Source organism: Bacteroides sp. NSJ-48 (assembly GCF_014287405.1).
Taxonomy (GTDB): Bacteria; Bacteroidota; Bacteroidia; order Bacteroidales; family Bacteroidaceae; genus Bacteroides; species Bacteroides stercoris.
Genome location: NZ_JACOOD010000004.1, coordinates 1 through 55,174, shown reverse-complemented (window position 1 = coordinate 55,174; position 55,174 = coordinate 1). Strand labels below are relative to the sequence as shown.

Here is a 55,174-nt window from a genome sequence, read left to right as displayed (position 1 = left end):
CAGGAATACACATCCTCCTTTTCCGTCGTCCAATCCGGTTAAGAACAGTCAATATACCGACGTGTCTCTATATATTTTTTGATACGTTTTCAGCGTATCTAAAAAACAGCTTCAAGCCGGAACCCGGAAATCGTGCAGAAAGTCTGTACACCCGTGAAAATTGAAAGGACAGGCATCCACAAATGAGAATATTTCAAAAATATGGGACATGGTGAACACCAGCACCTTAAGCAACCATGATAAATACAAGTACTTTACTGTATATTTTTTGATACCTGCTTACAGTTTCAATCCGAAAGCCGCATTTTGAGCCGTTTTGGAAAACCGGACTTGAAAAAACGGCCCGAGGACAGAGACCGAATCCGCACCCGAGGGTACACCCTCCCCAATCTTTTTATTTTTATTACACCATTGAATATCAATAATTTATTAGGTTTACTTTTGTATAAAGTAAGCCTAAAAACGTCTTTTACATTATCTTTGCTTACAAATTGAAAGTAAAAAAATCTTTTCAGTCCTATTTTATCCATTTTAAGCAGCTAATAATCTGATAATCAATAGACAAAACTGATTTTGATTTTATACATACGTTGAAACGGGGCTTTTTTGATTTTTGCAAAGGAAAAATTTTTTTCAAAGAAAATCATTTTTTCTATTTTATTGATATTCAACTATTTACAAATTCACTTCGCGCGCGTGCGTTCCATATTCGCAAAAAGGCTGTTTTTGGAACGTTCCAAATTTTTTTTCTCAAAAAGTTTTGCAGTTCTGAAAAACGGTTTTATAATAGTCATGTACTCGAAAGCCAAACAAACGGCAAACAAGTACGGAGAAAAACGAATAAAAAAATAGATAGTAAAAAACAGAATTAAAAAACAGAAAAGCAAAGACCGCCGAGAGCGAGAAACAAAAACGGCGTTTACACGAAAGTGAGTTGTTGAGCCGTCAAAGGGTAACACCCGAAACAACACCGTGTGCGTTTAGGTACGCTTAAAGAGTGCGTTAAATAACCACGCTTCGCACGGGGCAATAATACCAGTATTGCCAACCTACGAAAGTAGGGAAATTTATGGAACGGGATAAATCGTATTTATTCCGAGTGCCGGAAATACGTCAAGACTTTTGCAAGTCGCTGGGAGTATTGAGAATACCGCCACTGAAAAGGACGTGCAAGAATAATGCCATAATTGCGCCCTTGTGCGCACGGAGATAAAATGCACGGTAGCGGAAAAACAGTCCGCACGGAGCTTGAGAAAAGAGCATTGCCAATGTTATGCCCATAATCACCAGCCGCCCACCGCCTTACTGTTAGCTGCCGGATTGGAAAAGATCCGGAACGTGCCAGAGAAGCGTCTTGCCGAAATTGGAGTAAAGCAGCGCAGAGCCACGACACGATGAGTAGAACTCGTGCAAAGATACGATATGCCGAAAATGCGCTCATTTGGATAGCTCTGCTATGGGGTACGTTTTAAGTGCGACAAAGTTACGAAAAATTTTGCCGTGCAGGGTGAAATGCACGGCAAATTTTTGGGCGCGTGGCAGGAAATGCCACACTTTGCGCTATGGTGCAAAGTTCGGGGTTCGACTCCCCGAGTGCCCGCAATGCGTGATTTTGCGCAGTGTTTCTAAAATTTTATCATTATGGCAACTTCTAAATTGAACAAGGAACAGTATGCAAACATCGGTTCGTTTGCAGGTATCATGTTGGTTTACAACTCTACCAACAAGGACGGTGAACTCGTGCAGACGGCACAGCACTTTTTCGGTGCGGACTTTGAGCCTGCCGACAAGTCGGACAACGAGATTTTCCGTGTGATTAAAAACATGGTCGCAACTATGTGGCACACCATTGCGGAGGAAAAGAAACTGCGTGCCGATGCCGACGGCATACGCTCGAAATTCCGTGCCACAACCCCTGCGGAAATCATCATCTGCGAGAAGTCGGGAAATCGTATCAAGAAGTACGACCTTACCGACAGCGTTTGGGCGCGTATCGGTCTTGTGCCGACCAAAGTAGACCTCGAGAAGTCAAACCGTGATTTCCAAAAGACAATCCATGCCGCTGCAAAGGCTATCCGCAACGCCATGGATTTCGCCCCGAACCTCGCCAGCCTCGAAAAGCCAACCGAGAAAACGACCAAGACCGGCAAGGCTGAAAAGGTGGCGGAACAGCCTGCCGGAACGGTTGCCGACGAAAGCAAAAAGGCGGCATAAGGGCAACGGAGTAACTGAAACCTGCCCGAAAAAGGCAAAAGGACGGCAGGCAGCCCGCTGAACGTGTGGGACTGCCTGCCCTTTTCGTATCTGCCGTCGTAAGCGCGTGTTCTTGTGACGTATGCCACGGATACGCGCTTTTCATTTCGGGCGAAAGCAACTGTAACGTGATAGGCGAAAAGAATTTCCCGGCAAAAAACGGTGCCGGGACTGTACCTCCGCCGCAGGACGGGGAGTACACCGTGGACGACCTGAAGACCGCTCTGGAAGAGTCCGAGCGGTCGCTGCATGATGCCGTCTTCATAGCCCGCCAAGTGTGGGAGAAGGACTGCGATGCCGTGAAGTTCGACATCGACGACCTTGTGCAGATAGAATCGGCATTGCAGGAGATATGCAACATCACCGCAGGAATTGACAGCGGGGACGATGGCGAGTGACATGACGCGCACACGTGCTGCGGAAACTGCGGGGCGTGCGCGCTTTTTCGGGCATTGATATACACTGTGTCAGGATTGCACCCTGAAATGCCCGCACTTTTCTAAAATTCCCTCCGATATGACTTCCTTGCGCCGTGAGGCGTTGTGCCGACCTTGTATATAACACGGTTAAGCACGGTCTGGCGTTCTGCGGAACCGCCTGCCGTGCTTCCGCTGTTATCCTGTGCGGGGAAGCGGAGAACGGATGTGCCAATAATAAAACGAATAAATATGATAGAAGTGTTTGACGCAAAGCGCACCCGCAGTTACGGGTGCTTTGCCAGTTTCAAGGCTGCCACCGATACGCTTGACAGCCTTGCCGCGACGGGACAGCTCGGAAGTGTGCCCGCTGTCAGCGTGGCGGCGTATTGCAGCGGCGTGTTACAACGGGAATATGAAGCGGTGTTTGTCGGTGGGAAATGGCGTGTGCCGAAATCTCCGAAAAGGCGGATGCCGGAAACGAGACCTGCCCGTGGGAGACGTCGGCGGAAATGGTGCAAGGAGTACGCTACGGCGGAGCTGATGTTCCGAGAAGGGTTTCCCGACCATTTGAACCGCAGTTATCCGCTCTCGGCGGACAGCCTGAGACGGTGCAACCGGAAATGCAGAATTTATATGCAATAATAAAAACGCAATGAGTATGAAAACATTAGCAGACGTGAAACGGAAAATGACGCTTGGCTCGAAGTGGCGGTGTGTCCGGCTGTTCGAGGGCGGAAAAGACCTCGGCGTGCGTGAGGTCGGGAAAGTGCAGGGTAATGCCGTGGCATTCCTCAAACCCGACGGGAAACTCTCGTGGCTATGGTGGCCAAAGGCAAAGGACGTGCAGGTGGAAGAAAACGCCTTCACCGTGCTCCAGAACGGAGTGCCCAAGCTCAAGTACATCTATGCCGGATAGGTGTTCCGGAAAAAATCATGCAAAATAATATGAATTAATAACAACTATGGGGGCGGAATGCCCCTATGCTTTTATAAACGGATAAAGAAAATGACAGAAATAACGAGAAAGCAGATATCTGGTCTGCGGGTAAAGATGTATTAACGGCTATGGGAGAGGAACATAGAATCAACGAGATAAAAGGTGTCATCATCAGCCGTGCCCTGCTCAAGGAATACGGGTATGATGGCGATATGCCCACCGACAAACAGATGCAGGTCATCGGCAACGGGTTACTTGAATACTGGGGCGTAAGCGACGGTTTCAAGGAAGCCCTCGCCAGTACAATGGAGAACATGTTCGGTGTAAAAGCAAAAGATTAGGTCTATGGAAACGAAAGAACTTACTACCCACCAGCGTGGTGTTATTCTACGCGGCATCTGCGGCGGGGCTGCATTGAAAGACAAGTCGCCGCAAATATCTGAAAACAATACCGTCATAACCTGCGCCGGAGGGTTGGAGATTTGGGACATCTGCTGCATCAGCAGTGATGCCGAAGCCTTCGGCCTGAAACCGTCCTTCGGTTATGACGGGCACACGAGAATCACTTTCACCCCCAAAGAATAAGCGGAATGAAATCATATTACTACTTGGACTACCTGCACCGTGAAATCTTCCTTGAAGAGGAGGATATTCAGACCGTTCCGGAATCAGGCAGGGCGGACGATGCCTGTTCCGCCATTGCCGAAAAGCCGTATGTCGTGGAGCAGTTCATGGCGGACTCTTTCCGGACACTCAAAGATGTGGCCAGCCGCCTGTGCGATTCCCCTGATATTAAAAGCCGCCACGATGCGCTGATGTATATCGTGTGGAGGGTGGCACTGGACATCAAGGAGTGGCGGACTCTGAGCCATAGCGAAGCCGCCGTCAAGGTAACCCGTGAGGACGGTTTCGTGTGGCTGCTTGTATCGGCGGAAAATGCCCGGAAGCTATGGGAGGCAGACGTATTCTCCCTGTACAGGCTTTATGCCGATGATTCGGAATCCCTGATCGAAAGCGAGGCGGAGCTGGAATCGACTATCAAGGGCGGATACCAGATAGGTATCGAGGTGGGGTTCGCCTCTGTAATGGACCATGCCGCCCGGATGAAGCAACAATAAAAATCGGAAACAATCAAATAACGAAATCAAGAAGAAAGGTATGGAAACAACATTATTGACAAAGGAAAATGCCCATCGTGTGACCATGGTGCGGCGTGTGGATGCCCCGGAAAGCGAACCGGTAGCGTTTCTTTTCAGGGGAAAGAGACACGGGTATTGCAGCTATTCCCATCTTGTAGGGAATCCGGGCAAGGAAGAAATCCTCGCCCCGGCGGACTTCAAGGACTGGGAAGTTGTGGAAGTGGCGCACCCGGGCTATCTGGAAGAATATTTCAAGCAGGCGTGCAGCTCCTACAACCTCACCTCCTTCTCACCCGACGAGCGGGGTGAGTCAGACATCGCCTCGCACGAAAAGGAACTGCACGAGGATTTGCAGTCGATGCCCGAGCAGCAGCGGGAACGTTACATGGAAAACTACAAACGCTATTTCTCTGCCATGATCGCCGCCAACAGCCGTTGTGCCAGCGCGATGATTACGGGACCTGCACGCTTCAACACGGGCCGCAACGAAAAGGCCTGCAACAGCCACGCCAAGAGCGTCACGGCGTTCCGGGAATGGCGAGAACGTGCACTCGAAGCGATTCGCAAGGCTACCGAAGCGGCCAAGCCCGAAGAACAGCGTCTCGAGGAGGAGTGGCAGAAGGTCAAAGCCTTTATCGACGATGCCGCCTCGACCATTCACGGTATCGATACGGGTACGGCACGAGGCTATAGCCGGGCTCTCTTCGTCAGCAACCTCGCCGGGCGACTCTCCACCTATGTCAACCATGGCAACGTGGAAATCATCGACCGTGCCGTCGCTCGTCTGCGAGAGTGGAACGACAAAGTCAAGAAACCTGTCGTCACGGCACGCCATTCAATCTTCAAGTATCCCGAACTCGTCCGCAAGGTGCGGGAAAAGCAGCAGGAACGGGCAAGCCGTGAAAATCGTGAGATTCCGTTCGATGGCGGCAAGGTGGTCTACAACTTCGAAGAAGACCGCCTGCAAATCCTCTTCGACAAAATACCCGATACCGATATGCGTACAACCTTGAAGCGTAACGCTTTCAAGTGGGCGCCACGCAACCAGGCATGGCAGCGCCAGCTCACCCGCAATGCCGAATATGCCGCCGGTCAGGTGTTGAAAATAACCATTTAATCCAGTGCCCATGAGATACATCATCGATTCACGTTATTTCGACGGGACATGCCTCACGTCGATGTCGGATGACATGCACAGCGACTACGGCGGCGAGACGCTGGAAGCACTGCGCGAAAGGGAGAAGAACCCGTACCTGGTCGCTGTATCACCGGTACGCATGACACTGCTTGTGAAGCGTTATACCCGGGCACTTTGCAAGCCCTTCCATGAAATTACGGAGGAACGTTATTACGAACTGCTGGAATGCCTGCCTCCGGCCCGCATGCAGAGCGACTGGTTCTTTGTCGGGGAACCGTATTACCGAAACCTGTACGCGCTCTGTTTCGAGTCGGACGGCAGGTATTTCCGGGCGGAACGTCCCATACGTCTTTCCAATGCGGAAATCTACCGCCAGATTCGGGAACACATGGAGAAAGTAAACCTGCATCCCGCCATCGTCAAGAAGGCTTCCTTTGTCAAATATGTCAATTGGTACAAAAAGACGGTCACCTACATACCGTACTATTTCGAGTATGGAGGTAAAATATATTTCCTGAAGAACCTCGCCACTCGGACGGGATCCGAATTTGGCGACCGCCGGGAACGGAACGAGATGGCGGCATTGCTGAGGAACCTGCGCGGAAACCGCTACGAATACTGCACTTTCTACTCCCAAAAGAAGGACATCTTCGAGTTTTTTGACTGGCTACGGAAGAACAAATACACGCTGGAAATCCAGGGCGACTTGTTCGACTTTGCGGATGACCGCTCCCACGTGGACTTTCACGGCAATGTATGCGAGTATTCGGCTGTGTTCCATTACCGCATCTATTCACGCGAGCTTTTTGGCCATATCATTAACCAGCTACGCACCGTGAAACGGTATCACGCGTGGCATAAAAGGAGGGAAATACGATGAAAATCTCAAATGAACCTACCCCATACCTCCTGCTCAAGGCAGGAACTGACAGTGCATGGGATTGCTGCGACTTTGCAATCGTGTACCTGTCAAAAGAGTGGAGACAGACACAGTCCGGCAGGCTGGAAGCCGTCAAGCCATTCAAGGATGACATCAGTTTCCAGTCTTTGAACTTTTATGACATATCGGTTGGTTTTTACCAGCCGGACGAGGACGGGATACTGGGCAGCGAGGACTTGCCGGAAGACAATAACTGGTGCTTCGTGGAACTGACCGAAACGGAACTGGAAAGGTTGGTTCCGCCGGACAATGTGCTGGTCAGCCATATCTTGGCGGTATTTGCAAACGGGGAAGCCAGATACCGGGCGTACGGCAAACATACCGACGAGCGATTCTATACTGAAAAATTCCCTTTGCAACAGATTTTGGATATACTGGCGAGTCATGAATCTTAAAATTTCAAAGCAACTATGACAGAAATCATCAAAACGGACGGAACACGCCAACCCGTGCAGCCAGCCAATGGCTCAGACTTCACGCTGGAGGAGATGCAGGCGATTGTCGGCGGCTACATCGAACTGGTGGAACTGGACGGGAGCACGACAATGGTCGTCAACGAGGAAGGCAAACTTATCCCTCTGTCCCTCAATCTTGAAGCGAGCAGGATATTCCGTGCTCATCACCCGGCGTCGAAAGACTTCATCGTTGGGGACGTACTTGTGTGCAATAACAATCAAATCAGATAAAATTATGGATAAAGAGAAAGCAAAAGCGCTCAGCAAGACCCTCGCATGCTACAAAGAATTACAAGAGAATAACAGTGTAAACCTGATCGAGTTCCATACCGCTGACGGGCAGAAACACGGTATCGGCAACCCGGAAGCCATCAAGCTGTTGCTTTCGGTGGCCGTCATCGAACTGGAACGCCAGCTCCGGACCGCACAGTTCGGTGATATTCCGGAAAGCCTGGAGAACAGCCGCGAGTACAAGGCGGCCAAACAGCTGGAATACGCCATGAACGATTTGGGATTCAAGTCCGAACGTTTCGCCCAGGCTCTTCCTTATTTCCACAAGACACTGGAACAGACATTCTTCAGAACGGTAAAGGCTTCCATTACCGCTATGGCAGGGCGTGATTCACGCTGCATTGACGACCGCAACCGTGCTTCATACGAGATGTGTCAAATGCTGGCCTCCATGCTGGAAGATACCCGTCTGCCCTTTATCTAAATGCCATGTTCATAGACGAGAGGACACAAAACCGCCTCCATGCCGTGCCGGGAGAGAGTATCTCCCACGGCACGATGCGCACGCAGGACCTGATTCCGGCGTTCTTGGACGTTATCCGTGACACACCGGAGTACGTGCAGGTGATGAATGCCATCCCCGCCCATGCCATGGAGGACAAAGAAGCAGACTGGTGGAACAGCGATGACGCGGCGGGATTGCTGGAATCGCTGTTCGACACGCTCGATAGTTACTCACCGGAGGGGTACTATTTCGGTGCTCATCTCGGTGACGGGTCCGATTACGGATTTTGGAAAATGGACAAGTGAATGTCGGAACATGGTACGGATTACAAAAGACAAGCGGCATGACATTCTCAAAGACGGGATTTGTATCGGGCAAATCTATCTTGCCCGTGCCGAAAGCAGGAAATTAAGATACTGGGCAATCTCTTGCATGAGTGGAATCGGCTTCAACACTTTCAATGAAGCCCGCAGTTATGCCAAGGATTTCCTTTAATAAAAGAATCGCATGAAAAATTGGATACAACAGATACTTTTGTGGCGTAAAAAGACGGACAAGGGCAGAATGACACTCGGAAAGGTGCAGAAAGAGTATCGCGAGAATGACGTATGCATGGGAGAACTCCTTGATGCCCTTCCCGCCGACGGCCTTTCCATAGAGGAAGCTTTCGAGCTGGCTATCACCGCCAAGAAGTGGGCGGACGGAGACCGTTTCTACCGGAGTATCAACGTTGGAGAACCGGAAGAATTGTAAGGTAAATAACAATAAACAATAATGACAAATGAGCAGATATGATTTTATAAGATTCGGCGGCTTTGTCAACTGGGCGGACGAGGACACGGACACGTTCCGGAAAATGAAAGTCTGCCTGCCGGTAAAGGAGCCTGTCGAAGATGACACGAAAATAGGACTGATTTCCACGGACGAGGACAATCCGGAAGAAATCGCGGTTTCCTATTCCGTCAGGGCAGCCGAACTCATCCCTTGGACGGACTCATTCCAGGAAGGATACTGGAAAGCCCTGATAGTGGCAGAGGCAAACGGAGCAGGCACGGACGTATTGCTGCCCATGCTCAAAGATGCCGGACTATGCCTGATGGAATGTGTCTTCCTGATGCTCCGGAGCGATGCCTGCAAACTGTTTCCGGTCCTGTGCCGGCTGTTCCCGGAAGTGGAGGAAATGTTTGAGATTATCACATGGAATGACAGGGAATATTTTGTCAGGGAACTGACGCTGTTCCGTGGAACGGGCGGGGAATACAAAACCCTAGTCTCTGTAACGGGTCTGCAAGACGTGCTGGTCGGCAAAGACGGCGCACCCATATCGGACGAGGCGGAGGCCGTGGACCGGAAAATCTGCTATTACTTCACGGACGAGGAGTTCCTGCTGCCGGAAGAGCGGCTTGTGGCCCTTGCGGAGGATGCGTGAGAAATCATAATGTATGTACAAAGACCAGAAAATGAATAAAAGAATGAACAAACAGCAAACCACTCCCGTTACCGACACTTTTAAGGGGATGCTACTTATGTCAATGGGTGTCCCTGTAGGAAACATCCGTCCCTACCGTTTGAAGTCGGCACCTTCCTGCCTCGGCGGTTTCGAGCGCATGAGCGTAGCGGCAGCACGAGCCTCGGGAATGGATATCCCGGAGACGGAGAAAGAGAACGATGAAGTTTACATATGCCGCTTGGGACCCGCCGTCTTCCATAAATGGATGCCTGTCTGGATGTTCGAAACCGCTTTCGAACCGGTTCCCGAGCAGAGACGCGGTGACCGCATCCGAACACTTACGGAAGAGATGAACAACCATCACGTGGCGGAGAAAGCCCTGAATGAAAAATGTTACGCCCTGTCCGTGGAGCTGCTTTCCGAGTGTGGCGGCAGCCTTGATGACAACGGTGAACAATCCTCGACCTATCTCCATGTTGTGGACCGTGACCCCGTGGAACTGGTCATCACGAACGCGTCGCTCCGGAAAGACGGGAAAATCTTCATCATGGGTTACAGTTACTACACGGGCGAGGAGTACGAGCAGGAATGTGACGTAGAATCCGGCATGGACATACTGAATTTTATCCTTTCCCAAAAAAGTTTTGAGTGCTATGAATGAAGACAAGATATTGCAAATGTTCTTCGACATAGGCCAGTGGACGAAGGCCATTGAGAAAGGCGTGCTGAAAGACATTAGGAAAGACCAACTTATTCGGCTGACCGACGAGCATACCCGTATGGCGATGGCCTATGCCATGCGCCGGGGAAAGTACGAGATTTCCCCTCCCCACACGGCGCAGATACCCAAGGACAACGGTGAGTTCCGCACAGTGTACGTAAACGAGCCGATGGACCGCGTAGTACTGGGTATCGCCAACGACCTGCTCTTCGAGTTGATGCCGGAGATGCTGCACTCTTCGTGCAAGTCCTACCAGACCGGTATAGGGTGCGGCAAGGTAGTTACGGAAGTCAGCCACCGGATGACAGAAACCGGCAATAGCGGCTGTCTGGGCTGGAAGTCCGACCTTTCCAAATACTTCGACAGTGTTCCGATACGGTTCATCGACGAGGCGTTCGACAAGGTGGAGGCCAAACACGGCCAGTCTGCCCTGATAGACGTACTTAGGAAATATTACCACTCGGACCTCTATTTCGATGAAGATAACCGGTTGCAAAGCAAGTATCAATCCTTGAAACAGGGTTGTGCTGTGGCTAGCTGGCTGGCGGATGTACTGCTCTACGACCTAGACAGGGAACTGTCACAAATGAACGGCTACTACGTCCGGTATTCCGACGATATGCTTTTTATCGGCAAGGATTATGAAAAAGCGATGGACACACTCCAAAAACGCCTGGAAGATAAATCCATGAAGCTAAATCCCAAGAAAGTGGAATACCTGGCAGCCGATGTCTGGTTCAAGTTCTTAGGATTCAGTATCAAGGGCGGCATGGTCTCGCTCTCGTCATCACGCATCAAGACCTTCCAGCACGAGATCGAGCGGCGGACAATCCGCTGCCGGGACACGACACTGGCAAAAGCCGTGGACGCCGTGAACCGTTACCTGTACAAGGGCGAGTTCAGCTGGGCGATACAGGTATTGCCGGTCTGTAATGTGAAGAGTGACCTCAACGAGCTGAACAAGTTCGTGATGGACTGCTTTAGAGCCATTCAGACGGGCAGGTGCAAGATCGGCGGTCTGGGATATGTCCGAACCAAACCGGATGGCTGCATCGTCCGGGGACGGGGACGCAACGTGAAGGCCAACCGCGATAAAACAGACCGGGACATACCGGGTTACCTGACTGTCGGCTGCATGCGTAACGCCCTTCTGACCAGCCGGGCGGTGTACAACACGCTGGTGGCATCGCTATAAGTTACGCCGGGCACACGGCAGAACGGGTGGACGGGCAGGCTATTCAACGTTACAGGCTTATAACCAGAATCCATATCGAGATTAACCGGTCTAACACCCGGTTAATCCCATCTCGATTCTGGCTGCGCCTGTAATGTATCGGGAAATTAAAATCATGTGCCGTCTGTCCCGCACCCGTTACCGGAGCACACCGGGAAAGTTCAAGGAATAGGTTTGGGCATCCCGCGTACCAACGTCTTCTTTCCGAGTCTGAAGGCGGCTGACCGTCGCCTTCGGACTCCGCAGAAGACCCATACGCGGGATACATCGGAAGCATAAAGCCATGTGCCGGTATTATGAGAACTTTCAGTCTTTTCCAGCACGGGAACGTGCGGTTCGGGGGAATGGATTCAGCCTGCTGTCCCCGATAAGCCCGTCTCGCGCCGTCGTATCCCTAACGTTATACGACGGCGCCATTCCGGCTTCCGCCACAGCAGACATCGGACCTGTAAAGGAACGTGCCGGCATTCCGGGAACCGCAAAAAGAACAGCACAGGGCAAAGGGGGCAAGGCCGGGATTTCAACAGAGCCGCAATTCACACGGCTGGAGCCTGTGTCATCTCCTGCTAACACGACAGATGACACAGGTTCCAGCTGTACTCGCGGCCCGTATCAGGTTTTTAAAGGGATGTGCCGTCCGGATGAGTCCCCTGAACAGAAGGTAGCGCGACCGCATATGCACGAGGGACCCAAATTCAAGATACAGTATTCAAGCTTGGTCCTGAGCCAGGCAACTACCTGGTTCAGGACCGAAGTCCTACTGTATTTATCAGGACTATAAAGATACGCGCTAGGGGTTTGAGTGCCATTAATTGTAAACAGGTGAGAAAATGGAAGATATTTACCGAGAAACCGTCACCGCCATAGAGAACGGCGCAAATTTCCGGATTGATTTCCAGTCCAGAAGTTTAAAAGTAAACGGGAGACACATGATACGGAACGGCAGGTATGATGGCGCTCCGTGGTTGCCGGAGTACGGCTGCGGGGATTTTTTCACGGATGTGGAGGAGCTGTACCGCCGCTATAAACATTCGATACCATCGGAGCGCAGCCAGAGCAAGTCCCGCCGGTATTTCATGGCATTGCCCGAAAGTGACCTCGAGGACGGGGACATGCTGTACGGGCAACACCGGGATACCGCGCAATTCGAGCTGGAATTCTATATCCTCTGCCGGATTATAGGCGGGTTCACATGGAATCCCGAAACGATGGGCAAATGGTTCTGGCAAAGCGAAAAAGACAAGGACCTGGTGATACTCAGAAAATGGGTGGAACCCGGAAGTAATCAACTATTAACAAATTCACAATGAGCAGAAAGAAACAAGAAACAAAAGTCCTGTGCCCCGGATGCGGCACGGAATTCGCCATCGCGGACAAGGAATTTGCCGCCACGGGCACCGTTATCGGCAAGAATTCGGATTTGGGCACCGTCTATCCGGTGGTGGCCGGCCATAATTCTCCCGCCGGACTTCCCAAAGGGGCGCGGGAGCGTATCGAGGCACTCCGCGGTGCCGGTGTGGACGTGAGCTGCCTGTTCGCCATGCAGGGAGCCGAGGGCGGCGAGTATATCGCCTCCAACAAAGACGGGAAACTTACCATCCTGGATGACAACGACCCGATATTCGGCAGCATCATGGCACAGGGTACCGTTCCCAACAACCGACTCTTCCGCCGGTGGGTCATGGCACAAATGTTCCATATGATGTCATACACGCATTACCGTGAAAAAGAGCCGGCAGGGGTGACCGAGATGATTCACCGGAAAGGCTATGATTACCAGTGGAAAATGCTCTTGAACGAGCTGCACGCCCAGATGAAGATGGAACACAAGGACATCACGGGTTTTGCCGAGAGAAACCGCTGGTTCAACCGTGATGTGGTTTTGGCCATCGCGAGCGACTATGTCAACGCGCTGAAAAAACACGTGGGCAACCTGGAAACAAGAAAATGCAAGGGAGTTCCCTACAAGCGTATACACGGCCGTAATATTTTCGTGGAGGACCTGCAATCCAAACTGTACTACCCGCTTTCCATCGCGATAACCCACATCAGGCACGCGTTGGACGCCACACAGCTTTACAACGCGGTCAGACAGTTCAATGACCGTCGTATCCGGCTGCCATGGGGCACTCCTCAAAGCAAGGCATGGATGGATGCCTATAAGGGAGCCGGGGCGTTCTTTACCATGCAGAACCTGATTCGTTTCCACGGTTGCACAGCTGTCAATGACCGGGGTCGGCGTCTGGACAAGTACCAGTCACTGGCGTTCCTGTCAGCCAAGGCGGAAGAGTATAAAAACGGAGAAGGCTGGCGGTTGCTGGCAGTCCTGAAAAAAATGCTGGCGGACAACAATATCAACATCAAAAAGAAGATGGCGGCATGGCGTAAGAAATAGGCCGTCATCTCCATCCGCCCGGTAGGCGGCACGGTGTGGCGGGTCAGAATAAATTAGTACTCCCTCCATTGAAATGATGCTCATCCCTGTTAACACAAGATGAGCATCTTTCAATGGAGGCATTACATCGAAAACGTAAAGAGATGCCCCTGTTTGACGACCACACCGCTATTCTAATCAAAACGACATAATCCTTTATACGATGAGCAAGAAACAACTACGACGCAGGGCCTACCTGCTGTACCGGTTACGAAAACAGGGTATCCGATGCCTGACACGTTGCCGGACCATCTTCTACCCTTACGGGGAGGATCCTAAATCAGTACCGCAGATCTGCAGCCTGATAAGCGAATTCCATTTCCATGTCCAGTTTGAAATACCCGCCTGACATGAAACCGGGAGACATTGCAACGCTGAAAGTGCCCTACAAGGGCTATCGCCGTATAGAGCTGTTGGAACGGCTCCAATACACCTGGCTGGTACGCATCTGCGAGAGCGGGAAGGAGATCGAGGTCTATGAAGACGAGTTCGAAACGGATTAAAGGCACGGAACAATGAAAGGAGAACAACAGGAAGAACGCATACCGAACTTTATCGGCAATGCCGTCATTATCCTCACAGCCGCCCATCTGGGCTGCGAGGTGGAGATGCTCGCCACCGCACAGGAGGTGTGGCGGACGAAACGCCTGCCCGAGGCGGTACTGCTGGGCATGTACGAAAAGGCCGCATGCGATGCCGTGTCGGCTGTCCGGAAGAGAGGTCTGGCGGAACAGGCTGACCGTCTCGGAGAGATATTTTACAGGACGGGGGAATTTCCCCCGCCGGAAGAAGACAATACATAAAAAGGAGTAACAAATGAAAACAAGGACTTTTCAGGAAATATATGATTTCTGCCGTACGGACGATACCTACCGGAGCTATTTCGAGGCATCGGACGAGTCCCGCATTACCGGAGCAAGGGCAAGAAAGTACTATTACGGCGACATCCGCCGAGGCCAGTGCCGCGTGGGGACATTCATCTACTGCCAGTCGATGCGGCAGCTTGAAAGGTTCCTCGAGGGCGCAAGGCAGGACCACTACATCCATGTTGACCCGCCGGCCTGCCGGGAAGTGAGCCTCAAGGACGATATGTTCCCCGGCCAGACCGCCTATATCGTGGTACATGTCAGGAGGCAGGGTGTGCAGATTGAAATCGAACACCCGTTGCATGGTGGATGGGTGCATTTCACGGCACGCTCCCACCGTCCCTTCACCAGGGAGGGAATCATAGCCGAGGCGAAGTCCTACATTGACAGCCACATCCTGCTGGCACCGGGAAGATACCGGGACTTGCAGCTGGAACATATGGTTTCCAAGGAACAGTTCCCCGCATGGTACAGGCAGTATAAAATGAGGCTGCACGACCGGGCGGAAGCCGAACATCGGGATATGGTGGACAGATACAGGCACAGGAACGACCTTACCTACGGAGAAGCCCGTGACATGCTCGCGGCTTCGGGTATATTCTTCGACCTGAACTGCGACGAGTTCGAGCGGGACGAGATTACGGAACAATTTGTAAGACTTTGTAACAAAACATAATACCCAGGCAAATGAATCTATATAATCAAATCAAATATAACGGGTATCGCATCAACATCTATTATGATGATGACGCCCGAAGCCCGCGTGAAGCGTATGACAATCTCGGTACGCTTTATACGGCACATCGTCGCTACCGCCCGGAGAAGGAGTTTGATGACCACTTCGATATCGACAAGGTTTTTGAAGGGCATATCGGAAATTTCCGGGAATCGTTCCTGAAGGAATATATCGCCCTGCCGGTCTACCTCTACGACCATGGCGGCATTACAATATCCACCTCGCCGTTCAGCTGCCCGTGGGATTCCGGATTTTTCGGAATCATCGCGGTACCGTTGGACAAGGTGCGCCGGGAATACGGGTGGAAGAACATCACCGCGAAACGCAGGAAGCGGATCGAGGGATACCTGCAAGACGAAATCAGTACCCTTGACAACTACTATACCGGGGAAGTTTTCGGGTATCGCATCATGCCGGAAAGTGACGATGACAATGAACTGGACAGTTGTTGGGGATTCTATGGTACGGAATGTATGAAAGAACTGGAAGCCGAATGCAGGCATATTATCGACGGGCAGAACAAAGCGGCAGCATAAAATAGAAAAATACGCATAATAACTGGAAATACAATGAAGACATCATACGGACTTGAATTTGACACGGTAACAGAAATCAATCCTGAATGGAGCGACTATGACAAGACGATAGCAGGATGTCACCTGGCCAATGCCAGGGTGGTCATCGTGGATACGGAATACGGGCAACCGATAGACAATGAGCATGACCTTGAAGAAATCTACCGGATTCTCGAAAAGAAAAAGACAGGCCATACTAAAAATGAACGACATGGAAGAAAAACGAGATAACAAGGAAATCAGGGTACGCCTGCACCATATCGACCGTGGAAACTGCACGGAAGTATGGGAGGTGCAGACAGAGAAGGGGAAGCCCAGACGCTATCTGGGACGTGACGACGGTTATGGACCGAAGGAGTGGTACACGCTCTGCGATGCTCCCTACGGCTATTGCGAACGCGACTGCCATGTGAGGGAGGACCTCACCCTCATTGTCTGCGACAAAGATTGGAACGAGGTGTTGCGAGACGGAACGGACAGGGAACGCTTTCCTGAAAGTTTCCCTTCACTGGATGAAGCCTGCAACGAGGCATGGAGCAAGGTCGTGAAAGTGCTTCCGCATGTCACGCACAAAGGTTTCGGGCAGTGGATCACCAAACAGTCATTCCTCCCGCTCAGCCAGACCGAAGAATTGAATTGGCGGGATAGCTACTATGAGGAAGAAGCGAGTGAGATACTCTCACGTTTTACATGGATCGGTGAAGAGTATGCCATATTCAAGGTTACCCAGAGGCACACCAAGTGCGACGCCCAATGGTACGAGTATTACGCGGGGAAGACAAACCGGCAGGAACACGAGTGGTATACCCGTTTCTTCGGTTACGAGTACCATGACCGGCATATCAGCGACGTACTCCGGACACTCGGAAGGCGGTGCGACGACATCATCCGTACTGCGGTGGAAACCCGCACGGACCACTATTACGGGCGTACGGTTTCCTGTTTCATGGACGAGTTCATCGGTTACGACCTGTCCCATGAACAGGTCCGTGACGCCAAGGAATGCAGATTGCGCAAGGCACGGGAAGACTACGACGAAGCGAACGCCTACTATTACAAACTGAAAGAGAATGAGGAAAGCATCCGTGGTATCGAATTGATGCTGCACTGCATAAGACAACAAATCCGAAAAATGAAAAGATAATGGCCAGAAAACTACATGTAGCCAGAGTTTGGCAAATCGAATACAAATATCCGGGTATGTATGGCGGGGACGGTCAGGATATCTTTTATGATATCCTGACAATGTTCGAAGTTGATAACTCCGCAGAAGACGCCTATACCGATGACTTCGAAATAGCCCGTTCGGGTCTGCAGCAGCTAAGAAAACATATCTCAGAACAGGATGAAACCTTCCGGCAGAATGCCGAAGAATTTTATTCCTGCCTGGCAAAGGTCGGGATGGACCGGGAAAAGTTTATCGAAGTACTCGATTGTCTAATCAACGGCAGTGACCAAAGCGATGCCTATGTGCATGTCTCATGGTTTTAATGATATGCCATGAAGGCGTTTCGAGCAAACCTGCCGTAACATCAAACCTGTATGAAACCTAAAGATAACGGGCTGGCCAACCTTCATGACCGGAAACGTGAGGAACGCGGTTTCTGCTGCATGCAACTGATCATATTCCTTACAGACAATGGAGTGAAGAGCTGGGATGAATGGCACCGGGCGCATACCGACGCGGCCCGGGGCGAATGCAGATACCGCAAGCGGTGCCCGGTTTATGGACGTAGCAAACATTTAATGAACAATAAATAATATGGTACTTAATATTGTAAAAAACGACCTGCCTGCCTCATGCATTGCAGAATATGTAAGATGCGTATTTGACAATGCCAAAGTAAACATCAAAGATGAAAATGCAGTATCCGTCGACATCGAAGTGACCGGAAAGAACGAGCTGCACTCTTTGGAAGGATTAAAAGAGTTGGAATACTATTTTAAAGATTATGACATAAGAATATGGTGACCGCCATGCAACGGGCGGCAAACCGGAAATTGTTCAACTACAGATAAAAAACAAGCAACATGGAACAGGAAAAACCTACAAAGCCGGAAACAGACAGAACCTTTCCGGAAGACGATGACACACTTTACCGTGAAATGACAGTGCACATGCCCCGCTGCTATTTTCCGACTTCGCTAGGCGAGAACAGTATCCTCAAATTTGCCGGAGAGGAATTCCGCCGCGTCAAGAATATTGTCTGCCGGCGCTACAACTTTAACGAGGACAAATATATCCGGGAGAACGCCGGCGTATCCCCTTTCGACTCTGTTCGAGGCAACTTCGAGCAGGAAGTGTACAGACGTCTCCGTAAGGATTATGCGCACCTCAGTATCATCTCCATCAGAAGATCACTTATGGAGAAAATCCGCGACGCCGTGAAGAAGGAGAACAACATCATCGGCACGTTCTACCGCAACTGCGGCGTACATTACCGGGAGGCGGAATCAGCGGAGTATGAAACCTCCCCGATAGTGGTGGTCCACAATTCCGCTTTTTACGGATACGGCGGTTATGAAAGTGCGACCGTTTATGAACTTTTCATCGACGGGAACGGCAAACTGCTCTGCACGCTCAACGGCGAAGCCGGCGAGGATTTCGATGAGCCCATCGGACAGGTACAGACCGAGGGATTGCTTGAGATTGCCCACTGGCTGGAAGAACACGGGTTCATCTCCGCTGATGTCAATGACGACGAGATTGTCGTATGCGAGGGGTGCGGTTCAGACAATATACAGACCCAGGCATGGGTGGATCCGAATGCCCGTACATTCATCGGTACCACGGGTATAGACCGCTATGATAACTGGTGCGACGAATGCGAGGACCATCAGCCATTCTGTACTTTAAAAGAGTTCAAAGAACGCATGGAGGAATGGTGGAACTCGTTGGACGCAAATCAAATGGAACAGATCACGGGTTGCCGTCAGGACAAGTGTCCGGCCGGAGACAACCATCAGGGGTTTGCCGAAACCTGCAATGAATGGTGGGAAAACAAGGGCTATGACGAGAAACGTAAAATCTGGAAAGAACATAATGACTGCTGATTATGATTTACAATCTTCTTAAACGCATACAGAACCTGTTGGCTTCCAAGCCGTCCGGGACAAAGGAGGAACAGGAAATCCTGAGTCTGGTCAGCCAGGCGCTTCCTGCAATGCTCAATGGGCATGATACGGAAACACTTGCCGCCAATGAGCTGCTGGTACGGATATGCCCCGACACCAAACGGCCGGTCCTCGTATGCCATAACGGCAACGGGCAGTGCCTGTGCCTGCACAATGGGACGACGGAAGAGGATGCCGTCGACGTGGACTTATGGCTGCGTTCCAACGGTAGAGAGTGTAACGGCTACAACAAGTTGCAGGAGGCTGTCGTGGACCTTGCCTACAATGCCGGGGCGGACAACCTGTGGGAGGACAGGGACTCCCGTGCCGTCAATGCCGAGATCGTCCAGTGGGCGGAAGAATTCGAGACTGAGCATGCGGGCACTGATTGGGATGCGGAGGACTACTTCCTTGCCATCGACAGGTTTTACAAGGAAAAGACAAAACAAATGAATCCGGTTACAATACCGGCGAACTGAAAAAATGGCAACCGAATGGACAAGGAAATTGCAGAAGAAATCATCCGGGAAAACCGTTATCCGTCCGGATATGACATACAAGACTATCTGTTTGACAATGAGGATACTGTGCTTTCTCTGGAGGACGGAACGGAGCTGCTTGATGACTTCGACCTCTGGAAAGAACGTTCCGACCTCGAACTTGAAAAAATCATGGACCGGAACTACTGGTCCTCGACTGGTGGATATTAGATTAAAAACAGGAATATAATTATGGTAAGAGAACTTTATCAACGGCTCAGGGAATATTTCAACAACTTACCCGAACCGACAGAAGAGGAAAGACAATTTATCCGGGAGCTGAACGCCGGGTATTTCCCTATCACGTCCGTCCACCGCGATGACCTGGAAGGACAAGGTTTCGATGTGGAAAAGATCAGCGATGACGACATGCAGAATCTGGCGGAAAAGATGGCCGACGATTACTGCGAACAGTTGTTCTGGCCCAGCATGGAAATCATTGCCGGAGAAATCCTGAGTTTCCCGAAAGTAAAAACAAAAGACATTATCTGTCCGAAATGCAATTCGGAAAATATCCGTTATGATATTCACGAAAGTCGGTTCCACTGCGGCGAGTGTTCCCTGGCATGGGATGACAAGTTATATGCACTCGTGGAATTTCCCGAGGAAAGTGCTCCTTTCGAGGAAGAAGGAACCGGTTATCCGGCATGGGGAAGCGGGGAGAACGGGGCGCTTTACGTGCCCGAGGAAGACTATATACGCCATACCGGCAAATCTCCCGAACGGGACAAGTGTTACCGTGCCGTGTGTTGGCCGGACTCCCAGAAATACATGGGAACGAAAGGTTGTGAACCCATACAGGATGAAAACGGGATACGGGATTTCGGCACATCGGCATACTGGGTGCCGCTGCTTCTGACGGAAGAAGCGGCAGAGCGACGAATGGACAAGAAAAAGGTACCGGTATGCCCCGAATGTGGGGGCACAGATATTGACATTCTGAGTGACGAGGGCGTGGCCGTATGCAATGACTGCTGCCTTGAATGGCCTTACGCGGAGGATTGAGAATGGAAACGGTAGATGTTTATACGGAACGAGGCGACCTGGTCACCTGTTCCGATTGCGGCAAGGTGATGCTCCTGCCGTATGGAGCGGATAAATGTCCCGCCTGCAAGAAAGAAGGTTGCCTGGTATGGACGGACGAAAGCTTGCGGGAAGCCGACATCGACTCCCTGCTCGAGAGGCACTGTAACCTGCACCAGAAGAGCGAACTGCAACCGGAGGAGTATCTTTCACTTTCCATACTGGTGACCGAGTATATTCCATATCTGGCCGATAAACCGCAGACAGCGCGTGAAACCCTGTTCCTACTCCTTGAAACCGGCTCTCTTTTCGAGAAATACTGGCGGGATACAAGATGCTTCCAATCCGAAAATATCTACACGCCCGCCATCAAGACACTGCTTGACAAACTGGACGTGAAACTGCGAGAGGGCGACACGATTCCGGTAGAATACCAGGATTGCCGCTCCCTGGAGGACTTCTTCAGGGTCGTTGCCGGCGAGCGTCCGGCAAAGGAAGAGGTATCGTTTTCTTCAGATAAGGAGGGAAACTATTATTTCAACGGACGCAAGGTCAAGGTGGAAAATTCTGACGAGTACGCCTACCGCCTGCTGAAAACCAAAATACAGACGAGCTACCGGCGTCCGGTAGATTTTTACTTCCGCTTCCTTGCCCGTTTCGGACCATACGGAACTTATGGCAACGTGTATTACCCGAGTATCACGGACCTGATATGCAGGCGTTACCTGCCTGAAACCGCAAAATGAATTCCGGAAAGGCGATGGACAACGGTTCACCGCCTTTCTTATTGTATAACTTTTTTAATATCAATCATTATGGCAACAGCATTAGCAACAACGGCCGCCCCCGTGCAGTTCGATTTCCAGAACAACAACGTCGAGGTGATGACGCTCGACACGCTCCGGCGCACACACAAGGAAAATGACATCTATGGCAACCCGCTCAAGGGAATCTACCATTACGAGGTGATAGAGCGCATGGCGGACATCTGCCAGAAACACAACCTGAATTACGAGGTGGAGGAAATCTTCGCCGCCCAGAACAAGAACAAGGCACAGCCCGGCGTGGTCGTCCTGCCCCAGGTGGAACAAAAGTACGGGGCGATGGCCGTCGAGGCGCATATCCTGCGCCGCGTTTATACGACCATCCGCATTAAGGAATGGGAAACGGACGAGCTGACCACGACGCTTGTCATCGCCTTCCATCAGGACGGCATCCAGGCGGCCATCGGCCCGTGCGTCAGGGTGTGCCACAACCAGTGCATCCTCTCCCCCGAACGCAGTGTGTCGAACTACGGGAAAGACAAAGTCACCACCGAAGAGCTTTTCGGTCGTGTAGACGAGTGGCTCTCGAACTTCGAGGTACAGATGAACGAGGACAGGGAACGCATCCGCCGCCTGAAAGCGAAAGTAATTACCCCGGTGGAGATGTACGCCTACATCGGATTGCTGACAGCATTGCGCGTATCGCATGACAGTTCCGACAAGCGTCTTTCGTCCAAGGTGGAGACCTATCCCCTGAACCAGTCCCAGATTTCCATCTTCACCGAGGACCTGCTCAAACTCACCGAAGAGAAGAAGACGCTCACGGCGTGGGATATCTATAACGTGGCAACCGAAATCTACAAGCCCGGACGTACGGACATTCCGGCCATGATTCCCCAGAACGGGGCGCTGGCCGAGCTGATGCTCTCGGAAGGGTTGCCGGAATCTTAAAAGGCTGCCACGTGACAAGAATCAAGGGACAACTGACGACAGCCGACTACCTGCCCATAGCGGAATATAACAGGCTGGTCCGCGGGCTTGAGAAGGACGGCGAGTACCTGTGGGAGACCTACTGCTGGCTGTCGTTCTGCACGGCATGCAGGGCCTCCGACGTGAGGACCCTGCGCTGGAAAGACATCTTAGGAAAAAGCACCATGACCCGCATCGAGCAGAAAACAAAGAAAAACCGCCTGATCAAGTTCAACAGGGACGTGCAGGAGAAGAACCGTTTCCTGTACGAGATGCTCGGACAACCCGCCCCCGAACAGTACATCTTTCTCAGCCCGCGTACCGGGAAACCTTACTCGCTGGAATACATCAACAGGCTGCTCAAGGTATTCAAGGTAAGGTACAGGCTGCCGATCAGGGCATTCTCCACACATACCTTCCGCAAGACTTTCGGGCGCTATGTCTACGAGCTGATGGGACGCTCGGCCGAGGGCCTGATCCTGCTCAACCAGATATTCCGCCATTCCAACCTGGAAACCACCCGGCGCTACATCGGGCTGGCGCAGGAGGACATCGACAAAGTGTTCGATTCCATACGTCTATGAGAATATTTTCAACGATGCCCGGAACCCGAGCGGGAGGTTCCGGGCTATGCTTTATATAACATATCAAAATCAGAACTGTAAATGGACACACCGATATATATCGACACATACTTCCGCGTCGAGTCCGGCTATGACGGCGGTCGCATGCCGGAAGAGAAAGCCGGACGCTTCTTCGACGAGGTAAAGCGCCTTTTCACGGAAACAGGGTTCAGCATCAAGGAAAACAAATACAAAGACGGTTGTCCCGAGGTGTATCTCGGAAAGACATGCCTGTACTGTCATCCCCAATCGTTATCGGGCCCTGTTCTTAAAGAGCACATGGAGCTTATCGAGAAGATTCTGGCACAAGGAACGACCTTCCGGTACCTACGTACTGACACTTACGGCGAGATTCTCGACCTGACGGAGGAGGAAGAACTCGCGTATTACCACAAGACTCATGACATGACTATCGGGGGTGTCTTTCTCGACGCCTTCCGCACCAAGCGCCGGAACCTGTACAAGAGCCGGGAGCAGGTGCTGGAAATACTCGTCGAAAAGCTGCGTGTCAAGACACTCCGTGGGAAGTCCGTTTATTCGAACACCTCCCCGGCATACCGTTATATCAGGGAAATGTACGGGAAAATGGTGTCCGAAGGACGGCTCGTCGAGGGATGCAAGCAAACCGCTTCCGGGAAACTGCCGCTCTGCCGCACGGCAACCGGCAGGGAACTGAAAATGAAAAGACGGGAAGACGACAGGACGGAATGACACGCGGTTCCGTACCGGACATGGCCGGATACCAGTCCGAAGACTTCTGTAAATCATAATTTTCAAGCCGGACTGTCAATCGAAAGAAGGACGACCCGGCTATACTTCAACAACAAGAGATAGCACTATTATGAGCATACAAATCGGAAAACTGTTGCCGGACGGCAGTGTCCGGCACATCAAGGCGCTCCATGAGACGCTTTCAAAAGACCTTGTGAGGAAACTCCGGGTGTTCTATCCCAATGACAGACGGGTAGATGCCCTGCTGTCGCTGGGCGACATACAAAAACTGGGACCGTCACCCTATGGAAAATGGACAGGAACCGGCGATACCGTCCACTGTTTTTCAAAGATCCGTGACGGACGGGAAACACCGCGGCAATCCGCATCACGCATCGCGGACAACGCAGACATTTTCGGCCGCATGGAGGACACGTGCCTCCTGTTCGATAACGGCAGATGGCATGTCATGGACAAGGGAGAATACTGTGAACAGCCGCTCTTCGTCGAAGATACGCCCTCCCATGACAGCATGAAACCGATCACGGTATATGTGAACAACCATGTCCGACTCGAAAAGATAAATACACCGCAGCACTGGCAGGGACTTGAGGAACTCGCCGAACGGGAATCCAGGATACTCTATGTCTACCGGGGGTGCCGCCTTGTGAGAATCGTCCGTTCGTCCAACCTTAAAAAGAAACTGTATGCGGCACAATAACATCGTATCGGCCATAGAATGGCTGCCGGAACACCTGTTCACGGAAGAGATCGTGGAAGCAGCCGTCGAAAGCAAGGAAATAGAGGTGCTGAGCCATATTCCGGGACGTTTCCTCACACCCGGACGTATAGAACGAATCATCGCGGGCAGCACGGAGAGCTGGCACAGCTTCGAGCTGCGCAATATTCCGGAGGCGTACCGTTCGGGAGCAGTCTGTGACTACGCCATGCGCAAAAAACCGAAGAATATCACGGCCGTTCCCGAAGCAATGGTTACCCGAGAAATGGCAGAAGCGGTCATCCGAAACGGACGCGGGGATTTCGACATTCTCGCCTTCATACCTGAACGCCTTTGGGATGCGCAACTGGCATACCTGGCCTTGCGCAGCTATATTTACGACCCGTATTACACGGACAGCAGGACAGACGCCGTCATGAAAACGGGGCTTATCCTCGGATATGTCCCCGTTGAGGTAAAGACTCAAGAGTTCTATTACGGGATGCTCGACGGGATGAAAATATTGAGCACGGTTACCGATGCCGTCGTGCCGTCCCGTTTCAAGACTGCGGCATACTACCGCAAGATGGCGGAACATGACCTCTCGCTTGTTCCCGCCCGGTTCTATTCCTATGAGATTCTCCATGCGGCTGTCTGTTCGACCGAAGGAAAAAACTTCATCACAGACCCCCAGTTTTTCAAGCCGTTGTCGGTATATCTGGACGACATGCTGGCGGACCGGCTGATGGAGAAACACCCTTACATGTTCGGGGAGTTGCCGAAGCGGTTCAAGACACCGGAAAGACTGGTCATTGCCATCGATAACAGCAAACGGGAGACGAACTGCTATATCGACGAGGAAACTGAACAATCCCTGCTCTCGGTGGAAGTGTGCAAGGCATTCATCCGAAGAAACGGCAACTGTCCCGAATTTCCTGAAAATGTATGGACGCGGGAATTTGTCGACTACTGCATGGAGCACGGGACGAGTTTCCGCTGGTTCCGCCAGATGCCCAAAAAGTTCCAGAGCTCCGCGAACACGCAGGCGGCGTATGATTACGGTCATTACCATATCTGTGACTTTGCCAAACGGTTCATCACTCCGCAAATGGCGAAGGAGTGCTACCAGGAGCGCAGTTATGCACATGCCATCCCCGGACATTTCCTCACGGAGTTCTGCCGACAGACCGGACTGCCCGAGAAGTTCTACGGCGGGGAAACCACGATGCTGTCGCTGAAAAACAGCCGTGACGACTATACTTACTGCAAAGTCGGCAATACCTGTCTGGCCTTTTACCTGAAAGAACAATACGAGCCGTCCTCGGCACATCTGATGATGACGCGGTCGGATTCAAAATACTGCACGCCGGAGAAGGTGTTCGACGTGCCTGTCGGAACCTTCCACCGCACGTGGCTGGAAAAGATCGTGGCGGAAAACGACCCCCGCTTTGTCAAACCCCGTGTGGACAAAGCGTTGAAAGCCGTACAGGCGGTCTGCTATTACGGTGTCGAGAAGTTGAAGGACCTGAACCGTACGGAAATCTTCCGCAACACCTTCATGGGTGAGACCATCGGTTACTGCGCCCGCCGCAGGGACCTGACCTACCACAGCGACAACTGCGGGACCCTTATCGAGGGCTTGAAGTTCAAGATCCGGGGAATGGCTGTCCCCGTAACCTTGGCGGAAGACATGACTCCTTATACGGCCGACATGCTGCACCGGAAGTTCGGCTTCTGCTATATCGGAATGACGGCATTCGCCACGGACTACGGCCTGGACATGGAGAAGGCATACACCTTTGCACAGATGCGCCAGATCGTAAGGGAGAAAGGGCACAAGCCGTCATTGAGAAACTACAAACGTGAACTGAAACAAATAAACATCATACAATGAAAAAATACCGGATAGCTATCGAAGAGACGCTCCGTAAGGTCGTGGAGATCGAGGCAGAAACGCCCGGTCTGGCCGTCTGCAGGGCGGAAGACGAATACAATGAAGAGAAACACGTGCTGTCAGCCGACAATTTCGCAGGAGCTGACATCGCGCTCTCGACTGATGACAGCACGGTCATGGAGACTCTGGAAGACGTGGATTTCATCGGATACGTGCAACGCCGTTTCGAGGAATGCCGGGAGTCCATATCCGTCGAAGACAAAGTCCGGCTGGCATTCGGAAGTTTCGACAACGCCCTGTATGAGTTCGGCGAATACCGTAAGGAGGCGGCCCGGAACCGCCCGCAGGTCTACCTGCTGTACCGGAGCGATGCCTGGCACAACCGTTCTTCCATGGAGCTCATAGCCCCGTTCTCCTCCCTCGAAAACATGATGGAGTACCTGCGGCGTAAGAAGAAGGAATTCCGCCTGACGGAAAGTGATCTGGAAGAGTTCAAGAACAACCGGCAGACGAAGGGGCGCGACGAAAACTACCTGTACGAGTCGGATTATTTGGATGTGCTGCCGGAACAGGAACCCGAACTGCCGCCGAAAGATGACGCTTTCTATGACAAGGTTTTCACCTGCGGGCAATCCGAGCTGTCACGCAGGGAGTTGGAATCTCTGCCGGAGCCGTTCGATACCTACCATGTTACGGACGAAGAAATGGAACAGATTGTGTACGAAACGGAAATGGAGACACGGGACCGGCTGCGGCTCGGTAAAAGAAAGCCCATAGATTTTGACAATGACCGCCATAGTGAAATCTGGTGGGAAGAAATGGAAAAAGCAGTGGTAAGGCACGGCGTACCGTACTACGAGGCCGAATAACGAAAATAGAACCTGTTCATCACATGCCATAATGATGACGGGCCGTCGCGGCTACGGCTGCGGCGGTCTTTTTTTTTCAAAACGAGGTGAGTATTCCACCCCTTATACAAAACGATTACCTACTCTTAAAAAAACGGATTTATGAAACAGACAAGACAGGATTTCTTCACGGCGAACGGGGAAGGAATCAAAATCATGACATTTACGGAGTTCGCCCGGCATATCCTGCGTATGGAATGCGGGGAAAGTCTGGAACTGTATGCCGTTGTGAACCGGCAGACACGGGAATGCTCCCGGCCGCTCTCTGTCAGAAAGGAACAATGGAACGGTACGCCCTTTTACCTGCTCGGCGGGCACGGGCAGGAAGTCCGTACCATCAATTTTGCGGGTCGTCCGAAAGAGGAGTTTGAAACGACCTGCCATGATGCCTTGGACAGCTACGATGCCGTGGAAAGTATCGGGGCGGTCGTGTCAAGACTGCGTGAATTATCTCCTGAAGAACTGCATAAGCGGATTGCGGAAGAGATGAAGACCGGCTGTAAATACCTGTTGGTCTACCGCAGCGAGGAGGAGATGACGGCCGCACTCGACGGCAAGATATACGCCATCAGCGATACGGACGGCAAATTCCTTTGCGACCTGTATCAGCCGGATTATCTCCATCTGGAAAACGGGGGCGATATTGTGGACACCGCATCCATTCCGGACATGCATTTCCATTCCGATTGGGCAATCGCCAACCCCACGGTACGCGACAAGGTGCTCTCCTCCCGGATGGTGATTATATATACCCACGAAACGGCAACGCTATGATAGAGATTGGCAACAGGATAGAAACGCCGGAAGGTGTGTTCTATGAACTGGAATACGGAGGGGAAGGAAACATCTACAAGAACGAGGATGCCTTTCTCAACCGCCCCGATGAAGTGTGCTATATACCCGAATACGCGGCAGAAGACCGTGAGGACTGGCGTGTGCCGGAGAGCAGTGACGGCTGTTTCACGCATAACTCACTGCTCGCCCTGTGCAAGGGTAATGAAGAGGTGTGCCAGGATCTGTTTTACAGCCTTGAATGGACGTACCCGACCACCTTGCTGGAAGAATGGGACTCGAACGGCTATTTCGATGAGATCGAGGGCTGGTATGACAGTAACGATTAAATGGAACGGCATATCATGGACAGGAAATACAAAATCACATACTCGGGAAAAATCACGGGCAAGACCCCGAACTACATATTGAGCCTGCGGGCGCATCTGAAAGGCATTTTCCCTGAAATGGAACGGTATGGTAAGGAAGAATTCGACCACGTGCTTCATTGCATCAGCTCGTTCATTGATGATTTTACCTTCAAGGTACGCAATTCCCGATACCGGGGAGACATCCTGAAAAGGACTATCAGTAACGACTGCCTGAAAGTGTTCAACCTGGGTGACGAGAAAGTGATACTGACCGTCTCCTTCACCCCGCTGGAAACATGAAACCAACAATATGACAGATATGGATAAAATACAGAAAGACAATGCGGAGCCGGGCAAAGCCCCGGACAAAATGAGCGCCGACAAGCTGCATCTGTTCGCCACCCAGTACGCCTTTATCGACGGACGGCTGCACGAGGCCGAGCAAGCCATGCTGAAATTCATGCTGGAGTTCCTGGCACAATATGGCCGCGTATCACTCGGCCTTACAGAAGAGGAGGAACTCGATGACAACAACTTCCCCGTCACGACAACCTTGTACGGGAAGCACGACACGCCCCGTATCAAGCTTACCGATGTCTACCTGACGGATGACGGGGAATATCTCCTTGCTGACGGAATAGATGCGGAGACCGGGGAAAAACGGGACGGATTCTATATCTACAGCGAACAATACGCCGATATCTTCCAGTTCGTCGGCCACGCTTCGGAGATGAACTGACGAATGAGGAACAACCATAAAACGAAATATCAATGGACTGTATCAAAGATTTACAAGACGCCATCCGCAACATTCTCGTGAACAACGGTCTTACGGAACTCTGTCTGGGAGAGCCTGACGAACTGGACGATCCCACCTATATCATCTGGTATGACAGGCACTGTGAGCCTCACGAAGACCCGGTATTGAAGGTTTGCCTTGAAGATGAGGGCATTGCCGTTGAGGTCGAAGCCCGCAGTTTCGGGAACACGATAACCGTCTACGATTATGACATAGACCGTATTGAATGGTGGAAAGGCATTCATGCCAATATTCTGGAAGTGCTGGAGCGTGACGGCAAGCGCCGGTGTCCGGCCTGTGGCAGGACGGTCAAGGAAAAGCAGCTGTATTGCAGTGCCGGATGCCGTGATTTCATGACTCCCGGACCGACCGTGGAGCAGGTCGCGGAAAAAGCCAACCGGAATATCCGCAAACTGGCAAGCCTTGCCGCCGGAAAGGACAAGGCGTACCGGAAGCGGCTGATAGAGAAATATACCGTCGGCCTGTCATAGGCCGGCTTTGTGACACTAAAAAATGTATGATATTATGGCAACAAGAACCATCTACCTGACCGTACGGCTCGATATCGACAACCCGAAGGCCGATGAGATAACGGACGAAGAGGTTGACGAAATTATCAGCGAAGTGGACTATGAATTCAAAAATTACGGGGACTATGAAATCGACACGGAAATCTGCGGGAAAAATGACGAAGGTGGTCTTTAGACGCTATCCCGACGGACAGGTCATCGCCCTGTTCCCGGACATACCGTGGAGCGGACGGCGGGGTGAAATAACCTCCTACATGCATGTCGGCCAGCATGGCGCAGCCGACTATGCGGGCGTGATCGCCATGACACGGCCAGCCCATGAAAAGGAGTACCGCAACCCGCTTTCCGAACTGAGAGCCATCGGTTACGATGACCTACACATCATGCGGCGTGCAAGACCGAAATTCATAAACAGCTAAAAACAAATCTTATGTCTCATAAACCGAATGCCGTTCCTGTCTTGCAGGAGGGAACGGTCTATACAATTATACTTGACAACGGACGAAAGGTCCACGACGTAATCTATCATGCCTGTGTCGCCTCCGGCAAGTCGTATTTCGCCAAAGGCGATAAGACCTATCCCGCCGAAAAGGTGCGGAACCATTCAATCACCGGACATGCCGCATCGGACGGCTCTAGAAGGAACGGCACACCCAATCCCGACCGCTTCGCCATCACGGATGAAGTGTGCGAGGTCGTTGATGTAGTTACCACGCCGGAAACCAATCCGGAAATGTTCCGGTGTCGTGTCAAATGCCTGATGTATTCAGGCCTGTCACAAGCCGAGGCTGAGAAAGTCATCGCTTCAACGCCACTAAAGCTGGAACTCTTCTACGACGTAGGCCGTGGCAGTTTCGCTATTGACGCCGAGGCAGTTGGCAACACACCGCTGTATAATCCTTACACGGGAAAGGAAATCCCGGATGAAACTTAAGCCGAACTACATCGAATATGAGAGAACTATATATCAAGAATCTCTGCATCGAGATTACCCGACGTTGCAACATGCGCTGTACCCATTGCATGCGGGGAGATGCCGAATCCGTGGATATCCCTTTGAAACATATAAGCAACCTGCTGCGGCATGTCAGGCATATTCGCCATTTCAACATCACGGGCGGCGAGCCGTCGCTTAACGTCCGGGCCATCCGCCATATCCTCGAACGGGTACGCGCCTACGGTATTACTGTCAATGACTTTTATATCGTAACCAACGGCTCTGCCACATCCCGTTCGGAGGAATTCATAGAAGCCTGCGCCGCACTGTACGAGTACCAGGAGGAAAAGGAACAGGACTCCGGCCACATGCTCGAAATGAGCGACGACCGCTTCCATGATCCGGCAGAGCATGCCGCCACGCTCGCGGCACTTTCCCCGTATCCCTTTTTCGGAGTCCGGGGACAGGCCGAGCGTATCTTCCTTTTCCGGGAAGGCCGCAGCACGGAGGGGTTTCCGAACCCTGTTCATGGGATTTATCTTACGGAGGAGAACTACGTTTACGGCGACCTCTGTCTCAATGCTGAAGGCATGGTTCTCTCCAACGGGGACCTGAGTTATGCCCGCCAACGGGAACATGCCCTGTGTCCCTGCGGGAAACTGATGCAATATCTCCGGATGACCTTGAAAAAGCGTCAAAAAGAAAGATTGTACGAATAAATACACAAATCAAAAAACTTATGTCAATCGTATGCAGTATCTGCGGCGGCACTGGAGTGAAATGTACCGCCGTCATCGACCCGAACACCAGACAGTTCCTCGAATTTACCCGCAACGCCTTGTCGGACGGCCGGTGCAGCCAGTGCGGCAACGTTGCCCTGACCGACCCTGACGAAGTAAAAGCCGGGCTGGACAAGCTTTGGACGGAATATACGGCGCGGCATCGTGCCGCCCCTAACTACATCTGCTGCGACATTGTCCGGCATGGTGATTACGACGGGTGTGAAAAGGCGTATATCCGCATCGGAGGCCCGTCAGACGTGGTCGAGAAGTATCCGGTCGTGGCCGTGTGCCGCGACCTCGAAGAGCTCAAATCACTTGCGCTCCCTGACCCGACGCGAGAATTTACCCTCATGGGAATTCAAGGGTTCGAGTTCCACGACGTGTTGGAAAACAAGACCTACGAGATCGGGGTGGACGACCTGAAAATTCCCGTCACGACGAAAGAGGTGCTGGACTTTTACCCGGCGGAACATCGGCTGAAAGAAACGGACATCGAACAATATGCCGCGGCTTACACGGCCCGTATCAAGGCGTACAGGGAGTATACCCGTCAGCTCGACGCCACACTCGTGCGGCGGCTTCTCGACGAAGAGCGGCTGATGAAAGTCGGCGAGAGCGACGGTTTCCGCTTGAAACTCCATTTCGACTGGTTTGTCATTTTAAAGCGGGAGAACGAAAGGATGTACGCGCCTTTCAAATACGCTGTAAATGCTTATTGTCTGGATAATATCCAAACTTTCGACCGTCGTTATGTCACGCTCGAAGATGCCTTGCTCCACTGCCTGAACGGTTTCAACGAGAACGCGAACATTCCTAACCGTTACAAGTCCATCGGGCATTACCTGTCGGGGAAATCCTGACGACGGGCAGTGTATCGACGGGTTACCGGAGGCCACGGGTGCTTTCCCCTTGACCGGAATACCGTCGGAACAAGTAACAATGTAACCAAAGAATAAAAAATATGATGAATGATTATAAAATCAAGAACATTCTCGAATCCCTGAAAGAGGAGGTCGAGAACGGGAAGGTATCCCTGCGGGAAGCTGCTGTCGAACTTCATAAAGCCGGCTGGACGAATTTCATCGACATCGACGCCACGAGGAACCTACTGAAGACCCGGAATGTAACGGGGAACGGAAATGTCCCGGGAGTTTCCGACATGATGGGAAAATACCGCGAGATGAAAGCGGCGCACCCGGATGCCCTGTACATTTTCCGAAACGGGGAATCTTGTGAATTGTATGAGGATGATGCCATCGCCGCTTCCGGCATTTTGGGCATTGCCACCGCCGAACGCGTCGACGGGCAAGGGAAAGGCGTCAAGGAACTGCGGTTTTCTTTTCGTGACCTGGACGTGTATCTCCCCAAACTGATACGCGCCGGAAACCGGGTGGCTGTCTGCGAACCGAATCAAACCGGTTCGGGCAAACGAGTTTGATAACCATTAAATAACAAATATTCAAAACCCAAAGACACATGATAAAGATAACAACGATTTTCGGCGAGGACGCCGTACGGGAATATGAAGAGAACAATGAACTGCCTTCTGAAGAATGGCTGGCGGATAACGGGGGCGTCGTGGACGAGAAAGAGTTCGAGACTGAGGCGGAGTACAATGCCTACATCGCCGGGGTAAACGATGCCGACGGATGGAGTGATTATCATATCATACGCCACCGGTCGGAAGAGGCGGACACCTCGAGAGAGGAAAATCTCTGGCTACGTCTCGGAATTAGCGTCCGGGGCAGCCGGGAGGACATCGAAAGGATTCTAAACGGGGACACCGAAACCCTTCGGAAACTGCTCGATGCCGGACGTTATGGGATTGGCGGAGAGACCTATGTCCCTGGTTCGACCGTCGAGGGGTACAACGAGGACCACGACACGGAGTTCGAGGAGGAAGACGTGGAGTTCCATTTATAATAAAACCACACCATCTGCAATAATGATAACAGTAAAAGTTCTACTCGGTAAGGATACTGTAAGCATATACAGGAAAACCGGGGATATCTCGTCGGTGGAGAGCACGGCCGAATCCGGGGGATATGTGATAACCAGACATTTCGAGACCGAAGCTGAATACAAAGCCTACGCAATGGCTGTGGAAGACCTGGACGGACATGAAGACTGGCAGATGCTGGCTCCTGCCGTTACGCCGGAAGCTCCGTTCCGCAAAGGGGAATTTGTCCGGCTGACAGACGATGCAATTAAGCGGATACGTGAAAGTTTCGGGGACGGACCGGCTGACTACAGAAAGGAAATGATTTTGGAGGTGATTGCCTGGTGCCGCTATGAAGGCACATGGATCATTGAAGTCCGAGATATCCGTGAAGACGATACTCAGGAGTTCGATGCCGTTTTTCTGCGCCCCTTGACGGCACGGGATCTCGTGGCTATTTCCGCACCCCGACACCCGCTATCCACTGCGATATATCCTATTCACATCCGATAACTTAAATGATGCATGATGGAAAATATATTCATACTGCCCGGAAACGAACAGGAACTGTTTAACCGGTATTTAGATAACAACGAATACGGCCCTCTGAAAGAACGGCTGGAACTGGTCAGGAAAGCCTTGAGCAACAAGCTTTCCCCGGATGAACGCAATAAGCACGGGCTGAACGTGGGTGTGCATGAACTGTCCATGGAACGTAAGGAACTGGAAAGAAAGATATTCCAAATGGCACTCAAATCCTTTGCAGAACGGGTTTGTGACGAGCAACGCGCTCTTTGCGAACAGGGGTTCTGGCAGGCACCGTGCGGCAAAGAGGCGGAATATATCTCCTCCGCTCCGGTTCCGGACCTTGTAACGGACGTGAAGCAGTACAAGACCATTTGCCGCTGGTGGGAGAAGCTGTCCGATACCAGGAGGCTGAAGGTAGCGGCGATGTTTGCAAACGAACTGGGACCGATATACGGGCACGACACCGAAACGCTGGAACGGATTTATAGCCGCTGGTTTCTACTCTCCTTAGATGGCAAACAACGCATCTACCATTCATGGACCACAAACGAAAAACAGACTTCACCATGCCATACAAAAGCTCGGGAATAATCATCAGCGGGACACAATATGACCGCAGGCAGAAGCTCACTCCTTTTCAGAAGGCTGAAATTTTCCACCGTTACATGACAGAAGCTGTCAGCCAGCGCCAGCTTGCCCGGGAATACGGTGTCAGCCGCAGGCTGATAACCTTCATTGTGAACCCAGAAAGCGAAGAGCGGAACAAGGAACTGCTGAGAGAGAACAAGGCAAAAGGCTTGTATAAATATGACCGGAAGAAACATACCGAAAATATACGCAACCACCGTCGTTACAAACAGAGATTATTTCAAGAAGGTAAAATCATACTAAAAGATGGATAGACAATGAGAATACAGGAGAAACAAAAAGCGTTGGAACAGGAAGTTATAGCCAACCTGTGTGCGATACCGAAAATGCCGGAAAATATGTTGCCCCATACGGTATATGTCGAGGAGGAAGGGGAAGACGGGTATGGCCACGGGATACCGGTATACACCATGTACCGGTTGGAGGAGATACGCACGGACGGAAGCTGCACGCTTTACAACGCGGAAAGCCGGGAGCGTTTCACCTGCCGCCACCTGCATGAGATTAACATGGACTGGCTGGTGACAGTCTGGGAACGTTATCTGGAACTCTGTGTCGAGCAGGATATCTGGAAAGGGAATGCCGTTGCATTCCTGAAAGACCGTACCGGCAAACCGGAAGAGGAAATCATTTCATTCGTGGAAACCTCGTGGGACAAATGCCAGGCTTATACAGACAACCTCAAGGCGTTTCTTGGGGAAGATAAAGACCGGGAAATATGGATATTCTCTTTCCCGCTGGACGAATTTGAACGTGACGTTCCGGCCGGAAAAATCATCGTTGATTACGAAAATAACCCCGCAACGCGGGTTGAGAAGATGACACCGCTGGAATTTACGGCCAACATCAATGATGAATGTTTTGATGACCGGAACAATTGGGTAAGAGCCATTGAACTTCCCAAGCAGGAATAATAAACTATTTGAATCAATAAATATGATTACAAAAGAAAACATTGGCAACGAGACCTTTGAGTCTATGACCATCAATGACACGCCTGCATTGTTTACGGATATGCGGATTGACCGGAATGCCGTTCCGGAGGGACTGTACGCATACGATATCCGGGAGTCGGATGACGGGGACCGTCTGGCGACCATCGAACCGACGGTGATGGTAAATCATGGCGGAACCATCCTGACCAGGAAAGAGTTTATCACGGAAAAGGACGGCTATGTACAGATTGACGAATACGGTTTCGAGGACTCCATGACACTGGAAGAGTGGCTTGAGGAAAACAATTAAATGTATAAAGGATATGGATATTAAGGAACTGACAGAAAGGTATCGGGATCGTTTCGATGCCCATTACCTGCAAGACGATAACGGAACCGGCAGAAAAGGTCGGAAACGGAAAAAGGAAGTTGAGACCCCGAATTTTCTCAAGGATGTTATCCGGCCGATCCTGGACACTTTGCCGGACTTGTTGCCGGAGTACGGGTTCACCAAAACTACGGATGATTACGCCATGTACGGCGAGTATTACCGTATCAAGGCGGGTATCGTCCTCGTGGGAGGTTTTTCCATCGATGAGGATTTTAACCTGTACTTCACGCCATTGTTCCATGGCAAAGCCTGCGGTAAGAGTCACAAAATCGACAGCATCGGACAACTCGTTGAAATCATCCGCGAACAATTTGAAAGAAGGGAGGTGAAGATGAAAGGATAGTTTCATGCAATAGACATGGGTCGTTCCGTAATTTATTGTATATTTGTCAGATGAAGAAAGTCTGTATATGTATTTCGGACGAAAGCCCGGCAGTTGAACGGATTACAGGCACTTTCATGTTTGGCTGACATCAAACCTAATATATCTATTTGATATGAAAAAGGAAGAGATTATTCGCCGCTGTTACGGCGGCATGAAGGAAAGGCATGGCGTGGAAACCATCATCCTTTTCCATGTCGGAGATTCATTCGAGGCGTATTTTGATGATGCCGAAACGATTACCCGGATCACGGAAGTGCCCCGGTTCAAGATGACGGCGGCAGGTATACCTGCCATCAGGATTTCCGACGCCGCCTTGGAAGAATGTAGAAACCGGTTGCTGGATGCAGGATGCAAGGTATGCGTGTCCGAGGTCCGGGGGGTATCCGGCCGCCACATTCTCAAAATCAATGAAACAAATACGGAAACGGGCCGATGAATTGATATTGATAGCGGCAGCAATAGGTCCTTGGACACTGTTGGTGGTAGCGGTATTAATCATCGGAACGCTGAAATGCTGTCTGACCACGGACTCGGACAGCATTGACGAAAGTATCAACAAATCACCGGGGATAGTCGCGCATGTCATGGTACTGGACAGTACGGATAATGGTTTTCGGGTGGTTTATGCGACGGCTGAGCCGGTAACGGATGAAAGGTTTGCCGAGATATGCGACAGGCCGGGTATTCTGGAGGGGTTCGAGAACCTGAAACGGAAAGCTCCCGAACACTTTGGCGGCAACCTGCTGGAAACCGACATCTGTGACTTCGCGTTGTACGCCTACCGGTTTCCTATCGATAAGGACGTACGGATACACAATATCTTTGTCGCCGGTAAAGAGAAAATGGACTTCTATGTCCGGAACAACCCGGACCTGCCCGGGTGCGCTACATGGATGCACCACGGTACGGAACAAGGGAACCAATATCTGAATGCTGACGATATAAATCACTGTATACCCAACGGAAGGCGGATTTACCGTTATTGGAAATGCCGTTATCTACTGCAAACTTCTGATACTGACGAGCGTTTCAGTCATTTTACAGAGGAGGAAAGGCTGTACTGAATGCAGCCTTTTCTCTATATATATTACACATAACCATCTGAAAATTAATAACTAAAACGTTTTGTTGGCGTGAAAAATTGGCATATATTTGTATGGAAAAGTGACCCATTGAAAACAGATTGTCAATTGAAAGCAATAGATTGAATATGAAAGAACAGTAATATGACATCGGAAAAATCGCAACTGAAGTTTGCGAGATCGGAAGAGACGGGCGAACTGATAGGGTTCGTTTCGCGCCATTCCAAGACACGTAAATTGATGGGAGTCCGTGAAGACTCAAGATTCGGCAAGCAGATTTGTGTCCTTTCGGAAGACCTGAAAGGAACTCTCGAGCCAAACATACTATACTCGGTAGAGTTGAAACCCATGCACAAAGCCAACGGGTATGTAGTCGTTGCCGCTACCCCCGTGTTATTTCAGGCGCATGTGGAAACAGTGATCGTCCCGAAGACATTGTATCAAGTAACTGTGACGTTCGGCAACAAAAAGATTTTCTTCGACCCGAAAGACGGCAAGAGCGTAATGAGCCGCACAATAGACGGTGTGCTGGAAATCCTCAAGGGACGCAAGGATATCAAGTACAAGGAAGGTGTCATCACCGACTATCTGAATCAGGCGCGTGCTCTGGTACGACGTATGGAATCCGACGGGTTCATCTATACGGGAGACAGACATCAGGGAGGAATTCAATGAAAGAAAAACCGGTCGTGGGTATTGCGACCGACGGTGCCCATTCTGCAAAAGAGAGGTTGACACGCTTCCGGGCTGTCGACCTCTCTTCAGGAAAAGAACTCTTTTCCAAAGCTATCGGTAACTGGACGAACAATATCGGGGAGTTTCTCGGCATTGTCGAGGCGGTCAGATATGTCATGGAACATCCGGAAAGTCCGCGAACAATCTACTCGGACAGCATTACAGCCATCACGTGGTATTGTAACAAACAGACAGCCTCTTCACGCAGATGCCCGGCATTGCAGAAAGCGGAGATATTCCTCAAAGTGATGGAGGCAAGAATCAAGGACATCGAAGTGCTGCACTGGGACAACCGCCTGTGGGGTGAGATTCCTGCCGACTTCGGAAACAAATAACAACATCAATATGGCAAAATTAAAATCACAGTCACAGAAATATGTTGAGCTGAAGGAGGAAGACTACCTGCTGCTCATCGAGAATACCATCAAGATGGAAGCCCTGAAGATTGCCGGTATCGAAAAGATGCCCATATACAAGGCTATGGAACATATCCTTGAACACGAGCACATCGACCTGCTCGTCAAACCCGTTTCAAGGAGATATTCTTGATTTTTTTAGGTGGACAATAATACACCCCACAAGCAAAATCAATGCTTATCAGTACCAAATGATAGTATATAATAACAATTAATGTAAATCAATGCAAATCAGATGATTAAGAAAGTGGCGCATGTACGGAATTATCTATACCATACATGCGCCACTTTGCTCTATACACTTTTTGATTTCCTTGATTGATAAAAGAAGGTTCTTTTCCAGTGTTTTACAATCCGACTTTTTTATATACTTTTGTCTTCAGTATCAGTTGGTTATTGAAACCCTCTATGTATGCTTATAAGTAGAGATTAGCTTTTTTAAGCGAAACTAACTACTGGTTATCAATCAATTATCAAACAAAAAAAGTTTGCCGATAAGTCTTCTCCCTATTTATTCCCTCTCATTCATCATCCGGGAAAGGATGAGTACCGGCAATATCAGAATGCTCTGCGTAGTTTCAATTATCATTTAAAGAGATTAGGAGAACGTATAAAAGGCGTTGCAGGACTGACAAGTTATACCGCAAGACATAGTTGGGCTACCATTGCCAATTATCGGAATTATCAACAGGAACTCATTAGTAATGCAATGGGACATTCCTCCGTTAAAGTAACAGAAACTTACTTTAAAAGGCACTCGGATGATAAAATATGGGATATGAATAAGGAAATAGTTTCTTATATATTTGATAACCAGAGGATTGCTATTGCTTAAATAAAAAATATTGAGTATATTGATATTTTGATAATACTACAAATGTTATCCGTTACTTTGTAGGTAACGGGAGTTATATATTATGACAAATATCAACAAAATATTTGTATTAAACAAGAGAAGAAAAGATTTTTTTATGAAAAATAAGTGAAGTCGTCCTTTGATGTGCTTACAAGACGGACTGACTTGAATGATAGCGTTTTCCTTTGGTGGAAAATGCATAATACCTTCATGTCTGCATTATATTAAATTAACACAGAAAATCTGCTCGTATTTTTTCGCTCTCTCCAATAATCCGCAACAGTTAATTATGTTGATGCAAGATGTCTCTTGCAGTGTGTTTGTTCCTGTTTTCCCGTTACCTACAAAGTAACGGAAATGTTAACCTGATAAAATATATAGACAGATAAGTTATATCTTAATAAAAATGGAGAGCATGAAAAAGAGCCTTTGCATTATTTTCCTGTTTATCGGCATTTCTTTGTCAGCACAGGACATTTCGTTGAAGACGAATCTTCTGTATGACATCAGTACTACTTTCAACCTTGGTGCCGAATTCCGGCTGGCTCCGAAATGGACGCTGGATGTTTCCGCGAACTATAATCCTTTTACATTTTCAGACAGTAAGAAGTGGAAGCACTGGATGGCACAGCCCGAAGCACGGTATTGGCTGTGTGAGGCGTTTAACGGACACTTCTTTGGTTTGCACCTGCTTGGAGGGCAATTTAACGTGGGCAACGTGAAATTCCCTCTGGGCATTTATCCTACCACCAAGGACTATCGGTATGAGGGATATTATTACGGCGCCGGTTTGTCCTACGGTTATCAGTGGATATTGGGCAACCGCTGGAGCCTGGAAGCGAGCATCGGTGTAGGTTACGTACAGAATCATTACGATAAGTATGACTGTCCCAAATGCGGTGAGTGGAAAGAGAAGAATGACAAAGGGTACTTCAGCGTTACCAAAGCCGCGGTATCATTGATATATGTTATTAAATAAGGGAGGAAGCACATTATGAGAAAAGAATGGATATATGGCAAACTGATATGCGGTGCGTTGTTCTTGCTTGGAACGTGTCTTCCTGCTTTCGCGCAGACGGGACATCTTTCAGGCGTACGCGTAGTCAATGATGAAATAAAGAAGAACGGCCGTGAGGTTCATGTGAATTTTGTACTTGATATAGAGGAGATGCATGTGAAGCGTCAGGAGAGCGTGCGTCTTTATCCGGTGGTGGTGGCGAAAGAGGGTGGTAGGAGTCTGGAGCTTCCTTCTGTGGTGTTGGACGGTCGTGTCCGCGATAAAGTACACCGCCGTGAGAAGGCGCTGACCGGGTCTGCAAAGACCGATGGCGCTTATATAGCGTTGCGCCGTAAAAACGGAGAGGCGCAGCAGGTGGAATATGCAGTGACTCTGCCCTATGAGCCTTGGATGGCTCAGAGCCGTCTGGTGCTGCGCGAGCAGGTGACGGGATGTCTGGAGTGTGCACAGTCCGGCATGGAGGAAACGCCGGTAAAAAACACGTTCCTGCAATTGTTCCGGCCGCAGTATGCCACAGCTTTTGTGCAGCCCCGGAAAGAGACTGTGAAGGTACGAAACGAGGTGCGTGTGGCACGTTTGCAGTTCCGTCAGGACAGTTACAATATAGACCCGAAGTTCAAGAACAACGAATCGGAACTTGCCACGGTAAGCAGCTCTGTCGAGGTGGTAAAGACAAATCCCGATTTGACCATAACCGGAATTTATATTACCGGATATGCTTCTCCGGAGGGTACGGTGGAGTATAACCTGAAGCTGTCGAAGAATCGTGCGGAAGCATTGGCAGCGTACGCTCAGAAAGATACGGAAGTGGATGCTTCGCTGTGGCATGTGACCGGTGTGGGCGAGGACTGGGAAGGTTTGCGCAAGGAAGTGGAGAAACATCCGCTGTTACTGAAGATTGACGATGTGCTGAGGATTATCGATGAGTGTGACGGCGATAAGGATCTTTGTGAACAACGTATCCGCGGTCTTGTGCCTCCCGAAATTTACCAACGTTTGCTGAACGAAATGTATGGCCCGTTACGCCGTAATGAGTACCGCATAGAATATAATGTGAGAAACTTTAATCTGGAGGAGGCAAAGAAGCTGTTGAAAACCCGTCCCGACCTGCTGAGTGTCGAGGAAATCTATATGGTGGCAGATTCGTATGGGAAGGGCAGTGCGGAATATGATGAGGCTATGCTGACTGCTGCCCGCACATATCCGGCCAATGCCGCTGCTGTGGTGAACGGTGCTTGTGTGAAGATGGAACAGGGTGACGTGAAAGGTGCGATAGACCTGCTGGAGGGTTGTGAGGTGAAGGATGATGCTTCGGTTTTGAATGCGCTGGGTGTTGCCTGTGCCAGGGACAAACAATATGACAAGGCGAAAGAAATACTGGAGCGTGCCTTGAAGGCGGGAAGCATGGAGGCGCAAAAAAATCTGGAGCAGTTGGCGGGAGTGGTAGCTGATTTATAGTATACCACAGGATACATGTTTGTAGCAACATATAACAGAATACACAAATAGAACGAGTTATTAATACTATTTTATTTAATTAATCTATCAACTTATGAAGTTAAACAAGTATTTTATGCTGGGATTGGCAGGATTGGCTTTCGCAGCATGTAGCAACGAAGATGAAGGTAATGATATCTTGACGAAAGGTACCAAGCAGATTTCCGTGACGATTTCTGCCGGAAGCTATGGACAGACAAAAGTCGGAAGCGGATGGACAGAGGATGCTGATAAAGCTATTAATCCTCAGAATATCAAACTTTACCTGTTGAAAGCAGATGGTAATATTGTTAGGGTAGAAGATGCACAGGTCGGTAGTGACAATATCTATCATAATGTAAGTCCTGAAGTTACTAAAATTGCGGCTGTTGCCAATTTTAACGAAGATACCCCACTTCCTGTTGAAGGAAACTGGAAGAATAATGTTTTGGGAGCAACTTTGAATATGGATAAATATGGAGTTGCATCCACAGCACCTTTAGCAAGCGAAGTAGCTGCTTTGGTTCCTGATGGTACTGATAAAGAAGATGGCAATACGATGTATACGGCAACAGTTGAACTGGCGACCATGCTTTCCCGTATCGAGTTGAGCGGTAATCTTACATGTACCAACTTGGGTAATAGTGCATATAGCAAGTTAGCATTGACTCACATCGGTCTTAATGGAGTACATCAACAGTTTACATTGGGTGGAGAACAGGTTGGTAATGAATTATATGATAAGACCAACCAAGGAGGATACCCGGTAAGTGTACCTGCATGTTTTTATGATGAAACATCCGGTCCTGAAATCACTACTACTGCTGAAACGGCTTTAGGGGCAGGTTATGGCTATAATGTACTGGGTCAGCCTAAAGAAATGCTTCTTAAGTTCGATACTGAATACAAGAGCCCTGTAGCCGAAGGATTTATCGTTTATGATCCTGCCTACTTAAAGATTACAGGTCTGAAAACAGCGGAAGGTGACAAAGTAACCATGGAAGCCGGTAAAATCTATCAGATTACAGACCTGGAATTTGAAGAAGAAGACTTGACCGATTTGGATCCGGGAGAACCTACTATCTGCGTTACCGCTACTGTAAAAGTAAAGGACTGGGATATTGTACCGGTAGAACCTGAATATGGCAAATAATCTCTACTAATTTTTTCAACCGGAGGGATTGTATCAAAACAAGGTACTGAGACAGGAGCTGTTCCCGGTTTTGATACATCCCTTCCATCTCTCTCTTTCAACTAATTCTAAGAAACATACATAAAATATGAAATACACCAAATACATACTATCCTTGATGTTTTTAGCTTCGCTCAACGGGTGCATCAAAGAAGATATGAGTGACTGTCCGGGCAACTGCCTGCTGGAGTTCAGTTATGTAGGCGACGGTACAACCCAAATCTTTCAAGATAAGATTCATAAAGTGGACATGTATGTTTTTGATAGTGACGGTGCGTTGCTGTCTTCTCATCCGATAAGCGAAGCTGATATAAAAACAAGAACCACAGAGTTGAAGCTGCCTATAGGAAATTACCGGATTGTGACAGTGGGCAATACCTATCATACGGAGGTCAGCAACGGGCAAAGTCTGGCAACTGCCCAATTCTGTGATAAAAACTGTATAAGTGGCGAACGGATTGTCGGAAATGACTCTCTGTATTATGCTTACAAAGAAATCAGCATCCCCGGTGATGCACAACAGATAAAAGAACAGATGGATTTTGCCAGTTCGCACTACAAAGTCCATGTGGAAGTAGTAGGAACGGGACCTGTAGAGTCCGCTACCCGCACTCCGGTATGGCCGTTGCTGAGCATGAGCGGATTGTCTTCTATGACCGGTTTCGACAATAAGGCATGCGGCAATGTTGTTACCTATTACCCTGAAACCGAAAATAATGCGGAAAAGCATACCATGCTGGCACGTTTTAATATAATGAGGCATACTAATCATGAAAATGTGAATTTAGACCTCACTGACGCTAATGGAGTGAACCTTGCTCATGTAAATCTGGCCGATTTCCTGGCTGCCAACCCTGTAGTAGACCTGACCAGACATGAAGCGCTGATACCTATCCGCATTGAGTTTAAGTCTATAGGTGCGGTGGTCACAGTTCCCGACTGGTACATAGTAGACGTGAAACCGGAATTTTAAAAAGAGAAAACAATGAAGACATTAAATACAATATATCTATGGCTGATGTTGGCTGCATGTATGCTGGCACTTGCGGGATGTGTCGAGGAAAATGTATCCGGTACGGGAGAAGGCGGGAATATCAGTGTAAAAATGAATGTAAATGCCCGTGGCGGTTCCGACATACAGGCTGAAATGGAGAATGCCGTAAAGAGTTTGCGCGTATATGCTTTTATCGGACAGAAACAAATTGGATATTATTATGAAGAGGCCGGTTTAAATCCGGATGCAGGTGGTAAAATTTCTTTTTGGATGGATTTGAAATTACCGCCTTATTCTGCACTTGAACAGAATGTATGGTTCTACCTGGTGGCGAATGAGAAGGCAATACTGAGACCATCTGCAACTCTTCAGGAGAATATGACACGCGATGAATTGGAGAAGTTTTATTTTGAAGAAATCAAAGCTCGTGGTTATGGTGCGGTTCCGATGGTGGCCAGGCAGTCTCAGAAAATAGACCCGAATAATCTGAAGGAAAGTACGGCAGGCGGTTCGCATAACGGACATCTGATGTGGAATGGAACAGTGGAATTTGAACTGGAACGGGTTGTAGGTAAGCTGGGCATGTATTTTGCCGCTAAGGAAGCTGGCATGAACTTAAGTATCGAACGTATTGATTTTTTGGGAGTGCTTCAATATAATTATCTGTTCCATCCGGAAGATGCAGTGTGGAAAGAAGTTCCTCCTTTGGACAGTCCATTCGAATTACTGACCACCTCTTCTCCGGTGACAAAGGTAATGACAGATGCTGATTATGAGTTGCTTAATAAAAAAGATCCGGAAAGTATAAAGAAAGGGTTTAATGACTTTTTTTCCGTTCCGGTTTATATGTTTGAAAACTATTATGGTTCCGGTAATCCGAATAGTTGGGGAACGGCAGATACGGAACATAAAGGTTTTGTGGTCAGGGTTACTTACAGTATTAACGGGAACCAATCGGTGAAAGATATTTATTTGCCGCAAGTGAAGCGCAACACGTATTGTGTGGTGCTTAACCGTATCGGTCCGGACGATGTGATAACGGTGGATTATATGGTGGCCGACTGGGACGATGCCGGTGCATGGAATGACTTGACTTTTGAATATCCTACATATAGCAATCCGGTATTGCCGCTTGACGGCGATAAACCGAATACTCCTCCTGTGGTTTGCTACACAGGCGATGAGGGTTCGTCCATAGAGGAGGAGGGAGCTTTTTCTGTTCTGTTTGAGATGACTGCACCGGAAAATCAAGAATGGACTCCTACTTTGCTTAATGGTGTCGGAAATTTTGTCTGTAAGGTTTACCAAAATGGAAAGTTGGTAGATGCACCTTATCGAGCTTCTCCCAATCCGTTTACAATCAAGGTGATTGCACGGAATCCCGATGCTGTAGGGCAGACTGTTAATTTTGGCATTACTTATTCTCCTATTTGGGATTCGGGAAGTCCCAGTCTGTTAATGATTAATGGAACACAAGGTGCTATTGCATGGCCGGAAAGTGGCGACAGGGCAGAGGTGATTACAATTAGACAAGTATCAGAAATTCAAAAATGATGAGCAGATGAAACGGATATTCTACCATATGGCTTGTTGGTTGGCAGTGTTAGGTTGCGCTGCCTGTAGCAATGAAACGGATTTTGTACAGCCGGAAGCGGACAATAATAGTATTGTGCTTGACATTTCGTCTGCAACGACGTCGGTGACCCGTGCAGGCGCAACGGGTGCGGAAGTGACGGTAAGTTATGTTGATGTATTGATATTTGATGATACGGATAATAAAAGCTTGGCACATTATGAACGGGTGCAGGTGGTAGCCGACAGTCAAAAGAGCGGTAAAATTACATTGGCAAAAGCACAGCGGAAAGATTTTAAAGCTAATGAATCATATTGGGTATATCTGATAGCCAATAGTACATTGGGAGAAGACAAATTTCGAGAGGTAGCCGATTTGGGAAAATTACGCGGGTTGATGGAAGAACAGCGTAATATACACATGACCGGCGCCGGTACTGACCCTGAAATACCGATGATTTTTCTTATGGACGGCATAGCCTATCCCGCTGGAACAGACGAACCGGAAACGCCTGGAAAAGTAGTGCTTTACAATGGCAATCTTTCGGATAAAACAGAATTGGCCGTTACATTGCGACGCGCTGCTGCCAAAATTGTTGTGAAGATAAAGAAAGGGGAAGATGTTACCTTTGATAATTCATCGGGAGCCTATAGAGCAGGTTATTATCTGCGAAACATGTCTTACAGCACAACCCTTATTCCAAACCCGAATGCGAATGATAATGTAAAATTGCGGACGCCCGATCCTACTGCGGGTAAATATTTTGCATGGACGGAAAATGAAATAACTGTTACGGCTTATGCTTACAGTCATAATTGGAAGGATAAGCCTTTGGAAAGAGAAACGCGTCTGGTGGTGAATATTCCGCTCTATTATAAGAAAGAACCGGATTTGCGCGGAGCTAATTATTATCAGATTCCTATCAGCAAAGAGAAGGTTCTGGAACGGAATACTTATTACGAAGTAACGGTAGAGGTAAATGCGCCGGGTGCAACAGAAATTTTAAAACCCGAAGAACTCGAACCTGTCAATTATACCGTGCAAGCATGGGACGAGACAATAATTAATGTTGGAGGAGAAACCGACCGGCCGAAATATTTAACGGTAAATGAGGAAGAAATGGAAATGTATAATATCTCGGATGATAACACAACGCTGGAATTTGCTTCTTCATCGGAGGTCTCGGTTAAGGTGACGCGGGTTTATTACATTGATAAATTTGGGCAAACACAGGCTACAACCAGTGAAAGGGAGATTGCCAGGATGGGTATTAATGTAGTACCGGATAAAGGATTGAACGGAAATATCAATATACACAGCCCGTTGCCTACCAACAATACGATACGGTACATAGAATTGGAAATAACCAATGAGGATGGAGTAGAGGCTCGTAAAGTAACGGTTGCCCAATATCCGTTGGAGTATATCGTCAATATCCAGAGTTGGTATTCTTATCGCGATGACTTTAAAATAAATGATTCCCGACCTACCACTTATGATTATATGGGAGACAGGGTATACGGAATAAGTCTTGCTACAAGAAGTATATCCAATTGGAATGGGAATTATGATTACGAAGTATCCAGCGGCTTCGGTTGGTTCGAAGATGCAAGTAATGGTTTTTTCAGATCCAAAGTCGTTACCAAGATAGTTGCTGGCAAATCAACCATTTTACATTACTACTGGAATAGCAGAGGAGTTCTTAGCACCAGTGAATCAGGAGAGTATAACGGTCGTTTGTATCATATTACGATTACTTCTACATCTGACAAATACACTATAGGCAATCCGAGACAGATTCGCGACGAAACGACTGGTCTTCTCGTTACAGATCCGGGTACAGACAATGCGGAACTTGTGTCCCCGTCATTTATGATTGCATCTTCATTAGGCGGGTTCATGTTGGGTGCCGGAAACTTGACATTGGATAACAGTGCGAATAGTTTGAGGGTTGCCCGTGAACACTGCGCCAACTATGTGGAAGTTGCGCATGATGGAACAATTTATGACGATTGGCGTTTGCCGACAAGGGCGGAACTGGAGATTATCATGAATTTTCAAGGAAAAGAAGATGAAGATGCAGATGCTATTGACTATCTGCTGAATGCCAAATACTATTATAGTGCAAATGGTAGGGTGGAAAACTCAAAATCAAATATGAATGGAACAGGAGTCCGCTGCATCCGTGATGCCTTTGATACCCAAAAATAGAGAAGAATAAAAAAAACAGAAAGATATGGCAAAAGCAATAAAGCATACAGTACTTGTTGTGTTGGGACTGTTGGTCTCATTCACCGCCTGCCAGACGGATGAGTGGACTGCTTTTCAAGAAAAAGAAGCTCCCGAAGGTTATGTTAATATACATTTCGAAACGGAAATACCGGCTATGCCGGTGGTGACCACCCGCTCTGTAGACCCGGATGGTAAAGGGGTAAATAGTATGCAGCTGTTTTGTTTCGACAGCTACGGATTATTTATAACAACTACGCCGGCAACAATCACTTCCCACGGAGAAGAGTCTGGAGAATTTACAGCAACCATACCTGCCAATACACGCCGTATTCATTTTATTGCCAATCAGAATATGACTGATTTCCAGGAAGATGAATTCAGAAATAAATCGGAGGCAGATGTGATAGCTCTGTTGGAAGGTTCGTCCGGTATGATGATTTATTGGGCTCGTTTTGCATGCGATGCTAACAACGAAGAATCGATTGACCAACAATTGGCTAAAAATCCTAATATAATAATGATTCGTAACCAGGCTAAAATTACAATAGACAATCCGACAGGAAACGGTTATCTGGTAGTTACCGGTTTTACAGCCTATAATACGAATGCTTTTGGTACTGTGGCTTCTTATCATCCTACGAAAGGGTGGGTATGGTCTTCGAATGCAGACGTTGAGCCTTTTGTTACATTGCCTGCCAATGATGCCAAGTTGAGCGATATTCAGGATGTACAGGATATCAGCCAAAATCCGGAATTATATGTGTTCGAATGCGAAAACAGCTCGGAAGACCCGGTCAGTGTCATCATCCGCGGACATCTGCCCGGTGAGAGCGAAGAACTTTATTATCGGGTGATGCTGATTAAAGCGAATGGCGAGCAGGAACTGATACGAAGGAATCATCATTATATGTTTCATATTGCAGGAGCGCTTTCTTATGGACAGCCTACCTTTGAAGCAGCACTTACAGCGGCTGCCACAAACAATGTGTGGCTTTCCATATCGGACGAAGTTGAGTCGGTGGAAGATAACAACTATATATTAGCCGTGGACCAAACGAGTGTCGTGTATAATGATGAAAGAGCGGGTAAGACTGCCGAACTGAAATATACACTGTCGGGCAAGAACGGCACTTCCATTATCGGAACAGACAAGCCGGTGATAACATGGCTTAACGGAAATACGGTGGCAACCAATACGATAACGGACGCATTTACCATAAACAGTAATGGGGTGGGTGAAGGAAAGATTACCATTAATCTCCTGCCAATGAATAACAACCAGAAACTGGAAGGTACATTGTTGGTGAAAAAAGACCGCCTGCAACGTAAAATTAAGGTGATTATGGTGAAGAAGCAGAATTTTACACCAGCATGGGCATCTACGGAAATTTATGGCAATATGGATGATGGCGGTGCGCACGCTACTATAATGTTTACTATTCCGGAAGATTGTCCGACAGAGCTCTTTCCGCTCAGGGTACTGCTTGCAGTAGAGGCTTTGGATGTGCGCCATGAATCGGGTATGGTATTGCCGCTGGTGCGTGAAGGTGAAGAAGGTTATGGAACGGAGATGCCGGAATGGAAATATAAATATGTGTACACTGTGACGGAACCTGGTGTACAACGTGTTTATTTCAGGAATATTCTGAATGAGGAAGATGGGGCAACCAAAAATATCAGTATCGAAGCCGAACACTTCAATACCATGCATCGTGTCTTTACTTTTGCAGGCTCTTCACAAAAGTCGATAACAGTAGTGGGACTGGGAGAATATAATGGAGCAGAAGGTGGAGGAGACTTTGCGGATGATGAGAAAATCCTTTACCGTTTGGTGCCGCAGAAGAAAGGAGCCTTAGTACAGTTTGATATGCTGTTGAAAGATGGTGTAACGGCTATAAATGCAGGTGATAAGGATGAGTTTTTACTTTATTCCCAATATTTGGATCATATAAAGGACGGAGAAGAGCCTGATGGAGTAACTTTTGATTGTACTTTTTATGAAGTAGACAAGAGTGAATGGGGCTCAGGAGGACGTGTATATATGTTTAAGCCGATTGATGCCGGAAATCCGGAAGAAACAGGACGTTACTCCATTTACATGAAGACTAATGTTGCACGGAGTGCGGAAGTAGTGCGTATGGCATCCAACCAGCATGGTTCTCCCTCAGGGTTGCCGTCGAATAATGGAGCCGAGTATACGGGAAATACCTATCGCTCCGTTACTTTTGAGCTTGCCAATTACCATCCTTTCCGCTTTGCCGCACGGGTGGATGATATAGGTACTGATGCTTCGGGCAATGCGGAGGAGGAGGAAACACCGCTGACATGGACTTATGAACCTGAACAGGAAGTGGATATTAGCTTTGATGTAACCAGTTTTACCGGTTCAGATGGAAAGTCTGTCGATCCGTTTGGAGAAGAGTTCGAAATCTATATTGATGCGCCTATGCTGGAGATAGATGATGCACGCCTGAAGGAATTCAACTTAGATAAAAACAAGCTGAAAGCCGATCCGAGCACAGAAGGACGCTTTATTTATACGGTAGAGGCTAATCGGGAGGATGAAAGACGGTATGGAGTAGGTGAAGCCTTGCAAAAGGACGATGCCGCTGGTGCAGGAAGTCAAGAGGGAGAACGGAAAAAGCTTCCTTTCAAAACCAAATCAGCGGTAAGTGCCGGGGATATTGTCGTCAGTTCGAATAATAGGCAGGTGGTATTCTTTGAAAAGACATTTAAAGTAACCAATGAATCCATTACCGGAACCATCCGCTATACTGCTAACGAGGAGACTAAACCTGTGCCTAAGGGAGCTTTTGTATCTTTTGAACGTGAGGTGAACGGCAGCCGTATTGGTGTCATGACCATTCGGGAGGATGGCCGGTATGAGTTACGTTTGCGCAAGGAATATAATTTTGATTGGTATATAGACAATGTGGAACTGCATTATACGGTAAATGGAGAAGTTTATCATACTATGACCAAATTAGATGAGTTATTCAGTAACAGAGATTTGGTTTTGACAGCAGCAACAAATGAATGACAGTAAATATGCCGGGCCTTACAATATTTATTGGATGGATGGAACTTAGTCCGGTTGGAAAAGAAAATATATAGAATCTCTTATCATATACAATGGCTGTCTGTGACAGATGGCCTTGTTGTTTGTTTTGTTTGTATATCCCATTCTTGTAACCTGGTGAGGTAAGGAATGGGATATTTTTTTTGGGGGGGCTCCTCTGGAGGAAATGGGATATCAAACGAAAAAAGGTCCGCCGTAACGACGAACCTTTTTGCTCTTCCTCTTGGACTTGAACCAAGGACCCTCTGATTAACAGTCAGATGCTCTAACCGACTGAGCTAAGGAAGAATGTTGCATTCAAGTTTTTCTTTCGCTCTTCCTCTTGGACTTGAACCAAGGACCCTCTGATTAACAGTCAGATGCTCTAACCGACTGAGCTAAGGAAGAATGTTGTTTTTTCTCAAATGCGCTGCAAAAGTAATAGGATATTTTGAAATATGCAATATCTTTGCAAAAAAAATATCAGAAATGGATAAAATAATTGGATTGGGAAACGCATTGGTCGATGTGTTAGCAACCCTTGACAGTGATGAAATCTTAACTAAAATGGACTTGCCCAAGGGCAGTATGACGCTTATAGATGAAGATAAGTTGCTGAAAATCAACGAAGAATTTAGCCGTATGAAAACTCATTTGGCTACCGGTGGCTCTGCCGGAAATGCAATCCGTGGCATGGCGCAGCTTGGAGCGGGAACCGGGTTCATCGGAAAGATAAATAATGATTCTTATGGTAACTTCTTTCGGGAAAGTCTGCTGAAGCATGGAACGGAAGCTGATTTATTAGTTTCAGATACATTGCCTTCGGGAGTGGCGTCTACTTTTATATCTCCGGACGGAGAGCGCACGTTCGGCACATATTTGGGAGCAGCGTCTACGTTGAAAGCGGAAGAACTGTCGCTGGAGATGTTCAAGGGATATACTTATCTGTTTATAGAGGGTTATCTGGTACAGGAGCACGCAATGATTCTCCGGGCTATTGAGCTGGCTAAGGAAGCCGGTTTGCAGGTCTGTCTGGATATGGCAAGTTATAACATCGTGGCAGGCGATCATGAGTTTTTCTCTTTGTTGGTAAATAAATATGTGGATATTGTTTTTGCCAATGAGGAAGAGGCGAAGGCGTTTACCGGTAAAGAACCTGAGGAAGCATTGGGGATTATCGCCAAAATGTGTAGCATTGCCATTGTAAAGGTGGGAGCGCGCGGTTCGCTGATTCGTAAGGGAACGGAAGAAGTACGTGTTGAGGCTGTGCCGGTGGCGAAAGTGGTTGATACTACCGGTGCCGGAGATTTTTTTGCGGCAGGTTTTCTATATGGACTGACTTGCGGATATTCTTTGGAGAAGTGCGGAAAAATAGGTGCTATCCTGTCGGGTGAGGTAATACAGGTGATTGGAACGGAACTGCCGGATTCAAAGTGGGAGAAGATAAAGGAAGATATAATAATGATAAATTAGAATATATGAAATATTTAAAGATACGTTGGATAGCTGTCCTATTGGTAGCAGTAGGTACAAGTTTCTTTTTCGGGTTTAAGAGTGGAGACAACCGTAGTTTTCAGGTGGCAAAGAATTTGGATATATTCAATTCTATAGTAAAGGAATTGGATATGTTTTATGTGGATACGATAGACCCGAACAAGACTATCCGTACCGGCATCGAATCCATGCTGTATTCACTTGACCCCTATACGCAATATTTTCCGGAAGACGACCAAAGCGAACTGGAACAGATGTTGAAGAATACGTATGGCGGTATCGGCTCTATCATAACCTGGAATACCAAACTGAAGCGTTCCATGATAGCCGAACCTTATGAACATATGCCGGCGGCTACCGTAGGCCTGAAGGCAGGCGATATTCTTATGGAAATCGACGGCAAGGACCTTGCAGGAAAGAATAATCAGGAGGTTAGCGAGATGCTTCGCGGGCAGGTAGGCACGAGCTTCAAACTGAAGGTGCAACGTCCCGGAACGGAACAGCCGTTGGAATTCGATATCGTTCGTCGTTCTATCCAGTTGCCTTTTATTCCTTATTATGCAATGTTGGATAACAACATCGGTTATATCAACCTGAGCACTTTCTCCGGTAATCCTTCCAAAGAGTTCAAGCAGGCATTTCTTGATTTGAAAAAGCAGGGAATAACTTCTTTGGTTATCGACCTGCGTAATAACGGCGGCGGTTTGCTGGACGAAGCTGTGGAAATAGCCAACTTCTTCCTGCCGCGCGGCAAAACACTGGTGACAACGAAAGGAAAGACCAAACAGGCAAGCAATACGTACAAGACGTTGCGTGAGCCGCTGGATTTGGAAATTCCGCTGGCTGTGCTGGTGAATAGTGCAACAGCTTCTGCATCGGAAATCCTGGCAGGTGCATTGCAGGATTATGACCGTGCAGTAGTGGTGGGTAATCGTACATTTGGAAAAGGGCTTGTGCAGACCACCCGTCCGCTGCCTTATGGAGGCACAATGAAACTGACAACTTCCAAATACTATATTCCGAGCGGCCGTTGCGTGCAGGCTATCGACTACAAACACCGCAATGAGGATGGCAGCGTAGGACGTATTCCGGATAGCTTGACTACCGTATTCCATACTGCTGCCGGACGTGAGGTACGTGACGGTGGCGGAGTTACTCCCGATATTACCGTCAAGCAGGATAAGTTGCCTAATATCCTGTTCTACTTGGTGAATGACAACTTGATATTTAATTATGCTACGGAGTATTGTTTGAAGCACCCCACGATTCCGGCTCCTAAAGATTTTAAGATAACGGATGCCGACTATGCCGACTTTAAGGCGATGGTACAGAAAGCAGATTTCAAGTACGACCAGCAGACTGAGAAGATTTTGAAGAACTTGAAAGAAATGGCGGAGTTTGAAGGATACCTGACGGATGCGTCCGACGAATTCAAGGCTTTGGAGAAAAAGCTATCTCATAACCTGGAGCGTGACCTCGACCACTTCTCAAAGGATATAAAGGAGATGATTGCAGTGGAAATTATCAAACGTTACTACTATCAGCGTGGAAGTATCATCCAACAGTTGAAAGATGATAAGGACCTGAAAGAGGCTGTCGGGATTTTGACTGCTCCGGAAAAATATAAAGAAATGCTCAGTGTCCCGCCGGTTAAGCCGGATGAAGGCAAAAAGGAAAAATAAAAAAACATCATCATAATCTTTATTTAAACCGAAATAGTCCGCTATTTCGGTTTTTTAGTTTCTATCTCGTTTTTGTCCCGTTGTGCGTATGTGTGTAATCCTCTATTTTTGTAAAAATAGAACGAAATAAGCGTTAAGGGGAGTTCCCTTTAGTGCTCCTGCGCTTTCCTAAAATTACTGGTATGCTGAACGAAGGAGCCATAAGCAAAACACAGACAAATTATGATGAAAAAACTGTTTTGGTTGGTGCTGTCAACCGTGATTTTGACAGGACAAAGTATTTTTGCTCAAGAAGCTGATTCCGAAGTCCAATCTTCTCAAAGAGAGGATTCTTTACTGCAAGTGGTAAATGAACTCTCCGACAGAGTACAGAAAACCGAAGATGCGGCACGAAATGAGAGAATATGGAAAAAAAGAGCCAAGTATTTTAATATCGGTTATATTACAAACCAAACGTTGACGGATAAAGTAGATGCCGAAGCGGAATGGAAAAGTGATTTCGGTGTTTCTCTGACTTTCGGAAAAACGTATTACCTGCATAAGAAGCCGTTGCTGAATATGATTAAGTTCGGTATTGACGCAACATGGTTTGAACTTTCGTATGCCAAGTATTCCGAACCGGACGTCTTTGCGGAAGGTGGTTCGTACACACGTGCTTATAATGATTATAGCAGTGGTTATGAAGACTATTACGAGGAAGATTTTGATTTGGGTATTCATCAGATAGATGCGTCTATGCACGTAGGTCCCTCCGTCACAGTCAATCCGGTAGGCGATTTGAAAGTGGCTGCCTATTTCCATTATGTGCCTACTTATTCTATGGTGGTCATCGATGACAGCTTCGGACACGGATATGTTTCCAATTTTGCGTTTGGTGCTTCTGTTGCCTATAAAGCAATTTCGGTCGGTATAGAGCATCGTTGGGCGAAGAAAGCTACTTAGGGATATTCAGTAAATGTCCCTAAAAAATAAGATGGCATATGAAGATGATAGGACATGACCACTTCATATGCCATTCTTATTGCCATTTTTCGGTGCTTTCTCACATAATTCT

At 48.8% G+C, this 55,174-nt stretch carries 74 protein-coding genes and 2 tRNA genes; 74 read left to right on the top strand and 2 right to left on the bottom strand.

Annotation, left to right across the window (positions count from 1 at the left end; all coding sequences use genetic code 11):
* The first annotated feature begins 1,641 nt into the window (after positions 1-1,641).
* The 71 genes from H8S52_RS03085 (at position 1,642) to H8S52_RS02735 (ending at position 50,926) form a co-directional block, all read left to right on the top strand.
* Positions 1,642-2,214, top strand: coding sequence for a hypothetical protein (locus tag H8S52_RS03085; RefSeq protein ID WP_004293623.1), 573 nt, complete (start codon positions 1,642-1,644; stop codon positions 2,212-2,214).
* Positions 2,215-2,279: 65 nt separating this feature from the next.
* Positions 2,280-2,651 carry a hypothetical protein gene (locus tag H8S52_RS03080; protein ID WP_004293624.1) on the top strand — a complete coding sequence of 124 codons (372 nt, stop codon included), beginning with the start codon at positions 2,280-2,282 and terminating at the stop codon, positions 2,649-2,651.
* Positions 2,652-2,921: 270 nt separating this feature from the next.
* Positions 2,922-3,314 (top strand): hypothetical protein, encoded by a 393-nt coding sequence (locus tag H8S52_RS03075; RefSeq protein ID WP_004303960.1) that lies wholly within the window; start codon positions 2,922-2,924, stop codon positions 3,312-3,314.
* Between the two features lie 16 nt (positions 3,315-3,330).
* Positions 3,331-3,588, top strand: coding sequence for a hypothetical protein (locus H8S52_RS03070; protein ID WP_004303959.1), 258 nt, complete (start codon positions 3,331-3,333; stop codon positions 3,586-3,588).
* A gap of 149 nt (positions 3,589-3,737) precedes the next feature.
* Entirely contained in the window at positions 3,738-3,950 is a 213-nt protein-coding gene (locus tag H8S52_RS03065; protein ID WP_004293628.1) for a hypothetical protein, read from the top strand.
* Positions 3,951-3,954: 4 nt separating this feature from the next.
* Positions 3,955-4,194, top strand: coding sequence for a hypothetical protein (locus H8S52_RS03060; RefSeq protein WP_004293629.1), 240 nt, complete (start codon positions 3,955-3,957; stop codon positions 4,192-4,194).
* Between the two features lie 5 nt (positions 4,195-4,199).
* Complete coding sequence (locus tag H8S52_RS03055) at positions 4,200-4,727, top strand: hypothetical protein (protein ID WP_004293630.1); 528 nt, start codon at positions 4,200-4,202, stop codon at positions 4,725-4,727.
* Positions 4,728-4,767: 40 nt separating this feature from the next.
* Entirely contained in the window at positions 4,768-5,865 is a 1,098-nt protein-coding gene (locus H8S52_RS03050; protein ID WP_004293631.1) for a hypothetical protein, read from the top strand.
* A gap of 10 nt (positions 5,866-5,875) precedes the next feature.
* On the top strand, positions 5,876-6,766 hold the full coding sequence (locus tag H8S52_RS03045) for a hypothetical protein (protein WP_008860787.1): 891 nt from the start codon (positions 5,876-5,878) through the stop codon (positions 6,764-6,766).
* Positions 6,763-7,221, top strand: coding sequence for a hypothetical protein (locus H8S52_RS03040; protein WP_008143016.1), 459 nt, complete (start codon positions 6,763-6,765; stop codon positions 7,219-7,221). Before H8S52_RS03045 ends, H8S52_RS03040 begins: the two co-directional genes overlap by 4 nt.
* Before the next feature lie 15 nt (positions 7,222-7,236).
* The gene (locus H8S52_RS03035) at positions 7,237-7,512 is read left to right on the top strand and encodes a DUF3846 domain-containing protein (protein ID WP_008143017.1); all 276 of its coding nucleotides are present in this window, start codon (positions 7,237-7,239) and stop codon (positions 7,510-7,512) included.
* 4 nt (positions 7,513-7,516) lie between these two features.
* Positions 7,517-7,996: a hypothetical protein gene (locus H8S52_RS03030; protein ID WP_004293635.1), complete on the top strand. Its 480-nt coding sequence runs from the start codon at positions 7,517-7,519 to the stop codon at positions 7,994-7,996.
* A gap of 5 nt (positions 7,997-8,001) precedes the next feature.
* Positions 8,002-8,322, top strand: coding sequence for a hypothetical protein (locus H8S52_RS03025; RefSeq protein ID WP_004303957.1), 321 nt, complete (start codon positions 8,002-8,004; stop codon positions 8,320-8,322).
* A 10-nt stretch (positions 8,323-8,332) separates the two neighbouring features.
* Entirely contained in the window at positions 8,333-8,512 is a 180-nt protein-coding gene (locus H8S52_RS03020) for a hypothetical protein (RefSeq protein ID WP_008143020.1), read from the top strand.
* 12 nt (positions 8,513-8,524) lie between these two features.
* Positions 8,525-8,770, top strand: a complete 246-nt coding sequence (locus H8S52_RS03015; RefSeq protein WP_117513725.1) for a hypothetical protein — start codon at positions 8,525-8,527, stop codon at positions 8,768-8,770.
* Between the two features lie 28 nt (positions 8,771-8,798).
* Complete coding sequence (locus H8S52_RS03010) at positions 8,799-9,446, top strand: hypothetical protein (protein WP_004293639.1); 648 nt, start codon at positions 8,799-8,801, stop codon at positions 9,444-9,446.
* Between the two features lie 13 nt (positions 9,447-9,459).
* Positions 9,460-10,128 (top strand): hypothetical protein, encoded by a 669-nt coding sequence (locus tag H8S52_RS03005; protein ID WP_008143024.1) that lies wholly within the window; start codon positions 9,460-9,462, stop codon positions 10,126-10,128.
* Complete coding sequence (locus tag H8S52_RS03000; protein WP_008143026.1) at positions 10,121-11,383, top strand: RNA-directed DNA polymerase; 1,263 nt, start codon at positions 10,121-10,123, stop codon at positions 11,381-11,383. The genes H8S52_RS03005 and H8S52_RS03000 overlap by 8 nt, the downstream gene beginning before the upstream one ends.
* A gap of 869 nt (positions 11,384-12,252) precedes the next feature.
* Positions 12,253-12,732, top strand: coding sequence for a hypothetical protein (locus H8S52_RS02995; RefSeq protein ID WP_004293642.1), 480 nt, complete (start codon positions 12,253-12,255; stop codon positions 12,730-12,732).
* On the top strand, positions 12,729-13,817 hold the full coding sequence (locus H8S52_RS02990; RefSeq protein ID WP_008143029.1) for a hypothetical protein: 1,089 nt from the start codon (positions 12,729-12,731) through the stop codon (positions 13,815-13,817). Before H8S52_RS02995 ends, H8S52_RS02990 begins: the two co-directional genes overlap by 4 nt.
* Before the next feature lie 362 nt (positions 13,818-14,179).
* Positions 14,180-14,359, top strand: a complete 180-nt coding sequence (locus H8S52_RS02985; protein ID WP_004322731.1) for a hypothetical protein — start codon at positions 14,180-14,182, stop codon at positions 14,357-14,359.
* 12 nt (positions 14,360-14,371) lie between these two features.
* The gene (locus tag H8S52_RS02980) at positions 14,372-14,659 is read left to right on the top strand and encodes a hypothetical protein (protein WP_004322729.1); all 288 of its coding nucleotides are present in this window, start codon (positions 14,372-14,374) and stop codon (positions 14,657-14,659) included.
* Positions 14,660-14,672: 13 nt separating this feature from the next.
* Positions 14,673-15,398, top strand: coding sequence for a hypothetical protein (locus H8S52_RS02975; RefSeq protein ID WP_008860791.1), 726 nt, complete (start codon positions 14,673-14,675; stop codon positions 15,396-15,398).
* An 11-nt stretch (positions 15,399-15,409) separates the two neighbouring features.
* Entirely contained in the window at positions 15,410-15,994 is a 585-nt protein-coding gene (locus tag H8S52_RS02970; protein WP_008143037.1) for a hypothetical protein, read from the top strand.
* Positions 15,995-16,027: 33 nt separating this feature from the next.
* Positions 16,028-16,264 carry a hypothetical protein gene (locus H8S52_RS02965; RefSeq protein WP_004322721.1) on the top strand — a complete coding sequence of 79 codons (237 nt, stop codon included), beginning with the start codon at positions 16,028-16,030 and terminating at the stop codon, positions 16,262-16,264.
* Positions 16,245-17,177 (top strand): hypothetical protein, encoded by a 933-nt coding sequence (locus tag H8S52_RS02960; RefSeq protein ID WP_008143040.1) that lies wholly within the window; start codon positions 16,245-16,247, stop codon positions 17,175-17,177. The genes H8S52_RS02965 and H8S52_RS02960 overlap by 20 nt, the downstream gene beginning before the upstream one ends.
* Positions 17,177-17,524, top strand: a complete 348-nt coding sequence (locus H8S52_RS02955; RefSeq protein ID WP_008143041.1) for a hypothetical protein — start codon at positions 17,177-17,179, stop codon at positions 17,522-17,524. Before H8S52_RS02960 ends, H8S52_RS02955 begins: the two co-directional genes overlap by 1 nt.
* 51 nt (positions 17,525-17,575) lie before the next feature.
* Positions 17,576-17,794 carry a hypothetical protein gene (locus tag H8S52_RS02950; RefSeq protein ID WP_004293651.1) on the top strand — a complete coding sequence of 73 codons (219 nt, stop codon included), beginning with the start codon at positions 17,576-17,578 and terminating at the stop codon, positions 17,792-17,794.
* A 1-nt stretch (position 17,795) separates the two neighbouring features.
* Entirely contained in the window at positions 17,796-18,005 is a 210-nt protein-coding gene (locus H8S52_RS02945; protein WP_004293652.1) for a hypothetical protein, read from the top strand.
* 59 nt (positions 18,006-18,064) lie between these two features.
* On the top strand, positions 18,065-19,087 hold the full coding sequence (locus H8S52_RS02940; protein ID WP_004293653.1) for a hypothetical protein: 1,023 nt from the start codon (positions 18,065-18,067) through the stop codon (positions 19,085-19,087).
* A gap of 2 nt (positions 19,088-19,089) precedes the next feature.
* Positions 19,090-19,626, top strand: coding sequence for a hypothetical protein (locus tag H8S52_RS02935; protein ID WP_004293654.1), 537 nt, complete (start codon positions 19,090-19,092; stop codon positions 19,624-19,626).
* A gap of 15 nt (positions 19,627-19,641) precedes the next feature.
* Positions 19,642-19,857 carry a hypothetical protein gene (locus tag H8S52_RS02930; RefSeq protein ID WP_004303944.1) on the top strand — a complete coding sequence of 72 codons (216 nt, stop codon included), beginning with the start codon at positions 19,642-19,644 and terminating at the stop codon, positions 19,855-19,857.
* Between the two features lie 21 nt (positions 19,858-19,878).
* The gene (locus H8S52_RS02925) at positions 19,879-20,691 is read left to right on the top strand and encodes a hypothetical protein (protein ID WP_004293656.1); all 813 of its coding nucleotides are present in this window, start codon (positions 19,879-19,881) and stop codon (positions 20,689-20,691) included.
* A complete protein-coding gene (locus H8S52_RS02920; protein WP_004293657.1) occupies positions 20,670-21,455 on the top strand; it encodes a hypothetical protein in 786 nt (261 codons plus the stop codon). The genes H8S52_RS02925 and H8S52_RS02920 overlap by 22 nt, the downstream gene beginning before the upstream one ends.
* A 69-nt stretch (positions 21,456-21,524) precedes the next feature.
* On the top strand, positions 21,525-22,424 hold the full coding sequence (locus H8S52_RS02915; RefSeq protein WP_004293658.1) for a DUF932 domain-containing protein: 900 nt from the start codon (positions 21,525-21,527) through the stop codon (positions 22,422-22,424).
* 11 nt (positions 22,425-22,435) lie between these two features.
* A complete protein-coding gene (locus H8S52_RS02910) occupies positions 22,436-23,026 on the top strand; it encodes a tyrosine-type recombinase/integrase (protein WP_004293659.1) in 591 nt (196 codons plus the stop codon).
* A gap of 81 nt (positions 23,027-23,107) precedes the next feature.
* Positions 23,108-23,776 carry a hypothetical protein gene (locus tag H8S52_RS02905; RefSeq protein WP_004293660.1) on the top strand — a complete coding sequence of 223 codons (669 nt, stop codon included), beginning with the start codon at positions 23,108-23,110 and terminating at the stop codon, positions 23,774-23,776.
* Between the two features lie 130 nt (positions 23,777-23,906).
* Positions 23,907-24,497 carry a hypothetical protein gene (locus H8S52_RS02900; protein ID WP_004293661.1) on the top strand — a complete coding sequence of 197 codons (591 nt, stop codon included), beginning with the start codon at positions 23,907-23,909 and terminating at the stop codon, positions 24,495-24,497.
* The gene (locus H8S52_RS02895) at positions 24,484-26,388 is read left to right on the top strand and encodes a hypothetical protein (RefSeq protein ID WP_008143046.1); all 1,905 of its coding nucleotides are present in this window, start codon (positions 24,484-24,486) and stop codon (positions 26,386-26,388) included. The genes H8S52_RS02900 and H8S52_RS02895 overlap by 14 nt, the downstream gene beginning before the upstream one ends.
* Positions 26,385-27,257, top strand: coding sequence for a DpnD/PcfM family protein (locus H8S52_RS02890; RefSeq protein ID WP_004293663.1), 873 nt, complete (start codon positions 26,385-26,387; stop codon positions 27,255-27,257). Before H8S52_RS02895 ends, H8S52_RS02890 begins: the two co-directional genes overlap by 4 nt.
* A gap of 141 nt (positions 27,258-27,398) precedes the next feature.
* Positions 27,399-28,070 (top strand): hypothetical protein, encoded by a 672-nt coding sequence (locus tag H8S52_RS02885; RefSeq protein WP_018665674.1) that lies wholly within the window; start codon positions 27,399-27,401, stop codon positions 28,068-28,070.
* Positions 28,067-28,417, top strand: a complete 351-nt coding sequence (locus H8S52_RS02880) for a hypothetical protein (RefSeq protein WP_018665675.1) — start codon at positions 28,067-28,069, stop codon at positions 28,415-28,417. The genes H8S52_RS02885 and H8S52_RS02880 overlap by 4 nt, the downstream gene beginning before the upstream one ends.
* A complete protein-coding gene (locus H8S52_RS02875) occupies positions 28,418-28,738 on the top strand; it encodes a hypothetical protein (protein ID WP_004293666.1) in 321 nt (106 codons plus the stop codon).
* A 19-nt stretch (positions 28,739-28,757) separates the two neighbouring features.
* Positions 28,758-29,177 carry a hypothetical protein gene (locus H8S52_RS02870; RefSeq protein WP_004303935.1) on the top strand — a complete coding sequence of 140 codons (420 nt, stop codon included), beginning with the start codon at positions 28,758-28,760 and terminating at the stop codon, positions 29,175-29,177.
* Positions 29,178-29,209: 32 nt separating this feature from the next.
* Positions 29,210-29,728, top strand: a complete 519-nt coding sequence (locus H8S52_RS02865; RefSeq protein ID WP_018665676.1) for a hypothetical protein — start codon at positions 29,210-29,212, stop codon at positions 29,726-29,728.
* A gap of 34 nt (positions 29,729-29,762) precedes the next feature.
* Entirely contained in the window at positions 29,763-29,942 is a 180-nt protein-coding gene (locus H8S52_RS02860) for a hypothetical protein (protein WP_004293669.1), read from the top strand.
* Positions 29,923-30,186 carry a hypothetical protein gene (locus H8S52_RS02855; RefSeq protein WP_004293670.1) on the top strand — a complete coding sequence of 88 codons (264 nt, stop codon included), beginning with the start codon at positions 29,923-29,925 and terminating at the stop codon, positions 30,184-30,186. Before H8S52_RS02860 ends, H8S52_RS02855 begins: the two co-directional genes overlap by 20 nt.
* 11 nt (positions 30,187-30,197) lie before the next feature.
* Positions 30,198-30,701, top strand: a complete 504-nt coding sequence (locus H8S52_RS02850) for a hypothetical protein (protein WP_004293671.1) — start codon at positions 30,198-30,200, stop codon at positions 30,699-30,701.
* Between the two features lie 17 nt (positions 30,702-30,718).
* Positions 30,719-31,423, top strand: a complete 705-nt coding sequence (locus H8S52_RS02845; RefSeq protein ID WP_025068530.1) for a radical SAM protein — start codon at positions 30,719-30,721, stop codon at positions 31,421-31,423.
* A 20-nt stretch (positions 31,424-31,443) separates the two neighbouring features.
* Positions 31,444-32,346 (top strand): hypothetical protein, encoded by a 903-nt coding sequence (locus H8S52_RS02840; RefSeq protein ID WP_117901650.1) that lies wholly within the window; start codon positions 31,444-31,446, stop codon positions 32,344-32,346.
* 101 nt (positions 32,347-32,447) lie between these two features.
* Positions 32,448-32,924, top strand: coding sequence for a hypothetical protein (locus H8S52_RS02835; RefSeq protein WP_008143055.1), 477 nt, complete (start codon positions 32,448-32,450; stop codon positions 32,922-32,924).
* Positions 32,925-32,962: 38 nt separating this feature from the next.
* Positions 32,963-33,409 (top strand): hypothetical protein, encoded by a 447-nt coding sequence (locus H8S52_RS02830; RefSeq protein WP_004293675.1) that lies wholly within the window; start codon positions 32,963-32,965, stop codon positions 33,407-33,409.
* A 22-nt stretch (positions 33,410-33,431) separates the two neighbouring features.
* Complete coding sequence (locus H8S52_RS02825; protein ID WP_008143058.1) at positions 33,432-33,938, top strand: hypothetical protein; 507 nt, start codon at positions 33,432-33,434, stop codon at positions 33,936-33,938.
* 12 nt (positions 33,939-33,950) lie between these two features.
* Positions 33,951-34,544, top strand: coding sequence for a hypothetical protein (locus H8S52_RS02820; RefSeq protein ID WP_004293677.1), 594 nt, complete (start codon positions 33,951-33,953; stop codon positions 34,542-34,544).
* Positions 34,520-34,855 carry a hypothetical protein gene (locus H8S52_RS02815; RefSeq protein ID WP_004293678.1) on the top strand — a complete coding sequence of 112 codons (336 nt, stop codon included), beginning with the start codon at positions 34,520-34,522 and terminating at the stop codon, positions 34,853-34,855. Before H8S52_RS02820 ends, H8S52_RS02815 begins: the two co-directional genes overlap by 25 nt.
* 3 nt (positions 34,856-34,858) lie before the next feature.
* Entirely contained in the window at positions 34,859-35,515 is a 657-nt protein-coding gene (locus tag H8S52_RS02810; protein WP_004293679.1) for a hypothetical protein, read from the top strand.
* Positions 35,516-35,537: 22 nt separating this feature from the next.
* On the top strand, positions 35,538-35,846 hold the full coding sequence (locus tag H8S52_RS02805) for an LPD28 domain-containing protein (RefSeq protein ID WP_008143065.1): 309 nt from the start codon (positions 35,538-35,540) through the stop codon (positions 35,844-35,846).
* A 13-nt stretch (positions 35,847-35,859) separates the two neighbouring features.
* A complete protein-coding gene (locus tag H8S52_RS02800) occupies positions 35,860-36,270 on the top strand; it encodes a hypothetical protein (RefSeq protein WP_021891778.1) in 411 nt (136 codons plus the stop codon).
* Between the two features lie 154 nt (positions 36,271-36,424).
* The gene (locus tag H8S52_RS02795; protein WP_004293682.1) at positions 36,425-36,748 is read left to right on the top strand and encodes a hypothetical protein; all 324 of its coding nucleotides are present in this window, start codon (positions 36,425-36,427) and stop codon (positions 36,746-36,748) included.
* A complete protein-coding gene (locus H8S52_RS02790; RefSeq protein ID WP_117901651.1) occupies positions 36,720-37,376 on the top strand; it encodes a hypothetical protein in 657 nt (218 codons plus the stop codon). Before H8S52_RS02795 ends, H8S52_RS02790 begins: the two co-directional genes overlap by 29 nt.
* Before the next feature lie 162 nt (positions 37,377-37,538).
* Complete coding sequence (locus H8S52_RS02785) at positions 37,539-38,069, top strand: hypothetical protein (RefSeq protein WP_004293684.1); 531 nt, start codon at positions 37,539-37,541, stop codon at positions 38,067-38,069.
* Positions 38,066-38,464, top strand: coding sequence for a hypothetical protein (locus H8S52_RS02780; RefSeq protein WP_008143073.1), 399 nt, complete (start codon positions 38,066-38,068; stop codon positions 38,462-38,464). The genes H8S52_RS02785 and H8S52_RS02780 overlap by 4 nt, the downstream gene beginning before the upstream one ends.
* Positions 38,465-38,474: 10 nt before the next feature.
* The gene (locus H8S52_RS02775; RefSeq protein ID WP_004303920.1) at positions 38,475-38,678 is read left to right on the top strand and encodes a hypothetical protein; all 204 of its coding nucleotides are present in this window, start codon (positions 38,475-38,477) and stop codon (positions 38,676-38,678) included.
* 336 nt (positions 38,679-39,014) lie between these two features.
* Entirely contained in the window at positions 39,015-39,380 is a 366-nt protein-coding gene (locus H8S52_RS02770; RefSeq protein ID WP_186909301.1) for a tyrosine-type recombinase/integrase, read from the top strand.
* Positions 39,381-39,807: 427 nt separating this feature from the next.
* Entirely contained in the window at positions 39,808-40,380 is a 573-nt protein-coding gene (locus tag H8S52_RS02765; protein WP_082709284.1) for a DUF3575 domain-containing protein, read from the top strand.
* A gap of 15 nt (positions 40,381-40,395) precedes the next feature.
* Positions 40,396-41,877 (top strand): DUF3868 domain-containing protein, encoded by a 1,482-nt coding sequence (locus H8S52_RS02760; RefSeq protein ID WP_117984452.1) that lies wholly within the window; start codon positions 40,396-40,398, stop codon positions 41,875-41,877.
* Between the two features lie 94 nt (positions 41,878-41,971).
* Positions 41,972-43,048, top strand: a complete 1,077-nt coding sequence (locus H8S52_RS02755; RefSeq protein ID WP_117984449.1) for a hypothetical protein — start codon at positions 41,972-41,974, stop codon at positions 43,046-43,048.
* Positions 43,049-43,175: 127 nt separating this feature from the next.
* Positions 43,176-44,060: a FimB/Mfa2 family fimbrial subunit gene (locus H8S52_RS02750; protein ID WP_117984447.1), complete on the top strand. Its 885-nt coding sequence runs from the start codon at positions 43,176-43,178 to the stop codon at positions 44,058-44,060.
* A 12-nt stretch (positions 44,061-44,072) separates the two neighbouring features.
* A complete protein-coding gene (locus tag H8S52_RS02745; RefSeq protein ID WP_186909297.1) occupies positions 44,073-45,635 on the top strand; it encodes a hypothetical protein in 1,563 nt (520 codons plus the stop codon).
* A gap of 7 nt (positions 45,636-45,642) precedes the next feature.
* Positions 45,643-47,865, top strand: a complete 2,223-nt coding sequence (locus H8S52_RS02740) for a hypothetical protein (protein WP_186909296.1) — start codon at positions 45,643-45,645, stop codon at positions 47,863-47,865.
* Between the two features lie 25 nt (positions 47,866-47,890).
* Entirely contained in the window at positions 47,891-50,926 is a 3,036-nt protein-coding gene (locus H8S52_RS02735; protein WP_186909295.1) for a hypothetical protein, read from the top strand.
* A gap of 253 nt (positions 50,927-51,179) precedes the next feature.
* On the opposite strand, the gene H8S52_RS02730 is transcribed toward H8S52_RS02735, so the two are convergent.
* Both H8S52_RS02730 and H8S52_RS02725 read right to left on the bottom strand, forming a co-directional pair.
* A tRNA-Asn gene (locus H8S52_RS02730) sits at positions 51,180-51,253 on the bottom strand.
* Positions 51,254-51,278: 25 nt separating this feature from the next.
* Positions 51,279-51,352, bottom strand: a tRNA-Asn gene (locus tag H8S52_RS02725).
* A gap of 81 nt (positions 51,353-51,433) precedes the next feature.
* Here H8S52_RS02725 and H8S52_RS02720 point away from each other — a divergent pair.
* From H8S52_RS02720 to H8S52_RS02710, 3 genes are all read left to right on the top strand, one after another.
* The gene (locus H8S52_RS02720) at positions 51,434-52,417 is read left to right on the top strand and encodes an adenosine kinase (RefSeq protein WP_117984965.1); all 984 of its coding nucleotides are present in this window, start codon (positions 51,434-51,436) and stop codon (positions 52,415-52,417) included.
* A 5-nt stretch (positions 52,418-52,422) separates the two neighbouring features.
* Complete coding sequence (locus H8S52_RS02715; protein WP_016660839.1) at positions 52,423-54,120, top strand: S41 family peptidase; 1,698 nt, start codon at positions 52,423-52,425, stop codon at positions 54,118-54,120.
* Between the two features lie 222 nt (positions 54,121-54,342).
* Positions 54,343-55,062: a hypothetical protein gene (locus H8S52_RS02710; protein WP_255469957.1), complete on the top strand. Its 720-nt coding sequence runs from the start codon at positions 54,343-54,345 to the stop codon at positions 55,060-55,062.
* Positions 55,063-55,174: the final 112 nt, after the last annotated feature.

What these genes read in the sequence shown, in the direction of transcription:
- H8S52_RS02955 (WP_008143041.1), top strand. Translation starts at nt 17,177, where the DNA reads ATGGCCAGAAAACTACATGTAGCCAGAGTTTGGCAAATCGAATACAAA.
- H8S52_RS02895 (WP_008143046.1), top strand. Translation starts at nt 24,484, where the DNA reads ATGCGGCACAATAACATCGTATCGGCCATAGAATGGCTGCCGGAACAC.
- H8S52_RS02775 (WP_004303920.1), top strand. Translation starts at nt 38,475, where the DNA reads ATGGCAAAATTAAAATCACAGTCACAGAAATATGTTGAGCTGAAGGAG.
- H8S52_RS02875 (WP_004293666.1), top strand. Translation starts at nt 28,418, where the DNA reads ATGGAACGGCATATCATGGACAGGAAATACAAAATCACATACTCGGGA.
- H8S52_RS02715 (WP_016660839.1), top strand. Translation starts at nt 52,423, where the DNA reads ATGAAATATTTAAAGATACGTTGGATAGCTGTCCTATTGGTAGCAGTA.
- H8S52_RS02920 (WP_004293657.1), top strand. Translation starts at nt 20,670, where the DNA reads ATGGCCTTACGCGGAGGATTGAGAATGGAAACGGTAGATGTTTATACG.
- H8S52_RS02980 (WP_004322729.1), top strand. Translation starts at nt 14,372, where the DNA reads ATGAAAGGAGAACAACAGGAAGAACGCATACCGAACTTTATCGGCAAT.
- H8S52_RS02745 (WP_186909297.1), top strand. Translation starts at nt 44,073, where the DNA reads ATGAAGACATTAAATACAATATATCTATGGCTGATGTTGGCTGCATGT.
- H8S52_RS02835 (WP_008143055.1), top strand. Translation starts at nt 32,448, where the DNA reads ATGATGAATGATTATAAAATCAAGAACATTCTCGAATCCCTGAAAGAG.
- H8S52_RS03040 (WP_008143016.1), top strand. Translation starts at nt 6,763, where the DNA reads ATGAAAATCTCAAATGAACCTACCCCATACCTCCTGCTCAAGGCAGGA.
- H8S52_RS02870 (WP_004303935.1), top strand. Translation starts at nt 28,758, where the DNA reads ATGGATAAAATACAGAAAGACAATGCGGAGCCGGGCAAAGCCCCGGAC.
- H8S52_RS02795 (WP_004293682.1), top strand. Translation starts at nt 36,425, where the DNA reads ATGAAAAAGGAAGAGATTATTCGCCGCTGTTACGGCGGCATGAAGGAA.
- H8S52_RS02720 (WP_117984965.1), top strand. Translation starts at nt 51,434, where the DNA reads ATGGATAAAATAATTGGATTGGGAAACGCATTGGTCGATGTGTTAGCA.
- H8S52_RS02960 (WP_008143040.1), top strand. Translation starts at nt 16,245, where the DNA reads ATGGAAGAAAAACGAGATAACAAGGAAATCAGGGTACGCCTGCACCAT.
- H8S52_RS02915 (WP_004293658.1), top strand. Translation starts at nt 21,525, where the DNA reads ATGGCAACAGCATTAGCAACAACGGCCGCCCCCGTGCAGTTCGATTTC.
- H8S52_RS02760 (WP_117984452.1), top strand. Translation starts at nt 40,396, where the DNA reads ATGAGAAAAGAATGGATATATGGCAAACTGATATGCGGTGCGTTGTTC.
- H8S52_RS02900 (WP_004293661.1), top strand. Translation starts at nt 23,907, where the DNA reads ATGAGCATACAAATCGGAAAACTGTTGCCGGACGGCAGTGTCCGGCAC.
- H8S52_RS03000 (WP_008143026.1), top strand. Translation starts at nt 10,121, where the DNA reads ATGAATGAAGACAAGATATTGCAAATGTTCTTCGACATAGGCCAGTGG.
- H8S52_RS02905 (WP_004293660.1), top strand. Translation starts at nt 23,108, where the DNA reads ATGGACACACCGATATATATCGACACATACTTCCGCGTCGAGTCCGGC.
- H8S52_RS02970 (WP_008143037.1), top strand. Translation starts at nt 15,410, where the DNA reads ATGAATCTATATAATCAAATCAAATATAACGGGTATCGCATCAACATC.
- H8S52_RS02810 (WP_004293679.1), top strand. Translation starts at nt 34,859, where the DNA reads ATGAGAATACAGGAGAAACAAAAAGCGTTGGAACAGGAAGTTATAGCC.
- H8S52_RS02880 (WP_018665675.1), top strand. Translation starts at nt 28,067, where the DNA reads ATGATAGAGATTGGCAACAGGATAGAAACGCCGGAAGGTGTGTTCTAT.
- H8S52_RS02780 (WP_008143073.1), top strand. Translation starts at nt 38,066, where the DNA reads ATGAAAGAAAAACCGGTCGTGGGTATTGCGACCGACGGTGCCCATTCT.
- H8S52_RS03035 (WP_008143017.1), top strand. Translation starts at nt 7,237, where the DNA reads ATGACAGAAATCATCAAAACGGACGGAACACGCCAACCCGTGCAGCCA.
- H8S52_RS03015 (WP_117513725.1), top strand. Translation starts at nt 8,525, where the DNA reads ATGAAAAATTGGATACAACAGATACTTTTGTGGCGTAAAAAGACGGAC.
- H8S52_RS02985 (WP_004322731.1), top strand. Translation starts at nt 14,180, where the DNA reads ATGTCCAGTTTGAAATACCCGCCTGACATGAAACCGGGAGACATTGCA.
- H8S52_RS02925 (WP_004293656.1), top strand. Translation starts at nt 19,879, where the DNA reads ATGGTAAGAGAACTTTATCAACGGCTCAGGGAATATTTCAACAACTTA.
- H8S52_RS02805 (WP_008143065.1), top strand. Translation starts at nt 35,538, where the DNA reads ATGATTACAAAAGAAAACATTGGCAACGAGACCTTTGAGTCTATGACC.
- H8S52_RS03055 (WP_004293630.1), top strand. Translation starts at nt 4,200, where the DNA reads ATGAAATCATATTACTACTTGGACTACCTGCACCGTGAAATCTTCCTT.
- H8S52_RS03025 (WP_004303957.1), top strand. Translation starts at nt 8,002, where the DNA reads ATGTTCATAGACGAGAGGACACAAAACCGCCTCCATGCCGTGCCGGGA.
- H8S52_RS03010 (WP_004293639.1), top strand. Translation starts at nt 8,799, where the DNA reads ATGAGCAGATATGATTTTATAAGATTCGGCGGCTTTGTCAACTGGGCG.
- H8S52_RS02940 (WP_004293653.1), top strand. Translation starts at nt 18,065, where the DNA reads ATGGAACAGGAAAAACCTACAAAGCCGGAAACAGACAGAACCTTTCCG.
- H8S52_RS03070 (WP_004303959.1), top strand. Translation starts at nt 3,331, where the DNA reads ATGAAAACATTAGCAGACGTGAAACGGAAAATGACGCTTGGCTCGAAG.
- H8S52_RS02950 (WP_004293651.1), top strand. Translation starts at nt 17,576, where the DNA reads ATGAAACCTAAAGATAACGGGCTGGCCAACCTTCATGACCGGAAACGT.
- H8S52_RS02975 (WP_008860791.1), top strand. Translation starts at nt 14,673, where the DNA reads ATGAAAACAAGGACTTTTCAGGAAATATATGATTTCTGCCGTACGGAC.
- H8S52_RS02995 (WP_004293642.1), top strand. Translation starts at nt 12,253, where the DNA reads ATGGAAGATATTTACCGAGAAACCGTCACCGCCATAGAGAACGGCGCA.
- H8S52_RS03065 (WP_004293628.1), top strand. Translation starts at nt 3,738, where the DNA reads ATGGGAGAGGAACATAGAATCAACGAGATAAAAGGTGTCATCATCAGC.
- H8S52_RS02800 (WP_021891778.1), top strand. Translation starts at nt 35,860, where the DNA reads ATGGATATTAAGGAACTGACAGAAAGGTATCGGGATCGTTTCGATGCC.
- H8S52_RS02850 (WP_004293671.1), top strand. Translation starts at nt 30,198, where the DNA reads ATGTCTCATAAACCGAATGCCGTTCCTGTCTTGCAGGAGGGAACGGTC.
- H8S52_RS02735 (WP_186909295.1), top strand. Translation starts at nt 47,891, where the DNA reads ATGGCAAAAGCAATAAAGCATACAGTACTTGTTGTGTTGGGACTGTTG.
- H8S52_RS02990 (WP_008143029.1), top strand. Translation starts at nt 12,729, where the DNA reads ATGAGCAGAAAGAAACAAGAAACAAAAGTCCTGTGCCCCGGATGCGGC.
- H8S52_RS02935 (WP_004293654.1), top strand. Translation starts at nt 19,090, where the DNA reads ATGATTTACAATCTTCTTAAACGCATACAGAACCTGTTGGCTTCCAAG.
- H8S52_RS02860 (WP_004293669.1), top strand. Translation starts at nt 29,763, where the DNA reads ATGGCAACAAGAACCATCTACCTGACCGTACGGCTCGATATCGACAAC.
- H8S52_RS02945 (WP_004293652.1), top strand. Translation starts at nt 17,796, where the DNA reads ATGGTACTTAATATTGTAAAAAACGACCTGCCTGCCTCATGCATTGCA.
- H8S52_RS02855 (WP_004293670.1), top strand. Translation starts at nt 29,923, where the DNA reads ATGACGAAGGTGGTCTTTAGACGCTATCCCGACGGACAGGTCATCGCC.
- H8S52_RS02930 (WP_004303944.1), top strand. Translation starts at nt 19,642, where the DNA reads ATGGACAAGGAAATTGCAGAAGAAATCATCCGGGAAAACCGTTATCCG.
- H8S52_RS02785 (WP_004293684.1), top strand. Translation starts at nt 37,539, where the DNA reads ATGACATCGGAAAAATCGCAACTGAAGTTTGCGAGATCGGAAGAGACG.
- H8S52_RS02710 (WP_255469957.1), top strand. Translation starts at nt 54,343, where the DNA reads ATGATGAAAAAACTGTTTTGGTTGGTGCTGTCAACCGTGATTTTGACA.
- H8S52_RS03005 (WP_008143024.1), top strand. Translation starts at nt 9,460, where the DNA reads ATGTACAAAGACCAGAAAATGAATAAAAGAATGAACAAACAGCAAACC.
- H8S52_RS02750 (WP_117984447.1), top strand. Translation starts at nt 43,176, where the DNA reads ATGAAATACACCAAATACATACTATCCTTGATGTTTTTAGCTTCGCTC.
- H8S52_RS02965 (WP_004322721.1), top strand. Translation starts at nt 16,028, where the DNA reads ATGAAGACATCATACGGACTTGAATTTGACACGGTAACAGAAATCAAT.
- H8S52_RS03020 (WP_008143020.1), top strand. Translation starts at nt 8,333, where the DNA reads ATGGTACGGATTACAAAAGACAAGCGGCATGACATTCTCAAAGACGGG.
- H8S52_RS03030 (WP_004293635.1), top strand. Translation starts at nt 7,517, where the DNA reads ATGGATAAAGAGAAAGCAAAAGCGCTCAGCAAGACCCTCGCATGCTAC.
- H8S52_RS03075 (WP_004303960.1), top strand. Translation starts at nt 2,922, where the DNA reads ATGATAGAAGTGTTTGACGCAAAGCGCACCCGCAGTTACGGGTGCTTT.
- H8S52_RS02815 (WP_004293678.1), top strand. Translation starts at nt 34,520, where the DNA reads ATGCCATACAAAAGCTCGGGAATAATCATCAGCGGGACACAATATGAC.
- H8S52_RS02830 (WP_004293675.1), top strand. Translation starts at nt 32,963, where the DNA reads ATGATAAAGATAACAACGATTTTCGGCGAGGACGCCGTACGGGAATAT.
- H8S52_RS02825 (WP_008143058.1), top strand. Translation starts at nt 33,432, where the DNA reads ATGATAACAGTAAAAGTTCTACTCGGTAAGGATACTGTAAGCATATAC.
- H8S52_RS02840 (WP_117901650.1), top strand. Translation starts at nt 31,444, where the DNA reads ATGTCAATCGTATGCAGTATCTGCGGCGGCACTGGAGTGAAATGTACC.
- H8S52_RS02820 (WP_004293677.1), top strand. Translation starts at nt 33,951, where the DNA reads ATGATGGAAAATATATTCATACTGCCCGGAAACGAACAGGAACTGTTT.
- H8S52_RS03050 (WP_004293631.1), top strand. Translation starts at nt 4,768, where the DNA reads ATGGAAACAACATTATTGACAAAGGAAAATGCCCATCGTGTGACCATG.
- H8S52_RS02890 (WP_004293663.1), top strand. Translation starts at nt 26,385, where the DNA reads ATGAAAAAATACCGGATAGCTATCGAAGAGACGCTCCGTAAGGTCGTG.
- H8S52_RS03085 (WP_004293623.1), top strand. Translation starts at nt 1,642, where the DNA reads ATGGCAACTTCTAAATTGAACAAGGAACAGTATGCAAACATCGGTTCG.
- H8S52_RS02790 (WP_117901651.1), top strand. Translation starts at nt 36,720, where the DNA reads ATGAAACAAATACGGAAACGGGCCGATGAATTGATATTGATAGCGGCA.
- H8S52_RS02865 (WP_018665676.1), top strand. Translation starts at nt 29,210, where the DNA reads ATGGACTGTATCAAAGATTTACAAGACGCCATCCGCAACATTCTCGTG.
- H8S52_RS02755 (WP_117984449.1), top strand. Translation starts at nt 41,972, where the DNA reads ATGAAGTTAAACAAGTATTTTATGCTGGGATTGGCAGGATTGGCTTTC.
- H8S52_RS02885 (WP_018665674.1), top strand. Translation starts at nt 27,399, where the DNA reads ATGAAACAGACAAGACAGGATTTCTTCACGGCGAACGGGGAAGGAATC.
- H8S52_RS02740 (WP_186909296.1), top strand. Translation starts at nt 45,643, where the DNA reads ATGAAACGGATATTCTACCATATGGCTTGTTGGTTGGCAGTGTTAGGT.
- H8S52_RS02765 (WP_082709284.1), top strand. Translation starts at nt 39,808, where the DNA reads ATGGAGAGCATGAAAAAGAGCCTTTGCATTATTTTCCTGTTTATCGGC.
- H8S52_RS03060 (WP_004293629.1), top strand. Translation starts at nt 3,955, where the DNA reads ATGGAAACGAAAGAACTTACTACCCACCAGCGTGGTGTTATTCTACGC.
- H8S52_RS02845 (WP_025068530.1), top strand. Translation starts at nt 30,719, where the DNA reads ATGAGAGAACTATATATCAAGAATCTCTGCATCGAGATTACCCGACGT.
- H8S52_RS03045 (WP_008860787.1), top strand. Translation starts at nt 5,876, where the DNA reads ATGAGATACATCATCGATTCACGTTATTTCGACGGGACATGCCTCACG.